70 protein-coding genes, 1 tRNA gene and 1 pseudogene (1 of these 72 only partly in view) are annotated in these 53418 nt (G+C 65.2%); 59 read left to right on the top strand and 13 right to left on the bottom strand.

Translation table 11 applies throughout. The annotated features are described in order from the left end of the window. The 36 genes from tuf (at window position 1) to BM175_RS15145 (ending at window position 23162) form a co-directional block, all read left to right on the top strand. Window positions 1–1176 (top strand): elongation factor Tu, encoded by a 1176-nt coding sequence (gene tuf, locus BM175_RS14975; RefSeq protein ID WP_090957917.1) that lies wholly within the window; start codon window positions 1–3, stop codon window positions 1174–1176. Window positions 1177–1344: 168 nt separating this feature from the next. Further along, window positions 1345–1653 carry a 30S ribosomal protein S10 gene (gene rpsJ / locus BM175_RS14980; protein ID WP_006205468.1) on the top strand — a complete coding sequence of 103 codons (309 nt, stop codon included), beginning with the start codon at window positions 1345–1347 and terminating at the stop codon, window positions 1651–1653. 63 nt (window positions 1654–1716) lie between these two features. Beyond that, window positions 1717–2433, top strand: coding sequence for a 50S ribosomal protein L3 (rplC, locus tag BM175_RS14985; RefSeq protein WP_055885486.1), 717 nt, complete (start codon window positions 1717–1719; stop codon window positions 2431–2433). After that, the gene (gene rplD, locus BM175_RS14990; RefSeq protein WP_055885488.1) at window positions 2433–3053 is read left to right on the top strand and encodes a 50S ribosomal protein L4; all 621 of its coding nucleotides are present in this window, start codon (window positions 2433–2435) and stop codon (window positions 3051–3053) included. The genes rplC and rplD overlap by 1 nt, the downstream gene beginning before the upstream one ends. Next, entirely contained in the window at window positions 3050–3343 is a 294-nt protein-coding gene (locus BM175_RS14995) for a 50S ribosomal protein L23 (RefSeq protein ID WP_055885492.1), read from the top strand. Before rplD ends, BM175_RS14995 begins: the two co-directional genes overlap by 4 nt. Window positions 3344–3368: 25 nt before the next feature. Continuing rightward, entirely contained in the window at window positions 3369–4205 is an 837-nt protein-coding gene (gene rplB, locus BM175_RS15000) for a 50S ribosomal protein L2 (protein WP_055885495.1), read from the top strand. A gap of 12 nt (window positions 4206–4217) precedes the next feature. Further along, on the top strand, window positions 4218–4496 hold the full coding sequence (rpsS, locus tag BM175_RS15005) for a 30S ribosomal protein S19 (RefSeq protein ID WP_055885498.1): 279 nt from the start codon (window positions 4218–4220) through the stop codon (window positions 4494–4496). 1 nt (window position 4497) lies between these two features. After that, window positions 4498–4884, top strand: coding sequence for a 50S ribosomal protein L22 (gene rplV, locus BM175_RS15010; RefSeq protein ID WP_055885501.1), 387 nt, complete (start codon window positions 4498–4500; stop codon window positions 4882–4884). Next, window positions 4884–5612 (top strand): 30S ribosomal protein S3, encoded by a 729-nt coding sequence (rpsC, locus tag BM175_RS15015; protein ID WP_090964413.1) that lies wholly within the window; start codon window positions 4884–4886, stop codon window positions 5610–5612. Before rplV ends, rpsC begins: the two co-directional genes overlap by 1 nt. A gap of 26 nt (window positions 5613–5638) precedes the next feature. Beyond that, window positions 5639–6052, top strand: coding sequence for a 50S ribosomal protein L16 (rplP, locus tag BM175_RS15020; protein WP_055885507.1), 414 nt, complete (start codon window positions 5639–5641; stop codon window positions 6050–6052). Window positions 6053–6063: 11 nt separating this feature from the next. After that, a complete protein-coding gene (gene rpmC / locus BM175_RS15025) occupies window positions 6064–6264 on the top strand; it encodes a 50S ribosomal protein L29 (RefSeq protein ID WP_055885509.1) in 201 nt (66 codons plus the stop codon). Window positions 6265–6276: 12 nt separating this feature from the next. Continuing rightward, window positions 6277–6522, top strand: a complete 246-nt coding sequence (rpsQ, locus tag BM175_RS15030) for a 30S ribosomal protein S17 (RefSeq protein WP_055885512.1) — start codon at window positions 6277–6279, stop codon at window positions 6520–6522. Between the two features lie 67 nt (window positions 6523–6589). Beyond that, window positions 6590–6958, top strand: a complete 369-nt coding sequence (rplN, locus tag BM175_RS15035; RefSeq protein ID WP_055885514.1) for a 50S ribosomal protein L14 — start codon at window positions 6590–6592, stop codon at window positions 6956–6958. 12 nt (window positions 6959–6970) lie between these two features. Continuing rightward, window positions 6971–7294 (top strand): 50S ribosomal protein L24, encoded by a 324-nt coding sequence (rplX, locus tag BM175_RS15040; RefSeq protein WP_090964415.1) that lies wholly within the window; start codon window positions 6971–6973, stop codon window positions 7292–7294. Next, window positions 7287–7844 (top strand): 50S ribosomal protein L5, encoded by a 558-nt coding sequence (gene rplE / locus BM175_RS15045; RefSeq protein WP_090964417.1) that lies wholly within the window; start codon window positions 7287–7289, stop codon window positions 7842–7844. Before rplX ends, rplE begins: the two co-directional genes overlap by 8 nt. Before the next feature lie 21 nt (window positions 7845–7865). Then, window positions 7866–8171, top strand: a complete 306-nt coding sequence (rpsN, locus tag BM175_RS15050; RefSeq protein ID WP_055885522.1) for a 30S ribosomal protein S14 — start codon at window positions 7866–7868, stop codon at window positions 8169–8171. Between the two features lie 12 nt (window positions 8172–8183). Continuing rightward, a complete protein-coding gene (gene rpsH, locus BM175_RS15055; protein ID WP_055885525.1) occupies window positions 8184–8582 on the top strand; it encodes a 30S ribosomal protein S8 in 399 nt (132 codons plus the stop codon). Window positions 8583–8626: 44 nt separating this feature from the next. Beyond that, window positions 8627–9160, top strand: a complete 534-nt coding sequence (gene rplF, locus BM175_RS15060) for a 50S ribosomal protein L6 (protein WP_090964419.1) — start codon at window positions 8627–8629, stop codon at window positions 9158–9160. A gap of 10 nt (window positions 9161–9170) precedes the next feature. Continuing rightward, window positions 9171–9533, top strand: a complete 363-nt coding sequence (gene rplR / locus BM175_RS15065) for a 50S ribosomal protein L18 (RefSeq protein ID WP_090964421.1) — start codon at window positions 9171–9173, stop codon at window positions 9531–9533. A gap of 140 nt (window positions 9534–9673) precedes the next feature. Beyond that, a complete protein-coding gene (gene rpsE / locus BM175_RS15070; protein ID WP_055885533.1) occupies window positions 9674–10225 on the top strand; it encodes a 30S ribosomal protein S5 in 552 nt (183 codons plus the stop codon). 65 nt (window positions 10226–10290) lie between these two features. After that, window positions 10291–10494: a 50S ribosomal protein L30 gene (gene rpmD / locus BM175_RS15075; RefSeq protein WP_090964576.1), complete on the top strand. Its 204-nt coding sequence runs from the start codon at window positions 10291–10293 to the stop codon at window positions 10492–10494. 16 nt (window positions 10495–10510) lie between these two features. Continuing rightward, the gene (gene rplO, locus BM175_RS15080; protein ID WP_090964423.1) at window positions 10511–10987 is read left to right on the top strand and encodes a 50S ribosomal protein L15; all 477 of its coding nucleotides are present in this window, start codon (window positions 10511–10513) and stop codon (window positions 10985–10987) included. Window positions 10988–11193: 206 nt separating this feature from the next. After that, window positions 11194–12537 (top strand): preprotein translocase subunit SecY, encoded by a 1344-nt coding sequence (gene secY / locus BM175_RS15085; RefSeq protein WP_090964425.1) that lies wholly within the window; start codon window positions 11194–11196, stop codon window positions 12535–12537. Next, entirely contained in the window at window positions 12534–13127 is a 594-nt protein-coding gene (locus BM175_RS15090; RefSeq protein WP_090964427.1) for an adenylate kinase, read from the top strand. Before secY ends, BM175_RS15090 begins: the two co-directional genes overlap by 4 nt. Before the next feature lie 170 nt (window positions 13128–13297). Further along, the gene (gene rpsM, locus BM175_RS15095; protein WP_055885544.1) at window positions 13298–13666 is read left to right on the top strand and encodes a 30S ribosomal protein S13; all 369 of its coding nucleotides are present in this window, start codon (window positions 13298–13300) and stop codon (window positions 13664–13666) included. Between the two features lie 113 nt (window positions 13667–13779). After that, a complete protein-coding gene (gene rpsK / locus BM175_RS15100; RefSeq protein ID WP_055885547.1) occupies window positions 13780–14169 on the top strand; it encodes a 30S ribosomal protein S11 in 390 nt (129 codons plus the stop codon). 136 nt (window positions 14170–14305) lie between these two features. Then, a complete protein-coding gene (locus BM175_RS15105; protein ID WP_090964429.1) occupies window positions 14306–15325 on the top strand; it encodes a DNA-directed RNA polymerase subunit alpha in 1020 nt (339 codons plus the stop codon). A 146-nt stretch (window positions 15326–15471) separates the two neighbouring features. After that, a complete protein-coding gene (gene rplQ, locus BM175_RS15110; RefSeq protein WP_090964431.1) occupies window positions 15472–15894 on the top strand; it encodes a 50S ribosomal protein L17 in 423 nt (140 codons plus the stop codon). A gap of 84 nt (window positions 15895–15978) precedes the next feature. Next, window positions 15979–16998 carry an NAD-dependent epimerase/dehydratase family protein gene (locus BM175_RS15115; protein WP_244546026.1) on the top strand — a complete coding sequence of 340 codons (1020 nt, stop codon included), beginning with the start codon at window positions 15979–15981 and terminating at the stop codon, window positions 16996–16998. Window positions 16999–17227: 229 nt separating this feature from the next. Further along, on the top strand, window positions 17228–17398 hold the full coding sequence (locus tag BM175_RS22765) for a hypothetical protein (protein WP_175526873.1): 171 nt from the start codon (window positions 17228–17230) through the stop codon (window positions 17396–17398). Window positions 17399–17500: 102 nt separating this feature from the next. Continuing rightward, window positions 17501–18940, top strand: coding sequence for a DegQ family serine endoprotease (locus tag BM175_RS15120; protein ID WP_090964435.1), 1440 nt, complete (start codon window positions 17501–17503; stop codon window positions 18938–18940). 6 nt (window positions 18941–18946) lie between these two features. Next, window positions 18947–20281: a replication-associated recombination protein A gene (locus tag BM175_RS15125; RefSeq protein WP_090964437.1), complete on the top strand. Its 1335-nt coding sequence runs from the start codon at window positions 18947–18949 to the stop codon at window positions 20279–20281. Between the two features lie 4 nt (window positions 20282–20285). Further along, window positions 20286–20663: a fluoride efflux transporter CrcB gene (gene crcB / locus BM175_RS15130; RefSeq protein ID WP_090964439.1), complete on the top strand. Its 378-nt coding sequence runs from the start codon at window positions 20286–20288 to the stop codon at window positions 20661–20663. Between the two features lie 71 nt (window positions 20664–20734). Then, the gene (locus tag BM175_RS15135) at window positions 20735–21724 is read left to right on the top strand and encodes an RluA family pseudouridine synthase (protein ID WP_090964441.1); all 990 of its coding nucleotides are present in this window, start codon (window positions 20735–20737) and stop codon (window positions 21722–21724) included. Beyond that, window positions 21724–22413, top strand: a complete 690-nt coding sequence (locus tag BM175_RS15140; RefSeq protein ID WP_090964444.1) for an HAD-IA family hydrolase — start codon at window positions 21724–21726, stop codon at window positions 22411–22413. The genes BM175_RS15135 and BM175_RS15140 overlap by 1 nt, the downstream gene beginning before the upstream one ends. Before the next feature lie 29 nt (window positions 22414–22442). Next, window positions 22443–23162, top strand: a complete 720-nt coding sequence (locus BM175_RS15145) for an ATP12 family chaperone protein (RefSeq protein ID WP_090964578.1) — start codon at window positions 22443–22445, stop codon at window positions 23160–23162. Here BM175_RS15145 and BM175_RS15150 read toward each other — a convergent pair whose 3' ends face one another. Genes BM175_RS15150 through lipB form a run of 4 tightly spaced genes read right to left on the bottom strand, consistent with a single transcriptional unit; the run spans window position 23163 to window position 26025 of the window. Next, entirely contained in the window at window positions 23163–23942 is a 780-nt protein-coding gene (locus tag BM175_RS15150; protein ID WP_090964446.1) for a molybdopterin-dependent oxidoreductase, read from the bottom strand. After that, window positions 23939–24766: a cytochrome b/b6 domain-containing protein gene (locus BM175_RS15155; RefSeq protein WP_090964448.1), complete on the bottom strand. Its 828-nt coding sequence runs from the start codon at window positions 24764–24766 to the stop codon at window positions 23939–23941. The genes BM175_RS15150 and BM175_RS15155 overlap by 4 nt, the downstream gene beginning before the upstream one ends. Window positions 24767–24823: 57 nt before the next feature. After that, window positions 24824–25279, bottom strand: coding sequence for a YaiI/YqxD family protein (locus BM175_RS15160; RefSeq protein ID WP_090964450.1), 456 nt, complete (start codon window positions 25277–25279; stop codon window positions 24824–24826). Continuing rightward, window positions 25276–26025, bottom strand: a complete 750-nt coding sequence (gene lipB, locus BM175_RS15165) for a lipoyl(octanoyl) transferase LipB (RefSeq protein WP_090964580.1) — start codon at window positions 26023–26025, stop codon at window positions 25276–25278. Before lipB ends, BM175_RS15160 begins: the two co-directional genes overlap by 4 nt. A gap of 178 nt (window positions 26026–26203) precedes the next feature. Between lipB and BM175_RS15170 the strand changes: the two genes are divergently transcribed. Together BM175_RS15170 and BM175_RS15175 are read left to right on the top strand one after the other, a co-directional pair. After that, a tRNA-Leu gene (locus BM175_RS15170) sits at window positions 26204–26288 on the top strand. Window positions 26289–26414: 126 nt separating this feature from the next. Then, window positions 26415–26807 carry a MerR family transcriptional regulator gene (locus BM175_RS15175; protein WP_055885566.1) on the top strand — a complete coding sequence of 131 codons (393 nt, stop codon included), beginning with the start codon at window positions 26415–26417 and terminating at the stop codon, window positions 26805–26807. 4 nt (window positions 26808–26811) lie between these two features. Here the strand turns inward: BM175_RS15175 and BM175_RS15180 are convergent, their stop codons facing one another. Then, window positions 26812–27768, bottom strand: coding sequence for an acetyltransferase domain-containing protein (locus BM175_RS15180; RefSeq protein WP_090964452.1), 957 nt, complete (start codon window positions 27766–27768; stop codon window positions 26812–26814). A 102-nt stretch (window positions 27769–27870) separates the two neighbouring features. On the opposite strand from BM175_RS15180, the gene BM175_RS15185 reads away from it, so the two are divergent. After that, window positions 27871–28701: an aldo/keto reductase gene (locus tag BM175_RS15185; protein WP_090964453.1), complete on the top strand. Its 831-nt coding sequence runs from the start codon at window positions 27871–27873 to the stop codon at window positions 28699–28701. Between the two features lie 63 nt (window positions 28702–28764). Next, window positions 28765–29562, top strand: coding sequence for a YdcF family protein (locus tag BM175_RS15190; protein ID WP_090964457.1), 798 nt, complete (start codon window positions 28765–28767; stop codon window positions 29560–29562). Window positions 29563–29565: 3 nt separating this feature from the next. On the opposite strand, the gene BM175_RS15195 is transcribed toward BM175_RS15190, so the two are convergent. Together BM175_RS15195 and BM175_RS15200 are read right to left on the bottom strand one after the other, a co-directional pair. Beyond that, complete coding sequence (locus BM175_RS15195; RefSeq protein WP_090964459.1) at window positions 29566–29838, bottom strand: DUF3253 domain-containing protein; 273 nt, start codon at window positions 29836–29838, stop codon at window positions 29566–29568. Then, window positions 29838–30536, bottom strand: coding sequence for a DUF599 domain-containing protein (locus BM175_RS15200; protein WP_090964461.1), 699 nt, complete (start codon window positions 30534–30536; stop codon window positions 29838–29840). The genes BM175_RS15195 and BM175_RS15200 overlap by 1 nt, the downstream gene beginning before the upstream one ends. 110 nt (window positions 30537–30646) lie before the next feature. Here BM175_RS15200 and BM175_RS15205 point away from each other — a divergent pair, with 110 nt between their 5' ends. After that, a complete protein-coding gene (locus BM175_RS15205) occupies window positions 30647–31069 on the top strand; it encodes a DUF1489 family protein (protein ID WP_090964463.1) in 423 nt (140 codons plus the stop codon). Between the two features lie 3 nt (window positions 31070–31072). Here BM175_RS15205 and BM175_RS15210 read toward each other — a convergent pair whose 3' ends face one another. Then, entirely contained in the window at window positions 31073–31336 is a 264-nt protein-coding gene (locus BM175_RS15210) for a hypothetical protein (protein ID WP_175526874.1), read from the bottom strand. 104 nt (window positions 31337–31440) lie between these two features. Then, window positions 31441–32922: a serine hydrolase gene (locus tag BM175_RS15215; protein ID WP_244546027.1), complete on the bottom strand. Its 1482-nt coding sequence runs from the start codon at window positions 32920–32922 to the stop codon at window positions 31441–31443. Between the two features lie 324 nt (window positions 32923–33246). On the opposite strand from BM175_RS15215, the gene BM175_RS15220 reads away from it, so the two are divergent. The 5 genes from BM175_RS15220 (at window position 33247) to BM175_RS15240 (ending at window position 37932) form a co-directional block, all read left to right on the top strand. Continuing rightward, on the top strand, window positions 33247–33618 hold the full coding sequence (locus tag BM175_RS15220; protein WP_090964465.1) for a phasin family protein: 372 nt from the start codon (window positions 33247–33249) through the stop codon (window positions 33616–33618). 279 nt (window positions 33619–33897) lie between these two features. Next, complete coding sequence (gene clpS, locus BM175_RS15225) at window positions 33898–34245, top strand: ATP-dependent Clp protease adapter ClpS (RefSeq protein WP_090964467.1); 348 nt, start codon at window positions 33898–33900, stop codon at window positions 34243–34245. Between the two features lie 8 nt (window positions 34246–34253). Then, window positions 34254–36761, top strand: a complete 2508-nt coding sequence (gene clpA / locus BM175_RS15230; RefSeq protein WP_090964469.1) for an ATP-dependent Clp protease ATP-binding subunit ClpA — start codon at window positions 34254–34256, stop codon at window positions 36759–36761. Window positions 36762–36829: 68 nt separating this feature from the next. After that, window positions 36830–37570 (top strand): AzlC family ABC transporter permease, encoded by a 741-nt coding sequence (locus BM175_RS15235; RefSeq protein WP_090964471.1) that lies wholly within the window; start codon window positions 36830–36832, stop codon window positions 37568–37570. Beyond that, a complete protein-coding gene (locus BM175_RS15240) occupies window positions 37567–37932 on the top strand; it encodes an AzlD domain-containing protein (protein WP_090964473.1) in 366 nt (121 codons plus the stop codon). Before BM175_RS15235 ends, BM175_RS15240 begins: the two co-directional genes overlap by 4 nt. A 4-nt stretch (window positions 37933–37936) precedes the next feature. Here BM175_RS15240 and BM175_RS15245 read toward each other — a convergent pair whose 3' ends face one another. The 4 genes from BM175_RS15245 to BM175_RS15260 form a co-directional block, all read right to left on the bottom strand. Continuing rightward, window positions 37937–38359 (bottom strand): HIT family protein, encoded by a 423-nt coding sequence (locus BM175_RS15245; RefSeq protein WP_090964475.1) that lies wholly within the window; start codon window positions 38357–38359, stop codon window positions 37937–37939. A gap of 65 nt (window positions 38360–38424) precedes the next feature. After that, window positions 38425–39627, bottom strand: coding sequence for a GNAT family N-acetyltransferase (locus BM175_RS15250; protein WP_090964477.1), 1203 nt, complete (start codon window positions 39625–39627; stop codon window positions 38425–38427). Between the two features lie 27 nt (window positions 39628–39654). Then, window positions 39655–40374, bottom strand: coding sequence for a glycerophosphodiester phosphodiesterase family protein (locus tag BM175_RS15255; protein WP_090964479.1), 720 nt, complete (start codon window positions 40372–40374; stop codon window positions 39655–39657). 4 nt (window positions 40375–40378) lie between these two features. Continuing rightward, window positions 40379–40843: a RidA family protein gene (locus BM175_RS15260; RefSeq protein ID WP_090964481.1), complete on the bottom strand. Its 465-nt coding sequence runs from the start codon at window positions 40841–40843 to the stop codon at window positions 40379–40381. 101 nt (window positions 40844–40944) lie between these two features. Here BM175_RS15260 and BM175_RS15265 point away from each other — a divergent pair, with 101 nt between their 5' ends. The 13 genes and pseudogenes from BM175_RS15265 to BM175_RS15325 all read left to right on the top strand — a co-directional run. Beyond that, window positions 40945–41754, top strand: a complete 810-nt coding sequence (locus tag BM175_RS15265; protein WP_090964483.1) for an EipB family protein — start codon at window positions 40945–40947, stop codon at window positions 41752–41754. 167 nt (window positions 41755–41921) lie between these two features. Next, window positions 41922–42716 (top strand): 30S ribosomal protein S2, encoded by a 795-nt coding sequence (gene rpsB / locus BM175_RS15270; protein WP_090964485.1) that lies wholly within the window; start codon window positions 41922–41924, stop codon window positions 42714–42716. 105 nt (window positions 42717–42821) lie between these two features. Continuing rightward, window positions 42822–43748 (top strand): translation elongation factor Ts, encoded by a 927-nt coding sequence (gene tsf / locus BM175_RS15275; RefSeq protein ID WP_090964487.1) that lies wholly within the window; start codon window positions 42822–42824, stop codon window positions 43746–43748. Between the two features lie 104 nt (window positions 43749–43852). Beyond that, on the top strand, window positions 43853–44566 hold the full coding sequence (gene pyrH / locus BM175_RS15280; protein ID WP_055885615.1) for a UMP kinase: 714 nt from the start codon (window positions 43853–43855) through the stop codon (window positions 44564–44566). 40 nt (window positions 44567–44606) lie between these two features. Then, window positions 44607–45164 carry a ribosome recycling factor gene (frr, locus tag BM175_RS15285; RefSeq protein WP_055885618.1) on the top strand — a complete coding sequence of 186 codons (558 nt, stop codon included), beginning with the start codon at window positions 44607–44609 and terminating at the stop codon, window positions 45162–45164. A gap of 26 nt (window positions 45165–45190) precedes the next feature. After that, a pseudogene (locus BM175_RS15290) lies at window positions 45191–45937 on the top strand (isoprenyl transferase); the annotation flags it as partial. A gap of 4 nt (window positions 45938–45941) precedes the next feature. After that, complete coding sequence (locus BM175_RS15295) at window positions 45942–46793, top strand: phosphatidate cytidylyltransferase (RefSeq protein WP_090964491.1); 852 nt, start codon at window positions 45942–45944, stop codon at window positions 46791–46793. A 160-nt stretch (window positions 46794–46953) separates the two neighbouring features. After that, window positions 46954–48093, top strand: coding sequence for an RIP metalloprotease RseP (gene rseP, locus BM175_RS15300; RefSeq protein ID WP_090964493.1), 1140 nt, complete (start codon window positions 46954–46956; stop codon window positions 48091–48093). A 201-nt stretch (window positions 48094–48294) separates the two neighbouring features. Further along, window positions 48295–50712 (top strand): outer membrane protein assembly factor BamA, encoded by a 2418-nt coding sequence (gene bamA, locus BM175_RS15305; protein WP_090964495.1) that lies wholly within the window; start codon window positions 48295–48297, stop codon window positions 50710–50712. A gap of 19 nt (window positions 50713–50731) precedes the next feature. Further along, window positions 50732–51799 carry a UDP-3-O-(3-hydroxymyristoyl)glucosamine N-acyltransferase gene (lpxD, locus tag BM175_RS15310; protein WP_090964497.1) on the top strand — a complete coding sequence of 356 codons (1068 nt, stop codon included), beginning with the start codon at window positions 50732–50734 and terminating at the stop codon, window positions 51797–51799. Then, window positions 51777–52241, top strand: coding sequence for a 3-hydroxyacyl-ACP dehydratase FabZ (gene fabZ / locus BM175_RS15315; protein WP_090964498.1), 465 nt, complete (start codon window positions 51777–51779; stop codon window positions 52239–52241). Before lpxD ends, fabZ begins: the two co-directional genes overlap by 23 nt. Beyond that, on the top strand, window positions 52238–53047 hold the full coding sequence (lpxA, locus tag BM175_RS15320; RefSeq protein ID WP_090964499.1) for an acyl-ACP--UDP-N-acetylglucosamine O-acyltransferase: 810 nt from the start codon (window positions 52238–52240) through the stop codon (window positions 53045–53047). The genes fabZ and lpxA overlap by 4 nt, the downstream gene beginning before the upstream one ends. Before the next feature lie 5 nt (window positions 53048–53052). After that, window positions 53053–53418, top strand: the 5' portion of a protein-coding gene (locus tag BM175_RS15325; RefSeq protein ID WP_090964500.1) for an LpxI family protein. Its footprint extends 504 nt past the window's final position; the window shows 366 of its 870 coding nt (coding positions 1–366); it begins with the start codon at window positions 53053–53055; its stop codon lies off the right edge, out of view.

The following is a 53418-nucleotide window of genomic DNA, read 5'->3' on the forward strand; positions in this document are numbered from 1 at the left end:
ATGGCGAAGAGCAAATTCGAGCGTAACAAGCCGCATGTGAACATCGGGACGATTGGTCACGTTGATCACGGGAAGACGTCGCTGACGGCGGCGATCACGAAGTACTTCGGCGAGTTCCGCGCGTACGACCAGATCGACGCGGCGCCGGAGGAGAAGGCGCGCGGCATCACGATCTCGACGGCGCACGTCGAGTACGAGACGGAGAACCGTCACTACGCGCACGTCGACTGCCCGGGGCACGCCGACTACGTGAAGAACATGATCACGGGCGCGGCGCAGATGGACGGCGCGATCCTGGTCTGCTCGGCGGCCGACGGCCCGATGCCGCAGACGCGCGAGCACATCCTCCTGGCGCGCCAGGTCGGCGTTCCCGCGCTGGTGGTGTTCCTGAACAAGGTGGACCAGGTCGACGACGCCGAGCTTCTGGAGCTCGTCGAGCTCGAGGTCCGCGAGCTCCTGTCGTCCTACGACTTCCCGGGCGACGACGTTCCGATCGTCAAGGGCTCGGCGCTGGCCGCTCTCGAGGACTCCAACAAGGAGATCGGCGAGGACGCGGTTCGCGAGCTGATGAAGCAGGTCGACGCCTACATCCCGACGCCCGAGCGTCCGATCAACATGCCGTTCCTGATGCCGATCGAGGACGTGTTCTCGATCTCGGGCCGCGGCACGGTGGTGACGGGTCGCGTCGAGCGCGGCATCGTGAAGGTTGGCGAGGAAGTCGAGATCGTCGGCATCCGCGACAACAAGAAGACGACGGTGACGGGCGTCGAGATGTTCCGCAAGCTTCTGGACCAGGGCCAGGCGGGCGACAACATCGGCGCGCTGATCCGCGGCGTGGACCGTGAGGGCGTCGAGCGCGGGCAGGTCCTGTGCAAGCCGGGTTCGGTGAAGCCGCACACGCGCTTCATGGCCGAGGCGTACATCCTGACGAAGGAGGAGGGCGGCCGCCACACGCCGTTCTTCACGAACTACCGCCCGCAGTTCTACTTCCGCACGACGGACGTGACGGGCGTGGTGACGCTGCCGGAGGGCACCGAGATGGTGATGCCGGGCGACAACGTGACGATGGACGTCAAGCTGATCGTTCCGATCGCGATGGAAGAGAAGCTGCGCTTCGCCATCCGCGAGGGCGGCCGCACCGTCGGCGCCGGTATCGTCGCATCGATCGTCGAGTAAGGCTCGGCCTCTTGAAATCAAGGGCGCGGCGGTCTACACCGCCGCGTTCTCTTTGCCCTACGGGGCGGTTCGGGCGCCGTTCAGGCGTCCGGTTTGATTGGCTGAAGACTGTTTAGCGATCGGAAAGCGCCGGCACTCCGGCATGGCTCCGACGGAAGGACGAATGCAATGAACGGCCAGAATATTCGCATCCGCCTGAAGGCGTTCGACCACCGTGTGCTCGACGCCTCCACCCGCGAGATCGTATCGACGGCGAAGCGCACCGGCGCCAACGTGCGCGGGCCCATCCCGCTGCCGACCCGTATCGAGAAGTTTACGGTCAACCGCTCGCCCCACGTGGACAAGAAGTCCCGCGAGCAGTTCGAAATGCGCACCCACAAGCGGCTGCTCGACATCGTCGACCCCACGCCGCAGACGGTCGATGCGCTGATGAAGCTCGACCTCGCCGCAGGCGTCGACGTCGAGATCAAGCTCTAACGAGCGGACAAGAACCGGCAGGACCTCTCGGGGTCTCATGGTTCCTCTGGAGAAAGAATGAGAATGCGTTCAGGTTTGATTGCACAGAAGGTCGGCATGACCCGCATCTACAATGATGCGGGCGAGCATGTGCCGGTCACGGTTCTCAAGGTCGAGAACCTCCAGGTCGTGGGGCAGCGCACCCAGGACAAGAACGGGTACACCGCCGTTCAGCTCGGTGTCGGCACCGCCAAGGTGAAGAACACTTCGAAGGCGATGCGCGGCGTGTTCGCCCAGGCCTCCGTCGAGCCGAAGCGCAAGATGGCCGAGTTCCGCGTGTCGGACGACAACCTCATCGACGTGGGCGCCGAGATCACGGCCGACCACTTCGTCGCGGGCCAGCTGGTGGACGTCACCGGCACCTCGATCGGTAAGGGTTTCGCCGGCGTCATGAAGCGCCACAACTTCGGTGGTCTTCGCGCGACGCACGGCGTGTCCGTGTCGCACCGCTCGCACGGTTCGACCGGTCAGCGCCAGGATCCGGGCAAGGTCTTCAAGAACAAGAAGATGGCCGGTCACATGGGTCAGACCCGTGTGACGACGCAGAACCTCGAGGTCGTCCGCACGGACGCCGAGAAGGGCCTCCTCCTGATCCGCGGCGCCGTGCCGGGCTCGAAGGGCGGCTGGATCCTCGTCCGTGACGCGGTCAAGGCGAAGCTTCCCGAGAACGCCCCCAAGCCGGCTGCCCTGCGCCAGGCCGCCAACAACGGCGCTTCGGCCGCTTCCGAGGGAACCGAGTAATGGACATCAAGATCAAGACCCTCGCCGGCGCCGAAGCCGGTTCGGTGACCCTCGCTGACGAGATCTTCGGTCTCGAGCCGCGCGAGGACATCCTGCAGCGCATGGTTCGCTACCAGCTCGCCAAGCGTCAGCAGGGCACGCACCAGTCCCTCGGTCGCGCCGAGATCGCCCGTACGGGTGCCAAGCTCTACAAGCAGAAGGGCACCGGTCGCGCTCGTCACGGCTCGGCTCGCGCGCCGCAGTTCCGCGGCGGTGGCAAGGCTCACGGCCCGGTGTCGCGCAGCCACGCTCACGATCTTCCCAAGAAGGTCCGCGCGCTCGCACTCAAGCATGCCCTCTCGGCCAAGGCCAAGTCGGGCGGCCTGATCGTCATCGACGATCTGACTTCGGCCGATGGCAAGACCAAGGCGGTGCTGGCTCAGTTCGCGGGCCTTGGCCTGACGAACGCGCTGATCATCGGCGGCGCGCAGCTGAACGAGAACTTCGCTCGCTCGGCCCGCAACATCCCGAACATCGACGTGCTGCCGGTTCAGGGCATCAACGTTTACGACATTCTGCGCCGTCAGACGCTTGTCCTGTCGAAGGCTGCCGTCGAGGCCCTCGAGGAGCGCTTCAAATGAGCGATCTGCGCCATTACGACGTCATTACGAGCCCGGTGATCACTGAGAAGTCGACGCTGGTCTCCGAGTTCAACCAGGTGATCTTCAACGTTGCGAAGACCGCGACCAAGCCGCAGATCAAGGCGGCCGTCGAGGCTCTGTTCGGGGTCAAGGTCACTGCCGTCAACACACTGGTCCGCAAGGGCAAGGTGCGGCGTTTCCGCGGCCGTCCGGGCCGCCAGAGCGACCAGAAGAAGGCGATCGTGACGCTGGCCGAAGGCCAGTCCATCGACGTCTCGACCGGTCTCTGACGGCTGGCTGCGAGGATAGAAGATCATGGCACTGAAGAACTTCAAGCCGGTCACCCCGAGCACCCGCCAGCTGGTGCTGGTCGACCGCTCGGGCCTCTGGAAGGGGAAGCCGGTCAAGCAGCTGACCGAGGGTCTGCACTCCAGCGGCGGCCGCAACAACATGGGTCGCATCACCGCCCGCTATCAGGGCGGCGGTCACAAGCGCACCTACCGCATGATCGACTTCAAGCGTCGCAAGCTTGATGTCGTCGCGACGGTGGAGCGCCTCGAGTACGATCCGAACCGCACCGCGTTCATCGCGCTGATCCGCTACGAGGATGGCGAGCTGTCCTACATCCTGGCTCCGCAGCGTCTTGCTGCCGGCGACAAGGTGGTGGCGGGTCTCACCGGCATCGACGTGAAGCCTGGCAACGCTATGCCGCTGTCGGCGATGCCGGTCGGCACCATCATCCACAATGTGGAGATGAAGCCGATGAAGGGCGGCCAGATCGCCCGTTCGGCTGGCGCCTACGCGCAGCTCGTCGGCCGCGACCAGGGCATGGCGATCCTTCGCCTGAACTCGGGCGAGCAGCGCCTCGTGTCGGGTTCGTGCTTCGCCACGGTCGGTGCCGTGTCCAACCCGGACCACGGCAACATCAACCTCGGCAAGGCGGGCCGTTCGGTCTGGCTCGGTCGTCGCCCGCACGTTCGCGGCGTCGCGATGAACCCGGTCGATCACCCGCACGGCGGTGGTGAGGGTCGCACCTCGGGTGGTCGCCACCCGGTGACCCCGTGGGGCAAGCCGACGAAGGGCAAGCGCACGCGCCAGAACAAGGCGACCGACAAGTTCATCATGCGCTCGCGCCATCAGCGCAAGAAGTAAGGGAAACACTCCATGACACGTTCCGTCTGGAAAGGTCCGTTCGTTGATGGCTACCTCCTGAAGAAGGCCGAAAAGGTCCGCTCGGGTGGTCGCAGCGAAGTCATCAAGATCTGGAGCCGTCGCTCCACGATCCTGCCGCAGTTCGTTGGCCTGACGTTCGGCGTCTACAACGGCAACAAGCACATCCCGGTCTCGGTCAACGAGGACATGGTCGGACACAAGTTCGGCGAGTTCTCCCCGACCCGTACCTATTACGGCCACGGCGCCGACAAGAAGGCGAAGAGGAAGTAACATGGGCAAGGCCAAGGCCGAGCGCGTGCTCAAGGACAACGAGGCGAAGGCTGTCGCCCGTACGATCCGCGTGAGCCCGCAGAAACTGAACCTCGTCGCGCAGATGATCCGCGGTAAGAAGGTGGATCGCGCTCTCGCGGACCTGACCTTCTCGCGGAAGCGGATCGCCGAGACGGTGAAGAAGACGCTGGAAAGCGCCATCGCGAACGCCGAGAACAACCACGATCTCGACGTCGACACGCTGGTCGTCGCCGAGGCGTTCGTCGGCAAGTCGATCACGATGAAGCGTTTCCACGCCCGCGGTCGCGGTCGGGCGAGCCGGGTCGAGAAGCCGTTCTCGCACCTGACGATCATCGTCCGCGAGAAGGCCGAAGAGGAGGCCGCGTAATGGGTCAGAAAGTCAATCCGATCGGCCTGCGCCTCGGCATCAACCGGACCTGGGACTCTCGCTGGTTCGCCAACACCGGCGAGTACGGCCAGTTGCTCCACGAGGACCTTGCGATCCGCAAGTACCTCCTCAGCGAGCTGAAGCAGGCGGCGGTCTCTAAGATCGTCATCGAGCGCCCGCACAAGAAGTGCCGCATCACGATCCACTCGGCGCGTCCGGGCATCGTGATCGGCAAGAAGGGCGCGGACATCGAGAAGCTTCGCAAGAAGCTGTCGGCGATGACCAACGCGGAGACGCACATCAACATCGTCGAGGTCCGGAAGCCCGAGACCGACGCGACGCTGGTGGCGCAGTCCATCGCCCAGCAGCTGGAGCGCCGCATCGCGTTCCGCCGCGCCATGAAGCGCGCCGTGCAGTCGGCGATGCGCCTCGGCGCCGAGGGTATCCGCATCAACTGCGGCGGTCGTCTCGGCGGCGCGGAGATCGCCCGCATGGAATGGTACCGCGAGGGCCGCGTTCCGCTGCATACGCTTCGCGCGGATGTTGACTACGGCACCGCGGAAGCCCATACGGCGTACGGTGTCTGCGGCGTGAAGGTCTGGATCTTCAAGGGCGAGATCCTGGAGCACGATCCGATGGCTTCCGAGCGTCGTGCGGTCGAAGGCGACGGCTCGAACTCCGGTGGCGGCAACAACCGTCGTCGTGAGCGCGAGCGCGAGCACGCCTGATAGTCGAAGTTTCGGAGTAATAGGAAATGTTGCAACCAAAGCGCACGAAGTTCCGGAAGGCGTTCAAAGGACGCATTCACGGCAACTCCAAGGGCGGCTCGTTGCTCAGCTTCGGGACCTTCGGTCTGAAGGCCCTCGAGCCGGAGCGCGTCACCGCCCGCCAGATCGAAGCGGCTCGCCGCGCGATCACCCGTCAGATGAAGCGCCAGGGCCGCGTCTGGATCCGGATTTTCCCGGACCTGCCGGTCACCGCCAAGCCGACGGAAGTCCGCATGGGTAAGGGCAAGGGTGCGATCGAGTACTGGGCGGCCCGCGTCGCTCCCGGTCGTATCATGTTCGAGATCGACGGCGTGGCGGAAGATGTCGCTCGCGAGGCCCTGCGCCTCGGCGCGGCGAAGCTTCCGATCCGCACGCGGTTCATCCAGCGCATCGCCGAGTAAGGAGAAATTCGATGAAAGCCTCCGACCTCACCACGAAGACGCAGGACGAGCTGACGGCCGACCTCGGCAAGCTGAAGAAGGAGCAGTTCAACCTGCGCTTCCAGCGTGCCACGGGCCAGCTCGAGAACACGTCTCGTGTCAAGGAAGTCCGTCGGGACATCGCCCGGATCAAGACCATTGCCCGCCAGAAGGCCGGCACGGCCAAGGCCTGAAGGTAGTCAACTATGCCGAAACGCGTTTTGCAGGGGACCGTGGTCTCCGATAAGAATGACAAGACGGTCGTCGTGCTCGTGGAGCGTCGCTTCACGCATCCGCTCTTCAAGAAGACCGTTCGCCGGTCGAAGAAGTACAAGGCGCACGACGAATCCAACCAGTACAAGGTCGGCGACATCGTCTCCATCGAGGAGACCAAGCCGATCTCGAAGGACAAGACTTGGATCGTCGTTGCCTCCCAGGCTTCGGCTCAGTGAATATAGGCTCGGGTGCAGCGCATGATCCTGCGCTCCCCGGCTGCTCGTGATTTGAAGGCGGCCTGACATGATTCAGATGCAAACAAACCTCGATGTGGCGGACAATTCCGGCGCCCGTCGTGTCATGTGCATCAAGGTGCTGGGCGGCTCGAAGCGGAAGTATGCCTCGGTCGGCGACATTATTGTCGTTTCGATCAAGGAAGCCATTCCGCGCGGCCGCGTGAAAAAGGGTGACGTGATGAAGGCGGTCGTGGTTCGCACGGCCAAGGACATCCGTCGTCCGGACGGTTCGGTGATCCGGTTCGACCGCAATGCGGCCGTGCTGATCGACAACAAGAAGGAGCCGGTTGGAACTCGTATCTTCGGACCCGTTCCGCGCGAGCTGCGCGGCCGGAACCACATGAAGATCATTTCCCTGGCCCCGGAAGTGCTGTAAGGAGCCGGACCGATGCAGAAGATCAAGAAGGGCGACAACGTCGTCGTGCTGGCCGGCAAGGACAAGGGCCGCTCGGGCAAGGTGCTGCAGGTCATGCCGAAGGAGGAGCGTGCGGTCGTCTCCGGCGTGAACATGGTGAAGCGCCACCAGAAGCAGTCCGCCAGCCAGGAAGCCGGGATCGTCTCCAAGGAGGCCCCCATCCACCTCTCGAACCTTTCGGTCGCCGACCCGAAGGATGGCAAGCCGACCCGCGTCGGTTTCAAGGTTGTCGGCGAAGGCGAGAACGCAAAGAAGGTGCGTGTCGCCAAGCGTTCGGGAGAACAGATCGATGGCTGAGACCAGCTACACGCCTCGGCTCAAGGCCGTATACCGCGACGAGATCCGCAAGCAGCTTATCGAGGAGTTCAAGTACTCCAACGAGATGGAAGTGCCGCGGCTCGACAAGGTCGTGATCAACATGGGCGTCGGTGAGGCCACCGGCGACTCCAAGAAGCCGACGATCGCGGCGGAAGATCTGGCGAAGATCGCCGGTCAGAAGCCCGTCATCACGCGCGCCCGCAACTCGATCGCCGGGTTCAAGGTGCGCGAGAACATGCCGATCGGCGCGAAGGTCACCCTTCGCAAGGAGCGCATGTACGAGTTCGTGGATCGCCTGGTGCAGATCGCTCTGCCCCGCGTGCGCGACTTCCGCGGCCTCAACCCGAAGAGCTTCGATGGCCGCGGCAATTTCGCCATGGGCTTGAAGGAGCACATCGTGTTCCCTGAGATCAACTACGACAAGGTTGATCAGATGTGGGGCATGGACATCATCGTGTGTACGACGGCGAAGACCGACGAAGAAGCCCGCGCCCTTCTGAAGGCGCTGAACTTCCCGTTCCGCCAGTAACGGCAGGCGAAAGGAAAAGTTATGGCCAAGAAGAGCGCCATCGAGAAGAACAAGCGCCGGCAGAAGCTGGTCGCGAAGTACGCGGCCAAGCGCGAAGCGCTGAAGGCCGTGACGACGAACCAGGAGGCCTCGATGGAGGAGCGTTTCCGCGCTCAGCTCCAGCTGGCCGAGTTGCCGCGCAACTCCTCCAAGGTTCGCGTCCGCAACCGTTGCGAGGTGACGGGTCGTCCGCGCGCCTATTATCGCAAGCTGAAGATGAGCCGTATCGCGCTTCGCGACCTCGGCAACACCGGGCAGATCCCGGGCATCGTCAAGTCGAGCTGGTAAGGAGGCACTGCAATGGCACTTTCCGATCCTCTCGGCGATATGCTGACGCGCATCCGCAACGCTACGATGCGGAGCAAGACGTCAGTCGCCACCCCTGCCTCCAAGCTCCGCGCGCGCGTCCTCGACGTGCTCAAGGACGAAGGCTACATCCGCGGCTATTCCGAGACCAAGTTCGAGAACGGCACGGCTGAGTTCAACATCGAGCTCAAGTACTACGAGGGCGCTCCGGTCATCAAGGAGATCTCCCGGGTGTCGAAGCCCGGCCGCCGCGTCTACGTTTCGGCGAAGACGATCCCGCATGTCGCCAACGGCCTGGGCATCTCGGTGCTCTCGACCCCGAAGGGCGTCATGGCGGACCACGCCGCTCGCGAACAGAACGTCGGTGGCGAGATCCTCTGCCGCGTCTTCTGACGCGGCATCGAGGTCTCCCAAGCGATCAACGGACAGGTTCTCAGATGTCTCGTATTGGCAAGAAGCCGGTTGCCGTCCCGGGCGGGGTCACCGCCTCGGTCGACGGTCAGACCGTCCGGGCTAAGGGCCCGAAGGGCGAGCTTTCGTTCGTGGTGAACGACGAGGTGCTCGTGAAGATGGAAGACGGGTCGATCAAGGTCGACCCGCGCGACGACTCGAAGGATGCGCGTTCGAAGTGGGGCATGTCCCGCACGATGATCGTGAACATCCTGTCGGGTGTGAAGGATGGTTTCGAGAAGCGTCTCGAGATCAGCGGCGTCGGCTACCGCGCGTCCATGCAGGGCAAGAACCTGCAGCTGGCGCTCGGCTTTAGCCATGACGTTCTCTACCCGGTTCCGGAGGGCATCTCGATTGCCGTGCCGAAGCCGACCGAGATCGTGATCACCGGCATCGACAAGCAGCAGGTCGGTCAGGTCGCCGCCGAAATCCGTGAGTATCGCGGTCCCGAGCCGTACAAGGGCAAGGGCGTGAAGTACGCGGGCGAGAAGATCGTCCGTAAGGAAGGCAAGAAGAAGTAAGGCTCGGGACATGGCAACGCAGAAGGAACTCCTCCGGCGCCGCGCATCCCGCGTCCGCCGTTCGATCAAGGCAGTGGCGAACGGGCGTCCGCGCCTGTCGGTCCACCGCTCGTCGAAGAACATCTACGCCCAGATCATCGATGACGCCGCTGGGCGTACGCTCGCTGCCGCTTCGACGCTCGACGTCGGCCTGCGCGGTGACCTGAAGACCGGTGCGGACATCGCGGCCGCCGCCGCTGTCGGCAAGCTCGTCGCCGAGCGCGCCAAGGAAGCGGGTGTGACCGACGTCGTGTTCGATCGCGGCGCGTTCATCTACCACGGCCGCATCAAGGCCCTGGCCGAGTCCGCGCGCGAGGGTGGTCTGAACTTCTGATCCTCGGCCTTCGGGCCGACGATCTTCGGTGTGATTGCGGTCCGGTGGGTTTTCCTGCCGGCCGTGTCATGCTTTAAGCCGGGTGCCGCATCGATCGGCATCTACCCCAGGACGCCTCCGGAAAAAAACAAGGACAGGATATGGCGCCTCGTAATGAACGTAACGACCGCGAAGAGCGGGATGACGGCTTCGTCGACAAGCTCGTCCACATCAATCGCGTCGCCAAGGTGGTCAAGGGCGGCCGTCGCTTCGGCTTCGCCGCGCTCGTCGTCGTCGGCGACCTGAAGGGCCGCGTCGGCTTCGGCCATGGCAAGGCACGCGAAGTGCCGGAGGCCATCCGCAAGGCCACGGAAGCCGCCAAGCGCGACCTGATCTTCGTGCCGCTGCGCGACGGCCGCACGCTGCACCACGACGTCGCCGGTCGTCATGGCGCCGGCAAGGTGCTTCTGCGCACCGCCGAGGCGGGTACCGGCATCATCGCCGGTGGTCCGATGCGCGCCGTCTTTGAGGCCGTCGGCATGCACGACGTCGTCGCGAAGTCGCTCGGTTCGTCGAACCCCTACAACATGGTTCGCGCCACGTTCGACGCCCTGAAGGGTCAGATGCATCCGAAGGATGTCGCTGCCCGTCGCGGCATCAAGTATTCCACGCTCCAGGCGCGCCGTCGCGACCTGGTCGGCGCTGAGGACTGATGGAGCAGCGCGAGCGCGAGACTCTCGCGCTTGCCGCCCGTCGTCCCCATTCAAGGAGCCGAATGATGTCCAAGACCCAGACCCAGGGCTCGACGATCACCGTCGAACAGATCGGAAGCCCGATCCGCCGTCCGAGCGAGCAGCGCGCCACGCTGATCGGCCTCGGGCTGAACAAGTTGCACCGCGTTCGGACGCTGGAGGATACGCCTTCGGTCCGTGGCATGATCGCCAAGGTCAGCCACCTCGTCCGCGTCGTCGACGGCCAGTGAGCCGGGAGTAAACGAGATGAAGCTCAACGAGATCGCCGACAAGGACGGCGCCACCCATTCGCGCAAGCGTCTCGGCCGTGGCATCGGTTCGGGTTCCGGCAAGACCGGTGGTCGCGGCGTCAAGGGCCAGAAGGCCCGCTCCGGCGTCGCGATCAACGGCTTCGAGGGCGGCCAGATGCCGCTCTATCGTCGCCTCCCGAAGCGCGGCTTCGTGAACATCTTCGCGAAGACCTTCAACGTCGTTTCGCTGGACAAGATCGCCAAGGCAATCGAGGCCGGCAAGCTCGACGCCAAGGCGACGATCGACATGGCGGCCCTTCAGGCCGCCGGCCTCGTCGGTCGCTCGCGCGACGGCGTGCGGATCCTCGGCGACGGAGAGGTCTCCGCCAAGCTGACGATCCAGGCCGACGGCGCTTCGCGCTCGGCCATCGAGAAGGTCGAGAAGGCCGGTGGTTCGCTCACCGTGCCGCAGAAGGCCGCGGCGGAAGCCTGATACTCCGCTTCGCGGTTGAAGTTCGAAAGCCGCCCTCCCGCACGAGGGCGGCTTTTTTCTTTTGGGACCGCCCGACGACCGAATTTGTCTTGTAATTCGTTTCGGTAGGCCGTTCTACATAACGTCACGAACGTGTCGGAATCGTCCGCGCGGCCTACGCATTGCGTCGGGCTGGGCGCGTCGGATCATCCGGAGAGAGCGCAGACATGGCATCGGCCGCGGAACAACTTGCCGCAAACCTGAACTTCTCCGCCTTTTCGAAGGCGGAAGACCTGAAGAAGCGCATCTGGTTCACGCTGGGCGCGCTCTTGGTGTATCGGCTCGGCACCTACATCCCGATGCCGGGCATCGATCCGCACGCGTTGGCGCAGGCCTTCCAGCAGCAGTCGACAGGTATCCTCGGCCTGTTTAACATGTTCGCCGGCGGCGCCGTCGGCCGAATGGCCATCTTCGCGCTCGGCATCATGCCGTACATCTCGGCGTCGATCATCATCCAGCTGATGACATCGGTCATCCCGTCGCTCGAGGCCCTCAAGAAGGAGGGTGAGTCCGGGCGGAAGATCATCAACCAGTACACGCGCTACGGCACCGTGCTTCTGGCGACCGTTCAGGCGTACGGAATCGCGGCGGGCCTCCAGTCAACGAGCAGCATCGTCACCAATCCGGGCACGTTCTTCATCCTGTCCAGCGTCATTACGCTGGTCGGCGGGACGATGTTCCTGATGTGGATCGGCGAGCAGATTACCGCGCGCGGCATCGGTAACGGCATCTCGCTGATCATTTTCGCAGGCATCGCGGCGAACCTGCCGTCGGCTCTGGCTAATCTGCTCGAGCTCGGCCGCACGGGCGCGCTGTCGACCGCGATCATTCTGATCGTCGTCGTCGTGGTCGTCGCCTGCATCGCCGGCGTGGTGTTCTTCGAGCGTGCGCAGCGCCGGCTTCTGATCCAGTATCCGAAGCGTCAGGTCGGCAACCGCATGTTCCAGGGCGACACGTCGCACCTTCCGCTGAAGCTGAACACGGCCGGCGTCATTCCGCCGATCTTCGCATCGTCTCTGCTGCTCCTGCCGGTCACGATCGCGAACTTCGCCGACACGAGTACGCTTCCGGGTTGGGCAACCGCGATCATCGCGTCTTTGGGCCACGGCCAGCCGCTCTACATGCTGCTTTACGCCGGGATGATCGCGTTCTTCGCCTTCTTCTACACGGCCATCGTCTTCAATCCGAAGGACACGGCCGATAACCTGAAGAAGCATGGTGGCTTCATCCCGGGCATCCGTCCGGGCGAGCGAACCGCCGACTACATCGATTACGTTCTCACCCGCATCACCGTGGTTGGCGCGATCTACCTCGTGGTGATCTGCCTTCTCCCGGAGATCCTGATCTCGGCCGCAGGCATCCCGTTCTACCTGGGTGGGACGTCTCTGCTGATCGTCGTGTCGGTGACGATGGATACGGTCGCCCAGGTCCAGGGACACCTGCTGGCGCATCAATACGAAGGCCTCGTCAAGAAGGCGAAGCTGCGCGGAGGAAGGCGAGGAGCTCGATGAGGGTCATACTGCTGGGCCCCCCCGGGGCGGGGAAGGGGACTCAGGCGCATCGTCTGGTGGAGCGGCATGGGATACCGCAGCTTTCGACCGGCGACATGCTGCGGGAAGCCGTGGCCAACGGGACGGATGTCGGGCGTCGCGCCCAGGCCGTGATGGATGCCGGTCAGCTCGTGTCGGACGAGATCGTCATCGGCATCGTTGCGGACCGCATCGACCAGGACGATGCTCGCAAGGGCTTCATCCTGGATGGCTTCCCGAGGACTGTGGCGCAGGCGAGGGCGCTCGACGAGATGCTGGATGAGCGCAAGCTCGCCATCGATGCCGTTCTGGAGTTCCGTGTCGATGAGCAGAGGCTCGTCGAGCGGATCGAGAAGCGGGCGCGGGAAACCGCCGAGGCTGGTCTTCCGGTGCGCAAGGACGATACACCGGAGGTGTTCCATCGGCGTCTTCGCGAGTTTCGTCAGGCGACGGCTGCAGTCTCGCCCTACTATCGCGAGCGCGGTCTCCTGCGGCAGATCGACGGCATGGCGCCGGTGGATCACGTCACCGACGAGATCGAGACGCTGCTGACGACACGGGTTTCGGCCTGACAGTTGACTAAGGGCCGGGGAATCTTATAAGGACCGGTCCAATTCGCGCATCATCAGGCGATCGGCGTATACGCGGAAGCGTTTGCGTTCGGTCGCTTGGCGTTTAGGAGCGGCCCGGACGGGTCGTGCAGATCAGTGTCGTGGCGGATCCGCGACCAAAGGAGGCTCTCTTGGCCCGTATTGCAGGCGTCAACATTCCCACCAACAAGCGCGTTCTCATCGCGCTACAGTATATCCACGGCATCGGCCCGCGCTTTGCGCAGGAGATCATGGACAAGGCGAACCTCTCGGCCGAGCGCCGCGTGAACGAGTTGTCCGACGCCGAGGTGCTTCAGATTCGCGAGCTTATCGACCGCGACTACCGCGTCGAGGGTGATCTTCGTCGCGAGACGTCGATGAACATCAAGCGTCTCATGGACCTCGGCTGCTACCGTGGCCTGCGTCACCGTCGCGGCCTGCCGGTTCGCGGTCAGCGCACGCACACCAACGCTCGCACCCGCAAGGGCCCGGCGAAGGCGATCGCCGGCAAGAAGAAGTAATCGGGTCGACCCGGACCGTCCGGGTCGGTCGAGTTTGATGGCCGGAAGCCAAGCGCTTTCCGGCCGGTGGAGCCGCCGGCATTACGGCGGTGTCGAGATCCAAGGATAAGAAAATGGCCAAGGACGCACAGCGCATCCGTCGTCGCGAACGCAAGAACATCACGTCGGGCGTCGCTCACGTGAACTCCTCGTTCAACAACACCCTGATCACCATCACGGATGCGCAGGGCAACACCATCGCCTGGTCTTCGGCCGGCGCGCAGGGCTTCAAGGGGTCGCGCAAGTCGACGCCGTTCGCCGCGCAGATCGCCGCCGAGGACGCCGCCAAGAAGGCGCAGGAGCACGGCATGCGTACCCTCGAGGTCGAGGTGTCGGGTCCGGGTTCGGGCCGGGAGTCGGCTCTGCGCGCTCTGCAGGCTGCGGGCTTCACGATCACGTCGATCCGCGACGTGACGCCGATCCCGCACAACGGCGTTCGCCCGCGCAAGAAGCGCCGCGTTTAAGCGAGCGCAGTTTCGAGACTATGCCGCGCAGTCCGACAGGGACTGCGCGGCTTTCGCCGTATTCGGGAAGCCGATCCTTCCCAAGGGACCTATCGCCACGATTGGATGGTGGCGAGGTAGCTGAAAGGCAAGCGACATGATCGCCAGCAACTGGCAGAACCTCACGAAGCCGAACCAGGTCGTCTTCAAGAACGGCGGAAGCCGCACGAAGGCGTCGCTCGTGGCGGAACCCCTTGAGCGCGGCTTCGGCCTGACGCTCGGCAACGCGCTTCGCCGCGTTCTTCTGTCGTCGCTCCAGGGCGCGGCCGTCACCGCGATCCAGATCGACGGCGTGCTGCATGAATTCTCCTCGATCGCTGGTGTGCGCGAGGACGTGACGGACATCGTCCTGAACGTGAAGGAAGTGTCGATCGGCATGCAGGGCGACGGCCCGAAGCGCATGGTGCTTCGCAAGTCGGGGCCTGGCGTCGTCACGGCCGGTGACATCCAGACCGTCGGCGATATCGAAATCCTGAACCCCGAGCACGAGATCTGCACCCTCGACGAGGGCGCCGAAATCCGCATGGAGTTCACGGTCAACACCGGCAAGGGCTACGTCCCGGCCGACCAGAACCGCGCCGAGGATGCCCCGATCGGGCTCATCCCCGTCGACGCCCTGTTCTCGCCGGTGAAGAAGGTGTCCTACAAGGTCGAGAACACCCGCGAGGGGCAGGACCTGAACAAGGACAAGCTGACGATGGAGATCGTCACCGACGGCTCCATCAGCGGCGAGGACGCCGTGGCCTACGCCGCGCGCATCCTGCAGGACCAGCTTTCGGTGTTCGTCAACTTCGAGGAGCCGCAGCGCGAGGTGCGCGGCGCCGAGGAGCAGATCGCCGAGCTCGCCTTCAACCCAGCGCTGCTGAAGAAGGTGGACGAGCTGGAGTTGTCGGTCCGTTCGGCCAACTGCCTGAAGAACGACAACATCGTCTACATCGGCGACCTCATCCAGAAGACCGAGGCGGAAATGCTCCGCACTCCGAACTTCGGTCGCAAGTCGCTGAACGAGATCAAGGAAGTGTTGGCCTCGATGGGCCTGCACCTCGGCATGGAAGTCAGCGCCTGGCCGCCGGAGAACATCGACGATCTGGCCAAGCGCTACGAGGATCAGTACTGATCCGACCCGAACAGGGTGCTCGCCGCGTCCGCGGCGGGCGCCATGCATGACCCCAAAAGATTCAAAGGCACATGCACCGGCATCAAGCCGGGTTGCGAGGATGCCGTCCCCGGCGTCAAGCCGGACTTGACTGAGGAGAAACACCCATGCGCCACGGTAATTCCGGCCGCAAGCTCAACCGTACCCACGAGCACCGCAAGGCGATGTTCGCCAACATGGCGGCTTCGCTCATCGTGCACGAGCAGATCGTCACCACTCTTCCCAAGGCGAAGGACCTGCGTCCGATCGTCGAGAAGCTGATCACCCTCGGCAAGCGCGGCGACCTGCACGCCCGTCGTCAGGCCATCAGCCAGATCCGCGACGAGGCTGCCGTGCGCAAGCTCTTCGACACGATCGCCTCGCGGTATGCGGATCGTAATGGCGGCTACTGCCGCGTGCTGAAGGCGGGTTTCCGTCGCGGTGACAACGCCCCGCTGGCGGTGATTGAGTTCGTCGAGCGTGACGTCAGCGCCCGTGGCGCCGCGGACCGCGCGCGTCTCGAGGCCGAGGCGCAGAACGAAGCCGCCTGACGCTTCGTCGCATCGCGACCCGACTGCCATTGAAAAGGGGCCTGCGGGCCCCTTTTTGCTGTCCAGATCCAAGTGGGGATGCGGATGGCACGCGACAGGGTTCTCGTCACCGGAGTTTCCGGCTTCATCGCCAAGCATGTCGTTCTCGAATTGCTGCGCGAGGACTTCGATGTTCGTGGGACCGTCCGCGCCAATTCGCGTGCCGAAGAGGTAAGGGCGGTGGTGCGGGCTCACGGCGGCGATGCCGTGCGCTGCGAATTCGTCGAAGCCGATCTCGGGTCGCAGGATGGCTGGAGCCATGCCGCCGAGGGCTGCCGATACCTCCTGCACACCGCTTCGCCCTTTCCGCTCGTCCAGCCTCGCCGTCCCGAGCAGCTCGTGGAACTTGCCAGTCGGGGCACCGAGAGGGTCCTGCGGGCCGCGTCCCGAGCGGGGGTGGAGCGCGCGGTCGTCACGTCGTCGGTCGCCGCCGTCTTCTACGGGCATCCGCGCGATCGAATGCGAGCGTTCGACGAGAGCGATTTCACGAATCTGGCGAGCCGATCCGTATCCCCCTACGCACGTTCGAAGACCGTCGCCGAGCGCACAGCGTGGGATGTGGCGCGCGAGACGGGACTGTCGCTCTCGACGATCAATCCCGGGCTCGTGCTGGGACCCGTGCTCGATTCGCGACTGGGCACGTCGGCGCAGTTGATCGCGTCGATGATGAAGGGGCGCATCCCGCTGCTGCCGGACGTCGCCATTCCCTCCGTGGACGTCCGAGACGTCGCCCGTGCCCACGTCCGCGCGATGCTCGCGCTGGAGGCGGGACGACGCTTCCTCCTTGCAGCACCCGATACGCCGTCATTTCTTCAGTTGTCGGCGTTTCTCGCCGAGGCGTTTCCGGACCGACGGCGGCGATTGCCGAAGCATCGACTGCCGTCCGCCTTGATTCGTCTGGGCGCTCTCGTTTCGCCGGGAGCCGCGATGCTGGCCGACGATCTCGGACGCTCGAAACGGGTGGACACGTCCCCGGCCCGCGACGTTCTCGGGATCGATTTCCGGTCGGCAAGAGAGGCTGTCGTCGCGCTGGGGGAAAGCCTGATCCGATATCGCTGCGTGTGATCGCGCCCCTGCAGGTCGTGCCATCTACAGGACGCACTGCATATCCTGTGAGTGTTGCTGGCCCGCGATAGCGGTCACGTCGCCCTCGTGCAATTGAATGCGCGAAGGCAACCCCTCACGACATCCGATGCTTCGCATGCAACCTTTGGTGGATTGCGGCATTTTGCTGGCGAATGGGGGCTACCGCCGAGCGGCACCGCGGCGAGTTTAGACGGATTAAACGGATATCATGGAAAATCGAACCGCTTCCACCCACACGAGCGAGTTCTCGATGCGTCGTACTATGCTGACCCTTCTGGGCGCTGTCTTTGCTTTCGGCATCCTGACCGCGAGCTATGCGACGGCCGAGTTGCCGGCGACGGCATCGGTCGACGTCCAGCAGGACGTCACCGCCCGCTGAGCCACTTCGGCAGCGACTTTGGAAAAAGGGCCGCGAGGCCCTTTTTTCGTTCGAAGAAGGCGCGATACCAGACGCGTGATTCGATCTTCGAGGCGAACGAGCATGAAGCATCGCAGGCTGATTCTTGGACCGGGCGTCGCAGCATTGGCGCTGGTGGCAATTTCTGCGCCCGTCGTGGCGCAGTCTCCCGTCGTTCCTGCGCCGATCGCGCCGGCCGCCCCCGTGGATCGGGTGCCGGGTTCGGAAGCCGAAGTGAAGCTGAGCTTCGCCCCGTTGGTTCGCAAGAGCGCGCCGGCTGTGGTCAACGTCTACGCGGCCCGGCAGGTCCCGGTGCGGACGCCGTTTGCCGGCGACCCGTTTTTCGAGCAGTTCTTCGGTCGTGGAGAAGGGCGAACGCGACGTGAGTCCTCGCTTGGTTCTGGCGTCATCGTCGATCCCGCGGGTCTCGTCGTCACCAATCACCATGTCATAGCCGATGCCGAGGAAGTGCGCGTCGCGCTGGCCGACGGCCGCGAGTTCGATGCGAAAGTCCTGTCGAAGGACCAGCAGGCCGACCTTGCCGTCCTGAAGATCGAGGACGACGAGCCGTTCCCGAGCATCGCGATCGCCGATTCGGATACGACGCAGATCGGCGACCTGGTGCTGGCGATCGGCAACCCGTTCGGCATTGGCCAGACGGTCACGAACGGCATCGTGTCGGCGCTCGCCCGCACGCATGTCGGCGTCAACGACGTCGGCTACTTCATCCAGACCGATGCTGCGATCAATCCCGGCAATTCGGGTGGTGCTCTGGTGGACATGCGCGGCGAACTCGTCGGCGTGAATACGGCGATCTTCTCGCGGACGGGCGGCTCCAACGGCATCGGATTCGCCATTCCCTCGAACATGGTTCGCGCCTTCACGGATGCCGCGCGCGAGGGCCGCCCGTTCGAGCGCCCCTACATCGGCGCCGGCTTCGTGGCGGTGACGTCGGACATGGCCGAGGCGCTCGGGCTCAATCGGCCGATGGGGGCTCTGGTCCAGATGGTGCGTCGAGGCACGCCGGCCGACGATGCCGGACTGCGGGAGGGTGACGTCGTCCTGTCGATGAACGGCTTTCCCGTCGATAACCCCGACACGCTCGGTTATCGCCTTGCGACGGCGGGTCTCGGGCGCGAGGCCGAGATGGAGGTCATGGCGGGCGATGGCAAGCGCGAACGGGTGCGCCTAGCGCTAAAGGCGGCGCCCGAGACCCCGGCGCGCGATCTGCGCACGCTCGACGGACGCACGCCGTTCGCGGGGGCGACGATCGCAAACCTCTCGCCGCGCCTCGCCGGAGAACTCGAGATGCCGCAAACCGCCGACGGCGTCGTCGTGACGGACGTCGAGCGCAACTCGCCGGCGTCGCGATTGGGGCTTCGACCGAAGGACATCATTGCGAGCCTGAACGGCCGCGATGTCGTTTCAACGCAGGAACTTGAGGAAGACGCGGCAGGAGAGCGCGGCGGCTGGCGTATCGAGGTTGACCGGAACGGGCAGCGGCTCGTTCAGACCGTGCGCTGATCCGACGTGGCCGACCTCTTCGCCGACGCCGATCCGCAGCCCAGTAGAAGAAGCGAACCCGCCGCTTCGGCGGTCAACGGACCGCTGGCCGAGCGTCTGAGACCGCAGCGGCTCGGCGATGTCGTCGGGCAGGAGCATCTGACCGGCCCCGAAGGGGCGCTGACAAGGATGCTGGAAAGCGGCTCGCTGGGCTCGGTGATCCTGTGGGGGCCGCCGGGGTCCGGCAAGACCACGGTTGCCCGGCTGCTGGCGCGAGAGGTCGACTACGCGTTCGAGCAGATTTCGGCGATCTTCACGGGTGTGGCCGATCTGAAGAAGGTGTTCGAGGCGGCCCGCCTTCGCAGGACGAGCGGGCGGCAAACGCTGCTGTTCGTCGACGAGATCCATCGGTTCAATCGGGCGCAGCAGGACTCGTTTCTACCGGTCATGGAAGACGGAACCATCGTGTTGGTGGGGGCGACGACGGAGAACCCGTCGTTCGAACTCAATGCGGCGCTTCTGTCCCGCGCCCGCGTCCTGACCTTCCGGGCGCACGACGCCGAAAGCCTCGGTCAACTGCTCCTACGTGCGGAAGAGGCGATGAAGCGCCCTTTGCCGCTCGACGATGCCGCCCGCGACATGCTGGTGCGAATGGCGGATGGAGACGGGCGCGCAGTGCTGACGCTGGCCGAGGAGGTCTGGCGCGCGGCACGACCGGGCGAGATGCTCGATGGAGAGGGGCTGAGGTCCGTCGTGCAGCGGCGTGCGCCGATCTACGACAAGGGGCAGGACGGTCATTACAACCTGATCTCGGCGCTACACAAATCGGTCCGCGGGTCCGATCCCGATGCGGCGCTCTACTACCTCTGCCGGATGCTCGATGCAGGCGAAGATCCGCTCTATCTCGGTCGGCGCATCGTGCGCATGGCGTCCGAAGACATCGGGCTTGCCGATCCGCGCGCGCTTCTCGTCGCGAACGCGGCCAAGGACGCCTACGACTATCTCGGCTCGCCGGAAGGCGAGTTGGCGCTGGCGCAGGCCGTCGTCTATCTCGCGTCCGCGCCGAAATCGAACGCCGTCTACGTCGCCTACAAGGCGGCGATGCGGGCGGCCAAGGAGCACGGATCGCTCCTGCCGCCGCGCCATATCCTGAACGCGCCGACAAAGCTCATGAAGGATGAAGGCTACGGGTCCGGCTACGCCTACGACCACGATGCGCCGGACGCCTTCTCCGGGCAGGACTATTTCCCGGAAGCCATGGGTCGGACAAGCTTCTATCAGCCGACCGGGCGAGGCGAGGAGGCGCGGATCGCCGAGCGGATGGAACGTTGGGCTCGCCTGCGACAGGAACGCCGGAAATGACCCGATGCTGAATGTCGCGCTCGTTGCGTTGGGCGGCGCCCTGGGAAGCGTCGCCCGCTACGGCGTGTCCGTCGCGGCAGGCCGCTGGCTCGGTGTCGCGTTTCCCTATGGCACGCTGTTCGTCAACGTCACCGGGTCGTTCGTGATGGGCGTGCTCGTCGCTTGGCTCTCCCGGCATCTGGAGATGCCGCCCGAACTGCGCGTCTTCCTCGCGGTCGGCGTCCTTGGGGGCTACACGACCTTCTCGTCCTTCAGCCTCGACGCCGTCAGTCTGTGGGAAGGTGGCAGCCAGGCTGCGGCTCTTCTCTATGTTGGCCTGTCGATGGTCGGCGGACTTCTAGCGCTCGCCGCCGGGCTCGCGCTCGTCCGGCACCTCGGCTGAAGAACGCCGCTGGTGTTCCGGCCGCGCGCCGAATGCTGTATCGCCCTTGGCAAGAGCGATAGGAAAAGAAGATGTCGGTAGTCGAGCAGATCAGGGTGGAGGCGGACGAGACGGGCCTGCGCCTCGATCGTTGGTTCAAGATCCATTATCCGGGCCTCGGGTTCGGACACCTTCAGAAGCTGCTGCGGTCGGGGCAGGTGCGCATCGACGGCGGCCGCGCCAAGACCGATACGCGCCTCGAGGCCGGCCAGATGATCCGCGTGCCGCCGATGGGCGTCGACGCTGGACGGCCGCGGACGGCCGTGCTCACGCCCAACACGATGCGCGACAAGCACGACGGCGACGTGCTCGGCCAGATGCTGATCTACGAAGACGAGAAGGTCTACGTCTTCAACAAGCCGGCGGGCCTCGCCGTGCAGGGCGGCTCGGGCGTCAACCGCCATGTCGACGGAATGCTGGAGGCATGGCGCAACAAGCGGGGCGAGAAGCCGCGTCTCGTTCACCGCATCGATCGGGACACGTCGGGCATCCTGGTGGTCGCGCGTACCCGCGGGGCGGCGGTCTCGCTGACCAAGGCGTTTCGCGAGCGTGATACGAAGAAGCTCTACTGGGCTCTCGTGAAGGGCGTACCCACGCCGCACGACGGCCGGATCTCGACCTACCTCGTCAAGGAGCAGACGCGGGACGGCGACCGGATGCGGATCGCCAAGCACGGCGAGGAGGGCGCCGACCATGCCCTGTCCCATTACCGCGTGGTGGATCAGGTGGCGCAGGCCTTCGCCTGGATCGAGATGGAGCCCTATACCGGGCGTACCCACCAGCTGCGCGTCCACGCCGCGCATATCGGCCATCCGATCCTTGGCGACCCGAAATACTTCGAGCACGACACCAACTGGGAGTTTCCCGGCGGCGTGCAGCAGCGGCTTCATCTTCACGCCCGGCGGATCATCATTCCCCATCCCGACGGTGGACGGCGCATCGACCAGATCGCGCCGCTGCCGCCGCACATGGTCCAGACGTGGAACCTGTTCGGCTTCGACGAGGCTGCCGAGAACGACTGATGCGTGCGATCCTATTCGACTGCGACGGGACGCTGGCCGACAGCTTCGGCTTGATCTGCGAGACGATGCGGCGCTGTTTCGAAAAGGCAGGGCTGCCGGAGCCCGATGACGCCGCGACCCGTGGCATCATCGGGCTGTCACTCGATCTCGCGATCCATCGTCTGGCGCCGACCGTCGCGCCGCGAGACCTGCCGGCGCTCGTCGACACCTATCGCGACGCCTTTCACGAGATCCGTGCGGAGGGCACCTACCCGGAACGGCTCTTTCCCGGCATTGAGCCGATGCTCCGCCGTCTTGCCCAGCGAGACGACGTTCTCCTCGGCATGGTAACCGGCAAGTCGCGACGCGGCGTGTCCTACGTCGTGGAAGCCCACGACCTGCACGGGATGTTCGCGGCGGTGCGCACCGCGGACGACTGCCCGTCGAAGCCGCACCCCGCAATGGTGACGGAGTGCTGCGATCTTCTCGGCATGCGGCCGCAGGACACGCTTGTGGTCGGCGACGCCGTCTACGACATGCAGATGGCCGTTGCGGCCGGCGCGGTCGGCTGGGGTGTCGCCTGGGGCGCGCAATCGGCGGAGACTCTGATCTCTGCAGGCGCCCGAGGCGTCGCGCAGACGGTCGGCGAACTCGAAGCGGCGCTGGCCGCATGGTCGATGCCGGAACCGTCGAGGGTGGTCGGAGCGTGAGAAACGAGTTGCAGCAGGGACTTCCCGCCATGTCGAACCCGCTCCAGAAGCCCGAACTGCCGAAGCGCTTCTATCAAGGTGTCGCGGTCGAGGAGACTGCGGCCGGCTTCGAGATCCGCCTCGACGGGCGGCCCGTGCGCACGCCGATCCGCACGCTCCTGGCGGTGCCGGACCGCGTCATCGCCGAGGCCATCGCAGCGGAATGGGAGCGGCAGGAGACGCATATCGACCCGTCGACCATGCCGGTGACGCGGCTTGCCAATACGGTGCTCGACGGAGTGGCGAACGATCTTGGCGCAACGCGCGACGACCTCGCGCGCTATGCCGAGACCGATCTCATCGCCTACCGCGCGGACGAGCCGGAGCGCCTTGTGGCCCGGCAGGCCGAGGCGTGGGATCCGCTGATCGCGTGGGTCGAGGCGCGCTTCGGTGCTCGTGTCAGGACGGGCGCCGGGGTCATGCACGTCGCGCAGGAGCCCGCCACCATCGAGGCGCTTCGGGCACGGCTTGCCGAGGAGAACGATCCGTTCCGCCTGGCGGCGATCCACCAGATGACGACCCTGACAGGCTCGCTGATCATTGCGCTGGCCGTCGCCGAAGGGCGCCTCGGTTCGGACGAAGCCTGGCGCCTCGCCCATGTGGACGAGGACTGGAACATCTCGCTCTGGGGCGAGGACGAGGAAGCGCAGGCCCGCCGCGCGTCCCGTCTTACCGACATGCGCGCGGCGGACCTTTTCCTGCGTCGCTGATCAGATGCCTGCGAACCACTCGTAGCCACGATCTTCCCAAAAGCCGCCGTTGCCTTCGCCATAAGCGACGAGCGAGTCGGTGACGACGATGGCGCGGATGTATTTCGCCATCTTGTAGCCGAGCTGCCGCTCCACTCGCACCCGCAACGGTGCCCCGTTGGCCACGGGCAGTGCCGCGCCGTTCATACCGTAGGCGAGGATCGTCTGCGGATGGCGGGCGTCGAGAAGATCGATCGATTCGTAGTAGCGGATCGGACCGGCGAACCCGTTGTCGAGCGTGTCGAAGCACAGGAACACGACGTAGCGGGCGGAGGAGGCGACCTTGGCCCGGTCGAGCACGAGGCCGAGCGGCGTCCCCGTCCACTCGGCAATGCAACTCCATCCTTCCACGCAGTCATGGCGGGTGATCTGTGTCCGCGCGGGCATGGACTGGAGATCGGCGAGCGACAGCGACAGCGGGGTTCTGACGGCTCCGGTGACGGACAGCCGGTAGTCCTGGAAGCTGTTGCGTGCGAGTGCAAGGTATGGCTCATCCTGCGGGTTCGTCGAGCCGTTCGGCCGCATCGGCTGCCGAATCTCCGAACGATCGAACTCGCGCGCGAGATGATCCGATCCGAGGAGCAGTCGCTGCGCCTTGTAGGTCAGCGTGTTCGCACTCTCCAGAAGGCCGCGAACCTCGGAGTCGCTTGCCACCAGCGGGTCGAAGCAACCCGACAGCGGCAGCGTCGACGCAGCCGCCAGGCCACCCAGGAAGCGGCGCCGGTCGAGGAACGTCTTCATCGGGCGTCCTCCTTGCCGTCGACCCGCATCCAGCCGGTGATCATCGAGCGCATCTCGTTGATCGGCCCGGCGAGGAGAACCATCGCGATGTGCACCACGAAGAAGACGACGAGTGCCAGCATCAGCACGAAGTGGATGGTGCGGGCGGTCTGCCGTCCGCCGAAGAGATCGAGCGTCCACGGTGCCCAAGCGTTCATCCCTGGAGACATCGTCAGCCCGGTCGCCACCATGAGCGGCAGCACCACGACGAGGATCGCGAAGTAGGAGATCTTCTGGAGCGGGCCATAGGTGCGCTTGTGGTGCAGCCGCAGCCGGGCATGGTCGGCGATGTCGCGGGGCAGGGCCGCCCAGTCGCGCCCGCGCGGCAGGATCTCGCGCGTCAGATGGCGGTTGACGAGGCTTCCGACCAGCCAGACCAATAAGGTACCGACCAGCGCCCAGGCGAAGAAGAAGTGCACGACGCGCCCGGTCGCCAAGTCGCGGTAGGAAGGGATCGTCATCCAGCCGGGAAAGGTCTGCGGCCGGAAATCGCCGTTCTCGTCCTCGATCACGCCGAGGGCACCGGTCGTGTCGAAGCTCTTTCCGAAGACCGTCGTGACCCCGCCGAGTTCGCCCTCGTTGAAGGCGGCGCCGATGCTGAGCACCCGATTCTCGAACTCGAAACCGGACTGCTGACCGATGTAGAGATCGGGCCGCGCCATGAAGATCTGCAGCCCAGACAGCAGCAGGAAGAACAGGCAGACAACCCAGACCCAGTGGGTGAGGCGGGTGACGAAGCGCTGCCGATACACCAGCGGGCCGTCGCGTTTGGCGAGAAGCTTCATGTGTCGTCCATCAAGAGCCGTGTGCCAAGCTACGTCTAGACGAGGCGCGCGGACGCATTACGGTGCGATGATGACGCGGCGGAGAGCTTTGTCGAGTTCCTGTCGAAAGCGCGAGCGGTCGGCCGCGGTGAACGGCTTGTTGTAGCCGCTCGATGCGCCGGTCTCGCGAAGATGCTGGTTGAACGAGCGAAAGGATAGGGCGGCACCGATGTTATCCGGCGTGAACGGCCGCCCGTCGGGGCCGAGGACCACCGCGCCTTTTTCCAACGCCCTGGACGCCAGCGGAATGTCTGCCGTGATCACCACGTCATTGGCCGTCGCTTCGTCCGCGATCCAGTCGTCGGCCGCGTCGAAGCCGCTTGAGACGCTGACGATGCGGGCGCCGGGATAACGCGAGGGTCGCATCCCGCCGTTCGACACCAGAACCACGCCGGCACCGAGCCTGTCCGCGACGTCCATCACCTCGTCCTTCACCGGGCAGGCGTCGGCGTCGACGATGACACGGGCAGTCATGGCGCGCTCCCACCGGGTACAGGCATGACGGTCGCACCGAAGATCGCCTCGAAGCGACGGCGAAGGATTCCGTCCACCTCGGGCATTGAAACGACGAAGCCAAGGTCGAGAAGGCTGGTGACGCCGTAGCCGCGGATGCCGCAGGGCACGATGCCGTCGAAGTGGGAGAGTTCGGGATCGACGTTCAGGCTGATGCCGTGAAAGGTCACCCATTTTCTCACGCGGATGCCGATCGCGGCGATCTTGTCCTCGGCCGGGTCGCCGCCGGGAAGCGGCGGGCGCTCGGGGCGCCGGACCCAGACACCGACGCGGTCCTCGCGGCGTTCCCCGCGGACCTGGAACTCGGCGAGCGTCGAGATGACCCATTCCTCCAGAGCCGCGACGAAGGCGCGAATATCCTGACGACGCCGTTTCAGGTCGAGCACGACGTAGGCCACGCGCTGTCCGGGTCCATGATAGGTGAACTCGCCGCCGCGCCCGGAGCGAAAGACCGGGAAACGCGCCGCGTCGAGGAGATCGCCGTCCTGTGCGCTGGTGCCGCTCGTATAGAGCGGGGGGTGCTCCACGAGGAACACCGCCTCCGGCGCCGTGCCGTCCGCCACGAAAGCCGCGCGGTCCTCCATCAGCGCCACCGACGCTGGGTAGTCGATTCTCCCGTCGATAACGATCCACTCGACCGGAGGGCTGTCCGATCGGGCAAAAAAGCTTCCGGTGTCGAGCGCGTCGCGCGGTATCGGGTTGTCCATGCGGCTGAGATAGCGCCGCAAAGGCCGGTGCGCAAAGGGCTTGCGCATTCCGAGCCACCATCTCGAAAAAAGAATGCGGGCGGCGCTGCGAAAAGGCTTGTGCGCCTCCGGGGCGTTTGTTACATCGCCGCCACCGGTCGAGACAGACCGGGCCGGCCTACGGACCGGAACACGGCGTGCGGTCGTGGCGGAATTGGTAGACGCGCAGCGTTGAGGTCGCTGTGGGGCAACCCGTGGAAGTTCGAGTCTTCTCGACCGCACCAGCCATGTTTTATAACCCTGACATCGATGTTCCGACTTGAGCCGTGCGGCATCGCAAGGCGGTCCGATGGCGTCGCGATTGACTTTTACGTCAATCTGGTTTGTCTCGCCTGAAGAGGGGCTGCCGGATGCGCGACTACTACACGATCACCGAACTCACGCGGGAATTCGACATCTCCACGCGCACGATTCGCTTCTACGAGGACGAGGGGCTGATCGCTCCCATCCGTCGCGGCCGCACGCGACTGTTCCGGCATTCCGACCGCCAGCTCCTGAAGATGATTCTGCGCGGCAAGCGCCTCGGCTTTTCGATCGCCGAGATCCGCGAGATCATGGGCATGTACCGCACGCCGCCGGGAGAGGCCGGCCAGCTGCGGACGATCATCCGTCGCGTCAGCGAGCGTCGCGCCGAACTGGAGCAGAAGCGTCGCGACATCGAGGATCTCCTGTCGGAGCTCGATCAGGCCGAGGAAGCCTGCCTCACGCGCATGGCCGAGCTTGGCATCTCGCCGACGAGCTGACGCCTCATGGTTCGGCCGAGAAGGAGCACTGATCGACGGTTTGTCGGATCGTCTGCTGCTTGGTCTTGTCGAGCCGCCCGGAAAGAAGGTCCGCAAGGAGATCCTGCGTCTTCAGGTTTCCCAGGACGCATCCGCAATAGCGCTGGCAGAAGCCCTCGTCGCGGGTCTGACGACAGGTCTGCCGGCAACTCTGGTCGAAGGCTGCGGTCTGGTCGGGTGGCGAGATCCACGCGAACGCGGCGACGAGGCCGATCGAGATCGGCTGATGGACGAGATAGAACAGAAGCGAATGCTGGCCGAGGCGTCCGAGATGGCGAGCCGGTCCGAAGCGCCCATTCAGCCGTCGCAAGCGGGGCCAGACGTCGAAGCGTTCCGCCATTTGGGCCAGCGTGATCCCGACCAGCACGGGGGCCAGCCAGGGGATCACCGGCACGAAGTCGTTGGAGATCGGAGGGTGCTCCGACAGCCCGATCCAGGCCAGCCAGCGCGGATCGGTCACCGGCGTCGAGACGACGAGCGGCAGGGCGACGAGGACGCCGGCGAGCGCGAGGTTCACGGCGAACGGAACGTGGAGCGCCGTAAGGCCGATCACGCTCGCGACGGCGATCAGGTGGAGGATGCCGAAAAAGACGAAAGAGTCGGGCGTGAACGCGTAGGTCGCGAGCGAAATGACCGCAGCGCCGGCAACGATCTGCGCCAGGCGCTTTCGAAATGACGGCCAGCGCACCTCGTTGCGATTGGCGAGAAAGAGACTGAGACCGACCAGCACGAGGAAGCTGATCGCGATCGATCGAGCGAAGATGCGCCAGCCGCCGACCTGCGCATAGCCCGGCGGAAGGTAGCCGAAGAATTCGAGGTCCCAGGTGAAGTGGTAGGCCAGCATGGCGAGGAGCGCGACCCCGCGCAGGACATCGAGGAGTTCGACGCGCGAGCCGAAGCGGCTGGCTTGGGATGCGATCATAGGCTGGTCCTCTGGTCCTGACGGCATCTCGCCTATCTGAAAACCCTCTTGATGGCGACCGCCGAGGTCGCCGCAGCAACTGCAGCGGGACGGGCGGATACCATGCACATCATCGAAGCCAACGGCGCCCGCATTCCTGCGATCGGGCTCGGCACCTATCGTCTCGAAGGCGAAACCTGCGTCGAAATGGTCGGCAGGGCGATCGACGTCGGCTACCGGCATCTCGACACGGCGCGCATGTACGGCAACGAAGCCAAGGTCGGCGAGGGCGTTCGCGCCAGTGGCATCGATCGCAACGAGCTCTTCGTCACGACCAAGGTTTGGACCGACGATCTCGCGCCGGCGGACTTCAGGCGATCGGCGGAGGCGGCGGTGCGCGCGCTCGATATCGGCGCGGTGGACCTTCTCTTGATCCATTGGCCGAACGCCGCGATTCCGCTGGAGGGTACGATCGACGCACTTAACAAGGCGCACGAGGATGGCCTGACCCGGCACATCGGGGTGGCCAATTTCGATTCGGCACTGCTCGATCGCGCGGCCCAACTCAGTCGGCAACCGCTGGTCTGCAATCAGGTCGAGTATCACCCGCGCCTGTCGCAGGAGAAGGTGCATGCGGCCTGCCAGCGCCTCGGCATGGCGATGATCGCCTACTCACCGATCGGGCAGGGCAAGGATCTACTGACGGACCCTGCGGTCGCCGACATGGCGAAGCGCTACGGCAAGACGCCGGCGCAGGTTGTGCTGCGTTGGGAGATCGAGCAACCGATGGTCGGGGCCATTCCCCGCACGTCGAAGCCGGAGCGACTGGCCGAGAACCTTGACGTCTTCGACTTCGAACTTCAGGACGAAGACCGTCGCCGCCTGCACGACATGTCGCGCGCCCGCCATCGTCTGGTGAACCCGTCCTTTGCGCCGCGCTGGGACAATCGCTGACGCCAGAGCGCCCTTCGCCGTGCGGGGCGCGGCGGCGACCCATGCCACGAGACGATCTGATCCATGTTCTTCGCTGCGTCCAAAATCGTCTGGTTTCTCGTCCAGCCGCTCGTGATCATTCTCCTGGTCGGGGCGGCCGGCATCCTCGCTCTTCTCCTGAAGATGCCGCGCCTCGGGCTCGGTCTGGTCGGGACGTCGTTTTTCATCCTGGCGATCGTCAGCCTAACGCCGCTCGGGCTCCTGATGCTGAGCGTCCTCGAGAACCGCTTTCCGAAGCCGCAGCTACCGGAAGACATTGCCGGCATCGTGGTTCTCGGCGGATCGTTCGATACCCGCATCGGACGCACGAGGGGCGAACTGGAACTCAACGACGCAGCCGACCGCATCACGACGACGATGGCACTTGCGCGCCAATACCCTCAAGCGCGCGTCGTTTTCAGCGGCGGCGCAGCGGCCATGCTGGAAGAGGACATCACCGAATCGTCGATGGCCGAGAAACTGTTTGCGGCGCTAGGCTTGCCACCGCAGCGGCTCGAACTCGAGGACCGCTCGCGGAACACCGTGGAGAATGCGATCTTCACCCGAGAGATTGCCCAACCGAAGCCAGGAGAAACTTGGCTTCTCGTCACGTCGGCCGCGCACATGCCGCGCTCCGTCGGATGCTTCCGCGTCGCGGGCTTCGACGTGCTGCCTTATCCGACCGACTACCAGACGCCGTCCGGGACCTCGCTTTATCGCCCATCCGCGACGACGGTTCGAAACCTCGAGAAGGTGCATTTCGCGATCCGGGAGTATCTCGGCCTCGCCGTCTACCGGATGACGGGGAAGACCGACGCCCTGTTTCCCGCGCCGCGGGCTTGAGCGTCAGGCGCGATCCGGCAGCGACAGACGGTAGATGCCCTTCAGGTCGGCCGGCGCGACCGGGCGGCCCTTGCGCTTGATGACGACCAGTCCGTCGTCCGAAAGCCCACTCGCTGCCTGGCGTATGGGCTGCATGAGAAGGCGCCAGCGCTTCTCGTCGGACCCCGCGAGATTGCGGGCGATTTCGGACGGGCAGACGGTCTTGCCCACTCCGCGCTCGTGGACCGCGCGCAGGATTTCCTCGCGCAGCGCTGACTGGTCGGGGCGGTCGGGCATCAGGATTCTCGCAGCGACACGTTGGCATCGGAAAAGAACTGGCGATGCCCGAGGATCAGGATCACCAAAATGGTGGTGCCGACCAGCACCAGCGGTCCGACGAACCAGCCGAGATAGGCCAGCCCGAAGAAGATGCCGCGCAGGCCCGCGTTGAAGTGCCGCGCCGCGATGCGGTTCATCGTGAGGGCACGCCGGACGGCGGCTTCGGCAGCCTCCGGATTGGCGTCCGCTTCCTGCCGCATCGGGATCGCGCCGATCAGGATCGAGCAGTAGTTGAAGAGCCGGTAGGACCAGCCGAACTTGAAGAAGGCATAGGCGAAGATGGTGACGAGGCCCAGCAGCTTCGCCTCCACCAGTGCCCGGTCGAACCGCCCCTCCAGAGGCAGGTCGGTGACGATCAGTGCTATCTGCTCGGCAGAGCCAATCAGCGCGAAGCAGCCGCCGATCGCAAAGATGCAGGCAGAGGCGAAGAAGCCCGTTCCCTGTTGGAGCCCTGTCATGATCGCCGTGTCGATCATGCGAAGATCGCGCTTCAGGAGGGTCTGCATCCAGACCTCTCGCTGCCGGTTCATCTGCCGGCTGAGCCCGTGGCGGGCGAAGACCGGAAATTCGATTACGAAGGAATAGGCGACCCAGCCTCCGAGAAAGGCGAGGAAGGCGATGAGGTCGGGGAGATCGAAGATGTCGGCGATGCGCATAGCGGCTCGAAACAACGACGGGACGGGCTTCGACGGTCGGTGCCGCGGCGCCGATCCGTCACATCGGCGCTTGCCTTGACGACGCCCGAAGGCGCGAGCAAACAGCGCGCATGCCGCTCCATATGATCAAGCTTTGCGTGGGTGTCGACAGCGTCGAGGATCTCGAGGCCCATGTGCGCACCCGCCTGTCCGCCGGACCGGGCGCCGAACAGACGCATGTCACCCGCGTGATGCCGAAGCGCGCCGACGAAATGGTCGGCGCCGGTTCGCTCTTCTGGGTGATCAAGGGACAGGTTCAGGTGCGACAGCCGATCCTGCGCTTCGACGCGATTCGCACCGAGGACGGGATCGAGCGCTGCCGGATCGTGCTGAAGTCCGACTTCATCCGCACGTGGCCATTGCCCAAGCGCCCGTTTCAAGGGTGGCGCTACCTGACAGCCGAGGATGCGCCCGCCGATCTCGGCGACGCGGCGGATCTTGCCGAACTCCCTTCCGCGCTCCGCCGCGAACTGGCCGAACTCGGCCTTCTCTAAGTCTCAACGGCCGAACGCGATCCGGACGGCCGGGTTGCCGGATGCCGAGCGCACGACGAGACGCGTGTTGGAGCGCGGCTGCGAGGCCCGCCAGGCACGCGCGCCGTGGCACAGAAGCATACCCACCAGATCCTTGGCACGCATCCGCGAGCGGCCATCGCGGTAGTCGGTCAGCCGTGCGGCCGCCTGCTGCAGCGGGTGCAGCCCGATCACGGTCGACTTCTGCTCGGCGGTCGGCAGGAGGGCGCTTTCGGTTTCGAACGACATGACAACCTCGGTTACGCTCTGAAAACTGCAGGCAAAGGGGGACCGCTCGGAGCCCGGAGGCTCCGCGTGACGCACGGCGGCTAGGGTGGAGTGGTCGCGGGCGATCAGTTCGCCGCGATGGCGTAGCAGGCGTAGGCCTTGCTTTTCAGCGCGTCGCAGGCAGCGTTGGCGGCCGCCTTGTCGGCGAAGCCGGAGAAGCGGGCGCGGTAGAGGGTCTGCGAGCCGCTGGCAACGGCCTGCGTGAACGCCTGGGCGCCGATGAGGGCCGAGCCGGCGCGCTGCTTGGCTTCCGCCAGGATGTCGTAGGCGGTGGCTTCGGCAGGGGTCGCGGCGATCTGGACGACCCAGCCCGATACGGTGTCGCGGTTGGAGGTCGGCACGACCGTCGCTGCGGAGGCCTGGCTGATGACGTTCGGGATCGACGCGCGGGGCACGGGGGCCGCGGCGAGTGCAGTGGCCACGTTCGGCGCGGCACGATCGTTGGCCTCGAGCGCTTCCCGGATCGCGTCGCGTCCGACCACTGAGCGGCGCTCGGGCGCCGTGATCGCGTTCATCGCACCGGTGGCGTTGGAGCCATAGGCCTCGGCGACGCGCTGGTTGATGTTGGACGTGCGGCGTGTCGGCACCGGCACGGCGCTCGGAAGCATCGCTTCCGCGACGGTCTCGGCATGGGCGGTGACGGCCGGGCCGCGAGCGCTCGGGTTGTAGGCCGCGATCAGGGCCGTCGATGCACGGGTGCTGACCTGCGGGAGGTACTGCTTCACCAGCTCGGCCATATGGTCGTCCCGCGAGCGAGCCGTGCGACCGCCCATCACCACGGCGACGAGCTTGCGGTCGCCGCGAACGACGGAGGTAACGAGATTGAAGCCGGACTTGTTGATGAAGCCGGTCTTGATGCCGTCGACGCCCTCGACGCGGCCGAGGAGCCGGTTGTGGTTGCCGATGGTCTGGCCGCGGAACTTGAAGCTGCGTGTGCTGAAGTACTTGTAATACTGCGGGAAATGCTCGCGGAGCGCGATGCCGAGCGTCGCCATGTCGCGTGCCGTCGTCATCTGCGCGTCGTTCGGCAGGCCGTTGGCGTTCTGGAACGTGGTCCGGGACATGCCGAGCTTGCGCGCCTTGGCAGTCATCATCTCGGCAAAACGGCTTTCCGTGCCGCCGAGGAATTCGCCGATGACGACCGAGGCATCGTTCGCCGAGCGCGTCACGAGACCCATGATGCCTTCCTCGACCGAGAGCGTCGAGCCGGACTTCAATCCGAGCTTGGAAGGCGGACGGGCTGCCGCGTAGGCCGACACCTTCATCGGCGTCGACAGCGTCGCGCGGCCGCTCTCCAGCGCGTCGAAGAGCATGTAGAGCGTCATCATCTTGGTGAGGGAGGCGGGGTAACGGCGGTCGTCCGCGCTGCGCGAGAAGAGCACCTTGCCATTGTTCGCGTCGATCACGATCGCCGAGTAGCGTTCCGGAGATTCCTGGGCCTGCGCCGGGACGATCGCGAGGACCGCGCCTCCGACGAGGGTGGCCGCCATCAAACAGTGGGACATGCGCTTCGCTGCGGCGGTGATCGTCGACATGGACAGCGGCATGGGCGGCACTCTCGTGTTCGTGTGTCGAGATGCTGCCCCCGGTCGCGACGCCAAGCGCCTGTCCAGGTCCTAAAGACTGTGTCTTCGCGATCTCTTCTTGAGGGAAAGATACGCAGGGCGGTCTTACCAATCCGTTTATGGTTGCCGGAACCTTGTGATCGGTTTGTGGCATTCGCCTCGAATTGTCGTGATCGACCTCGTCGCCAAACAGTCGGTATCGCGGCGCACCATCCCCTTGCAGGAATTTGTGCAGTGCAATATATGGTAGCCGAAGACGGTGTTGGACGCTGCCCGCCGTCACCCAACCATGCAAGGGAGAGTTCGATGAACGCATACACCGACGCCAACAAGGTTGGTAAGGACAACATGGACAATGCGCTCCGCTCCATGTCGGCCATGACCAAGGGCTTCCAGCAGATCGCCGCCGAGGCGACCGAGTACACCAAGAAGTCCTACGAGCAGTCCGCGCAGATGCTGGAGCGTCTCGCCCAGGTCCGCACGCTCGACAAGGCGATCGAGGTCCAGTCCGAGTACGCCCGTTCGGCCTACGAGGCCTGGGTGTCGCAGGCGACCAAGATGGGCGAGATCTACCAGGACATCGCGCGCGAGGCCTATCGCCCGCTCGAGTCTTCGGCCCAGCAGAACCAGCAGTTCGCCCAGAACATGGCGAACCAGGCCGCCAACCACACGAACTGATCCGGTCTCGCGATCGGGACCGTCCCTTCGGGGATGCATTCTGGAAAGGCTCGGCTCTCCGCCGGGCCTTTTTTCGTTGCGCGGCGTCCGGTCGGAGCCGCACTGTCTTGAACGGACCGGCGATTCCGGTTGCGACACCCGGCGCCGCGGCCGGCTTCGGCGGAACGAAATTTTGCCGCATCCTGAGGGCGTCTTAAATTGTCGATCGGCGCACATACATATCGAGCGATGGCGAACGTGAACTCCTTGAACGAACGGGCGGCTCCGCATGGGGCCCGAATGACTGCGACCCGGTCGCAAGGGCCGGACGACGACCGTCCGAACGGGCCCGATCGCGGCACCTCCGTGATCACCCGGACCAAGCCCAAGACCAAGAAGCCGAGCCTTTACAGGGTCCTGCTTCTGAACGACGATTACACGCCGATGGAGTTCGTCATCCACGTCCTCGAACGCTTCTTCCAGAAGGACCGGGAGGCGGCCACGCGCATCATGCTCCACGTGCATCAGCACGGGGTGGGTGAGTGCGGGGTCTACACCTACGAAGTGGCCGAGACGAAGGTGACCCAAGTGATGGATTTCGCACGCCAGCACCAGCATCCGCTTCAGTGCGTGATGGAAAAGAATTGAGGTGAAGCTTGCCGACATTTTCGCAAAGCCTGGAGAAGTCTCTCCATCAGGCGCTCACCTTCGCCAACGAACGGCACCAGGAATTCGCGACGCTGGAGCACCTGCTCCTCGCGCTGCTTGAAGACAAGGATGCCTCCGCGGTCATGCGGGGGTGCAGCGTCGACATCGACGTCCTGCGTTCGTCGCTGACGGAGTACATCGACACCGAACTCGCCAACCTCGTGACGGGGCATGACGAGGATTCCAAGCCGACAGCCGGGTTCCATCGGGTGATCCAGCGTGCGGTGATCCACGTCCAGTCGTCGGGCCGCGAGGAAGTGACAGGGGCCAACGTGCTCGTCGCCATCTTCGCCGAGCGCGAGAGCCATGCGGCCTTCTTCCTGCAGGAGCAGGAGATGACGCGCTACGACGCCGTGAACTTCCTTTCCCATGGGATCTCGAAGCGTCCGGGCGGCTCGGAAAGCCGTACCGTGCGCGGAGCGGAGGACGAGCAGTCTGTCATGGGCAACGATGAGGAAGGACGCCGCAAGACCGCCCAGGACGCGCTCACCGCGTACTGCGTCAATCTCAACGAGAAGGCCAAGACCGGCCGGATCGACCCGCTGATAGGCCGTGCGAGCGAGATCAACCGGACGATTCAGGTCCTATGCCGTCGCTCGAAGAACAACCCGCTCTATGTCGGTGACCCCGGCGTCGGCAAGACGGCGATCGCCGAAGGCTTGGCCAAGCGCATCGTCGAGGGCGACGTGCCGGAGGTCCTGGCGGACGCTACGATCTTCTCGCTCGACATGGGCACGCTGCTTGCCGGCACGCGCTATCGCGGCGACTTCGAGGAGCGCCTGAAGCAGGTCGTGAAGGAACTCGAGGAGTATCCGGGCGCGGTCCTGTTCATCGACGAGATTCACACCGTCATCGGCGCCGGCGCGACGTCGGGCGGGGCGATGGACGCATCGAACCTCCTGAAGCCGGCCCTCTCGTCGGGTGCGATCCGCTGCATCGGGTCCACCACCTACAAGGAGTATCGCCAGTTCTTCGAGAAGGACCGGGCGCTGGTCCGCCGCTTCCAGAAGATCGACGTCGCCGAGCCGACGATCGAGGATGCGATCGCGATCCTCAAGGGCCTCAAGCCCTATTTCGAGGACTTCCACCACGTGAAGTTCTCGAACGATGCGATCAAGTCGGCGGTCGAGCTGTCGGCGCGCTACATCAACGACCGCAAGCTGCCCGACAAGGCGATCGACGTGATCGACGAGACGGGTGCGTCGCAGATGTTGCTGCCCGAGGCGAAGCGGAAGAAGAGCATCGGTGTCAAGGAGATCGAGGCGACTGTCGCAACGATGGCCCGCATCCCGCCGAAGTCGGTGTCGAAGGACGACGAGGAGGTTCTGTCGAACCTTTCCGAGCAGCTGAAGCGCGTCGTCTATGGCCAGAACGCGGCGATCGAGAACCTGACGACCGCGATCAAGCTGGCGCGCGCCGGCCTTCGCGAACCGGAGAAGCCGATCGGCTCCTATCTGTTCTCAGGCCCGACCGGCGTCGGCAAGACCGAGGTCGCCAAGCAGCTTGCGTCTGCGCTCGGCATCGAGCTCCTGCGCTTCGACATGTCGGAGTACATGGAGCGGCATACCGTCTCGCGGCTGATCGGCGCGCCTCCGGGCTATGTCGGTTTCGACCAGGGCGGTCTCCTGACCGACGGCGTCGACCAGCATCCGCACTGCGTGCTGCTGCTCGACGAGATCGAGAAGGCGCACCCCGACCTGTTCAACATCCTCCTGCAGGTGATGGATCACGGGAAGCTGACGGATCACAACGGCAAGCGGATCGACTTCCGCAATGTGATCCTGATCATGACGACCAACGCCGGCGCATCCGAGTCGCAGCGCGCAGCGATCGGCTTCGGCTCGAGCAAGCGGACGGGCGACGACGTGGAGGCGATCAACCGCCTGTTCACGCCGGAGTTCCGCAATCGTCTCGACGCGATCATCCCGTTCGGCGCGCTGCCGACGCCGGTGATCCACGAGGTGGTTCAGAAGTTCGTCATGCAGCTGGAAGCCCAGCTCTCCGAGCGCGGCGTGACCTTCGACCTCGATCAGGAGGCGATCGCCTGGCTGGCGGACAAGGGCTACGACGAGCACATGGGCGCGCGTCCGCTTGGCCGCGTGATCCAGGAATACGTCAAGAAGCCGCTAGCCGACGAGGTCCTGTTCGGCAAGCTGAAGCGTGGCGGCACCGTCAAGGTGACGGTGGTCGATGGCGAGGACGGCCGCAAGCTGCACCTCGAATCGATCCCTGAGGAAACCTACGCCAAGCCCAGGAAGGCCGACGAGGCGCGAGGCAAGATCCGCGTCGGACCGGACGGCGAGGAGATCGAGGACGAGCCGACGTCCTTCGACGAAGACGAGCCGGAGGATGACGCGCCGGACGTCCAGCCGGCGAAGGAACCCGCAGCCGCCAGGGAAAAGGCGGAAAAGCGGGCAGGGGCTGTTCCGAAGGTTCCCAGAAAGCCCGCCGAATGATCTAGAAGAGGCCGCTCCCCGGAGCGGCCTTTTTCTTTGGCTCGATGCACAGGCGGGCGAGCAAGCACATGACAGAACCGATCAAGGCGCCGGCCGACCCCGCCTCCCGATGGATCCTTCTCGGCATGAGGCAGGTGCTGAGCGCGCCGGCCCTGATTCTCGTGGTTGCCCATCTTGGGTTTGCCGGTCTCGCGCGTGAAGCCGGCGTCACATGGACCGAGGCGACCTTCATGGTCGCGACGATCTGGGCCTTGCCCGCCAACCTGATCCTGCTCGGCGCGGTCACGGCGGGCTTGTCTTTGGCCGCGACGGCGCTGGCGGTCGGCCTCTCCTCATTGCGGATGATGCCGATGGTGATTGCGCTCCTGCCGGATCTTCGCGGTCCCGGGACGAGACGCTCGACGCTCCTGTTCCTGTCCCACTTCGTCGCGGTGACGGCCTGGGTGGTGGCTCTGGACAAGCTGCCGGGTGTCCCCCGCGCCCATCGCACGCACTTCTTCGGCGGATTCGCGATCACGCTCACCGTGGTCAACACCACGGCGGTCGCCTTCGCCTTCAACCTGATGGGCCAACTGCCGGCCCTTGCGACCGGAGCGCTGGCGTTCTTCACGCCCGTCTACTTCCTGACCTCACTTTACGGATCGGCGCGCGAACTGTCCGGGCGCCTCGCGCTTCTGACCGGTCTTCTCGCCATTCCGCTGGCGCACTGGCTGACGCCCGGTTTCGATATCCTCGTCGCCGGCGTCGTCGGCGGTGTAGTCGCCTATGCGATCGGGCGCTGGAAGGCGGCGTCGGGGGGCGTGGAATGAATGCGCTGACCTACGACGGGATCGACGCCGCCTGGTGGCCCTACGTCTTCATTCTGCTGGCGGGATGGCTGCCGACCGATGTCTGGCGCTGGCTGGGCGTCCTGTCGGCCGGCCGGCTCGACGAGCGATCACCGGCCGTGGCGTTGGCGAGGACGATTGCGACATCGCTCGTGGCGGCGGTCATCGGCCGGCTTGTGCTCGTCCCCGGCGGCTCGCTCGAGGCGATCCCGCTGCCGATCCGGATCGCCGCGCTCGCGACCGGGTTCGCCGCCTATTTCTGGCTGGGGCGCCAAACCCTCGTCGCCATCCTGTTCGCCGAGGTCGTTCTCCTCGGCGTGCCATGGGCGCTCGGGATGTTCTGAAGCGTCAGGCGAGCGCGGCGCGGATCGCTTCGGCGTGCTCGCGCAGTTCGGCAGGGTCCGCCATGCCGCTGGCATGACGCTTGAGCGGCACGCCCTCGTAATGCGGCACGACGTGGAAATGCAGGTGGAACACCGTCTGGCCGCCGGCTTCCTCGTTGAACTGGTTCATCACCACGCCGTCGGCGTCGAAGGCGGCCTTGGCGGCTCGGGCAAGGCGCGCGAGTTCCGGCAGCGCCTTCGCCAGCGTCGTGTCGTCCGCGTCGAGGAGGTTGCGGGAGGGCGCCTTCGGCAGCAGCAGGCAATGACCCTTCGACTGCGGCATCACGTCCATGATCGCCACGAAATCGTCGGTCTCGAAGATCTTCGCGGCCGGAATTTCGCCGCGCAGGATCTTGGCGAAGATGTTGCCGTCGTCGTAGCCGCTCATGCCGTCCGTCCCAAGGTGATGCCGATTCTGACGGACCCGATCTAGCGTCGATGGCCCCGGCGCGTCTACTCGACCTCGCCTCGACGAAAGGGCGTGGCGGCCGCGAGTTCCGGCTGCGCGAGGAGAACATGCCGTCGCTCGCGCTCGAGGTAGTCCTCGATCGCCGAGCGGAGGCCGGGATGCGCAATGTCATGCGCCGAATGGGTGATCACCGGTTCGTAGCCGCGCGCGAGCTTGTGCTCACCCTGCGCGCCCGCCTCGACGATCGAGAGCTTGTGCTCGATCGCGTAGTCGATGGCCTGATGGTAGCAGACCTCGAAATGCAGGAACGGGTGGTCTTCGGTGCAGCCCCAATAGCGACCGAAGATGCGGTCACCGCCGACGAAGTTGAGCGCCCCGGCGATGTAGCGTCCCTCGCGCCGGGCCATGACGAGGACGATCGCTTCCGCCATCCGCTCGGTGACGAGCCGGAAGAAGGCGCGGTTGAGATAGGGCCGGCCCCACTTGCGGCTTCCCGTATCCATGTAGAAGGCGAAGAAGGCGTCGAGCGCCTCCTCGCTGATGTCCGAGCCCGACAGGCGTTCGATCGTGATGCCGGCGGCCAGCGCTTCGCGGCGCTCCTTGCGCAGGCCTTTGCGCTTGCGCGACGCGAGCGTGTCCAAGAAGTCGTCGTAAGTGGCGTATCCGCGGTTGACGAAGTGGAACTGCTGGTCGGTGCGGTGCAGGAAGCCAGCCTCCAGCATGGGTTCGAGGTCCGCCTCCTGAAGAAAGGTCGCGTGCGCCGACGACACCCCCGTCTGCCGGACATAGCCGGACAGGGCCGAGACCATCGCGCCGCGCAGCACGGTCGCCTCGGCTCCCCCGCCGACAAGCAGTCGCGGCCCGGTCGCCGGGGTGAACGGGACGCTCACCTGCAGCTTGGGGTAGTAATGCCCGCCCGCGCGCTCGAATGCGTCCGCCCAGCCGTGGTCGAAGACGTACTCGCCCTGACTATGCCCTTTGAGATAGGCGGGCACCGCGGCGAGAAGCTGTCCGTCGGAATCCTCCAACAGGAGATGCTGCGGAAGCCATCCGGTGCGCCCGCCGACGCTGCCCGAATCCTCCAGCGACGACAGGAACGCGTGCCGCGTGAAGGGATGCGGAAACGAGTCCTCTGCGCCGCCGGGATCGGCCAGCGCGTCCCAGGCGGCCGGCTCGATGTCCTTCAGGCCCTCCGCCACCCGCACGATGAAGTCCGCCCCGTCGTCGCCGGAAGGTTCATCGATCATGCGGGTGTGTCCTGCTCTGTGTCGACGCTAGGGCGTAAAGCCCTCGAACGTCATCTGGTCGGCGTGGGCTTCGGTCTGCGCGACATCGGCCGGGGTGCGGACGGTCCAGGTGATGACAGGCGCGCCTCGCTCCTCCCGAACCCACGTCACGAATGCGTTGGGAAGATGGTGGACGTTATAGGACACAAAGGCGCAGCGTCTCTCGAACAAGGCACGATGTCGCGCCAGAACGTCGGCGCGCGTGCCCTCCGCCGTGAGGCCCACCGGAGCGCCGATCCCGTCGGTCTGGTCGAGCAGCCATTCGTCGAAGGACATCAGCGCCAGCGGCCCACGGTAGCCTTCGATGACGGGCGCCACGTCCGCCATGAACCCGGCGTCGGTCGCGGCATCGATCCCCTTGGCCTCGACGACGAGCGGAACGCATCCATCCACGAGTTCCAGAAGCGCGGCGAGCGTCGGCGGAGCCTCCTCGGTGTCGAAGAGGCGGAGATCGGCGACCTCGGCGGCCGATAGCGCGTCGATCGTCCCCATCCGGCCGGTCAGCCGTTCGAGATCGTGGTCGTGGAAGACGACGGGAACGCCATCGCGCGTGCGGTGGATGTCGCACTCGATCGCGTAGCCGCCATCGATGGCGGCGCGGAACGCCGCCATCGAGTTCTCCGGGATGCCCCGCGCCTTGTCGTGCAGGCCGCGATGGGCGATCGGGCGGGCCGTCAGCCAGCCGAGGTCGGATGCCGCGCCGCTCATCGGATCACGCGATCTCGAACATCGCCTCGATTTCCACCGCCGCATCCATCGGCAGCGCGGGCACGCCGACCGCCGAGCGGGCATGGCGACCGCGCTCGCCGAGGATCTCGGCGAGGAAGTCGGAGGCGCCGTTGGCGACCTTGTGCTGCTCGGTGAACTCCGGCGCGCTCGCCACGAAGACCGTCAGCTTCAGGAGGCGCCCGATCGTCTCCAGATCGCCGAGCGCGGCCTTTGCCTGCGCGAGGATGTTGATCGCGCAGAGCCGCGCCGCGCGCTGGCCGTCTTCGAGCGACACGCCGCCGCCGAGCTTGCCGGTCACGGCGACCTTGCCGCCTTCCATGGGAAGCTGGCCGGACGTCTGCAGGATCGAGCCGAAACGGACGAACGAGACGTAGTTGGCAGCGGGCGCCGCAGCGTCCGGCACGGTCACGCCGGCGGCGGCGAGGCGGTCTGCGATCGATTCGGTCATGATCCACTCCGGATGGGAATTTGCGCCGCACACGGCTATCAGGTTTTATCGGCCGGTTCGATCGTCGAACCCATGAGCCTTCATGATGGGATGCACGCGCCTTGAAGCAATACGGCATGACCCTTTCGGCGATCGTCCTGGCCTTCGTCCCAAGCGGCGCCGCGGGCGCTGCGGACCTCCAGCCGCACGAGGCGGTCTACGACCTGGCGCTGGCGTCCCAGACGTCCAACTTCAACAGCGTCGACGGGCGCATCGCCCTGCAGCTGAAGCCGGACGCCTGCGACGCGCTCTCGCTGGATTACCGGTTCGTCGCCCGGTTCCACGAGGATGACGAACTGACGGTGACCGACCAGCAGACGCTGGCGAAGGAGACACGCGACGGCAAGCGCTACGAGTTCCGCACCCGGACAGTCGTCGACGGGGCGGAGCAGGGGATCGTCGAAGGCGTCGCGACCAATGGGGTCGATGCGACGGCAGTGTCCTACACCTCGCCGGTCAAGCGCGAGACCGAGCTGCCTCTATCGGTATTCCCTCTCGGCCATACCGCCAAGCTCATCGATCGCGCGCTCGCCGGAGAGCGGATGGTCCAGGCCAATCTCTTCGACGGCGACGACGACGCCGACAAGCACCTGACCACGACCTCGCTGATCCTGCCTGCGAGGAAGGACGAGGTGCCTGCGAAGCCCGAGGTCGCCAAGATGCTGGACGGCCTGCGATCCTGGAACGTGACGGAATCCTATTACAACAGCGACAGCGACGGGGACGGCCTGCCGATCTTCGAGACGAGCTATCGTCTCTACGAGAACGGCGTCACCGACCGGCTGAAACTGGACTTCGGCGACTACACGCTGGAAGGCGGACTGGCGCGCCTGAGCTTCTACGACCGTCCGGCGGGGTGCCCGGCGAACTGACGCCGCGCGAGGGTTCGACTTGCCGGGGCGGCGCATATGGTGTATGCGCGCCGACATTCCACACACGGAAGTTGGGCATCGAAAGAGCGAAAGCTCTTTCTTCCCTCCGGTGGCGGCCGCCGGCCGCTTCTTTCCGTGGAGGCATAAACCGGTCAAGGAAAACGATCATGGCTCTGCCAGACTACTCCATGCGCCAGCTGCTCGAGGCGGGCGTTCACTTCGGTCACCAGACCCACCGCTGGAACCCGAAGATGGCGCCATTCATCTTCGGCGCGCGCAACAACATCCACATCATCGACCTCGCGCAGACGGTGCCGATGCTGCACCGTGCGCTGCAGGCGGTGTCGGACACCGTCGCCAAGGGCGGCCGCGTCCTCTTCGTCGGCACCAAGCGCCAGGCTTCGGAGATCATCGCCGACGCCGCCAACCGCTCGGCCCAGTACTACGTCAATGCTCGCTGGCTCGGCGGTATGCTGACGAACTGGAAGACCATCTCCAATTCGATCCAGCGCCTGCGCAAGCTGGACGAGCTCCTCGCGGGCGAAGCCCACGGCTTCACCAAGAAGGAGCGCCTCACCCTGCAGCGCGAGCGCGACAAGCTCGACCGCGCGCTGGGCGGCATCAAGGACATGGGCGGCGTGCCGGACATGATCTTCATCATCGACACCAACAAGGAAGCGATCGCGATCGACGAGGCCAAGCGTCTCGGCATTCCGGTCGTCGCCATCGTCGATTCGAACTGCGATCCTTCCCGCATCGACTACCCGATCCCGGGCAATGACGACGCGGCTCGCGCCATCTCGCTCTACTGCGACCTGATCGCCCGTTCGGCGGTCGATGGTATCGCGCGTCAGCAGGGCTCCATGGGCGTCGATCTCGGCGCGATGGAAGAGGCGCCGATGGAAGAGACGCTCGACGAGCCCGAGGCGGCTTCCGAGGAGCAGGCTGCTTCGGCCGCCTGATCCGACCCACCATCGTTGTGACGGCGTCACCGCGCCGTCACAGGACTGGCGCACTCCTTCCCGCAGAAGCCGTGCGCCGTTTCTTTTTCTGATAGAGGCCAATTCATGACGATCTCCGCTTCGATGGTGAAGGAACTGCGCGAGAAGACCGGCGCAGGCATGATGGACTGCAAGGCCGCCCTGGCCGAGACCAACGGAGACATGGAGGCCGCGATCGACTGGCTGCGCGCCAAGGGCATCGCCAAGGCCGACAAGAAGTCGAGCCGCACGGCCGCCGAGGGCCTCGTGGGCGTCGCCAGCGGCGACAACAGCGCGGTCGTCGTCGAGGTGAACTCCGAGACCGACTTCGTGGCCCGCAACGACGCCTTCCAGGCGCTCGTGCGCAACGTCGCGCAGGCGGCCCTCGGCACCGACGGTACGGCCGACGCCACGGGCGCCGCGACCCTTGCCGACACCGGCAAGAGCGTCGTCGACTCGATCAAGGACGCCGTCGCCACGATCGGCGAGAACATGAACCTGCGCCGCTCGGCCAAGCTCACGGTCTCCAACGGCGTGGTCGCGACCTACATCCACAACCAGGTCGCCGAGGGTCTCGGCAAGCTGGGCGTGCTGGTCGCCATCGAGTCGACCGGCGACAAGGCCGCCCTGACCGCTTTCGGCCGTCAGGTCGCCATGCACGTCGCCGCGACCAACCCGCTGGCGCTGACCGACGCCGAGGTCGACCCGGCCACCGCCGAGCGCGAGAAGGCGATCTTCTCGGAGCAGGCGCGCGAGTCCGGGAAGCCGGAAGCGATCATCGAGAAGATGGTTGAGGGCCGCATGCGCAAGTTCTACGAGGAGGTCGTCCTCCTGAAGCAGAACTTCGTCATCAACCCCGACCTGACGGTCGAGAAGGCCCTCGAAGCCGGCGCCAAGGACTTCGGCGCTCCGGCCAAGATCGTCGGCTTCGTGCGCTTCGCCCTCGGCGAAGGCATCGAGCGCGAGCAGAGCGACTTCGCGGCGGAAGTCGCGGCGGCTGCCGGCAAGAAGTAAGCGTTTCCTAAGCTTTCTTCCTTCATGGAACTGAGAAAGGGCGTCCGCTTGAGAAGCGGGCGCCCTTCCTGTATCGCAAGCCGGCATCATCCGAAGGACATTCCATGGCGATCCGTTTCACGCGCGTTCTTCTGAAGGTTTCCGGCGAAGCGCTAATGGGCGGGCAGGGGTTCGGCATCGATGTCGCCGTGGCAGATCGCATCGCCGCCGACATTAAGGAAGCTCGCGACCTCGGCGTCGAGATTTCGGTCGTCATCGGCGGCGGCAACATCTTTCGCGGCGTCGCCGTCGCGTCGAAGGGCGGCGACCGGGTGACCGGCGACCACATGGGCATGCTGGCGACCGTCATCAACGCGATGGCCCTGCGCACCTCGCTGACGAAGCTCGGTGTCGACGCGATCGTGCTGTCGGCCATCGCCATGCCGGAACTGTGCGAAAGCTTCTCGCAGCGTGCAGCCCTCGCGCATGCCAGCGCCGGGCGCGTCGTGATCTTCGCAGGCGGCACCGGTAACCCGTTCTTCACCACCGATTCCGCCGCAGCGCTGCGCGCCGCCGAGATGGGCGCGACCGCGCTCTTCAAGGGCACGCAGGTCGACGGCATCTACAGCGCCGACCCGAAGCTCGTGCCCGACGCCACCCGCTTCGACCAGCTGACCCACGACGAGGTGCTGTCGAAGGGTCTTGCTGTCATGGATGTGACGGCTGTCGCATTGGCGCGCGAGAACCATATTCCGATCGTCGTGTTCTCGCTCCACGAAAAGGGCGAGTTCGCGCGCATTCTCACCGGTGGCGGACGCTCGACCATCGTCACCGACTAATCCGCCCAGACAAGACGAAGACTATCAGAAAGGAACCGCAATGGCCGCTCCCGACCTCAACGAACTGAAGCGCCGCATGGATGGCGCGATCACCTCGTTCAAGGGCGATCTCGCGGGCCTTCGCACCGGCCGCGCGTCGGCGAACCTTCTGGATCCGATCGTCGTGCAAGCCTACGGCTCGTCCATGCCGCTGACGCAGGTCGCCAATGTGTCGGTCCCGGAGCCGCGCATGGTGTCCGTCTCCGTGTGGGACAAATCGATGGTCGGTGCGGTCGAACGTGCGATCCGCGAGTCCAGCCTCGGCCTCAACCCGATCACCGACGGCACCACGCTGCGCATCCCGCTGCCCGAGCTGAACGAGCAGCGTCGCAAGGAGCTGGTCAAGGTCGCGCATACCTACGGCGAGAACGCCCGCGTGGCGGCCCGTCACGTGCGTCGCGATGGTATGGACACGCTGAAGAAGTCCGAGAAGGACGGCGATACCAGCCAGGACGACAGCCGCGTCATTGCCGAAAAGATCCAGAAGATGACCGACGAAACCATCGTCGAGATCGACAAGGCGCTTTCGGTGAAGGAAGCGGAAATCATGCAGGTCTAGGCTGTCCGGATTCGGCGGCGGCGGATTCAGGACAGGCGGAGACGATGGCTGATCAGGTGCGGCATCCCAGGCATGTCGCCATCATCATGGACGGTAATGGCCGCTGGGCGAAGGCTCGCGGCCTGCCGCGAACCATGGGACACAGGCGCGGCGTGGAAGCCGTCCGCCAAGCCGTCCGCACGGCCCGCGAGCTGGGCATCGAGTATCTGACCCTGTTCGCCTTCTCTTCGGAGAACTGGAAGCGACCGCAGGAAGAGGTGGGCGAGATTCTGCGCCTCCTCAAGTTCTTCATCCGCCGCGACCTCGCCGAGCTTCACCGCGAAGGCGTGCGCGTGCGCGTCATCGGCGAGCGGGACAACCTGCCGCCCGACGTGCGAGGACTCCTCGAGGAAGCCGAGGAACTGACGGTCGGCAATGACCGCAACACGCTGCTCGTCGCCTTCAACTACGGCGCGCGGGACGAAATCGCCCGCGCCATGCGCCGTATCGCCAAGAAGCTCGTCGCCGGCGAGACGACGGTCGAAGCGGTGACGCCCGAGCTTCTGGATGCGCATCTCGATACGGCCGGAATCCCCGACCCCGACCTCATCATCCGCACGAGCGGCGAACTGCGCCTGTCGAACTTTCTGCTCTGGCAGGCGGCCTATTCCGAGTTCGCGTTCCTGCCCTGCTACTGGCCGGATTTCGACGAGGCGATCTTCTCGGAGACCGTGCGCGAATATTCCTTGAGGGATCGCCGCTTCGGCGGCCTCTCGCAAGAGATCGCGTCCTGACGCGATGGGATTGGGCCTCGGACGACTCGTCGCCAACGCGACCTGGACCGACCTCAAATCTCGGCTGATCTCCGCGCTGATCCTCGGCATCGCGATCCTGCTTCTGACCTTCGCCGGTGGCGCGGCGTTCCGGATCCTGTGCGTCGCGACCTGCATCATCGTCTTCGACGAATGGATGCGGATGACGCGCGGCAAGCGCGCCGGCGACATCTACCTCTTCGCGCGCCGCGCGCTGTTCGTCAGTCTGGTCGCGTTCTTCTTCGGTTTCCATGCCATCGCCGTCGGGATCGTGGTCCTCTCGATCGGGTTCATCGCGCTGGTCGACCGGGGCGAGCGAAAGGCCGACTGGGTGATGACGGGCCTCGGCTACGCGGCCCTCGCCGGACTGGCGCCCGGGCTGCTGCGCGACGATGGCGCCGAGGGGCTCGCGGTTCTCGGCCTGATCATCTGCGTCGTCTGGGCGACCGACGTCTTCGCCTACTTCACCGGCCGCATGGTCGGCGGCCCGAAGCTGCTGCCGATGGTGTCCCCGAAGAAGACGATCTCCGGCGCTCTCGGCGGCCTTGCGGCCGGCGTCGGGTTCGGCGCCCTCTATTCGTACTGGCTGGTCGGATCGGTCGGCGTGTTGGTCATCGTGCTCAGCATCATCCTTTCGGTCGTCGGGCAGGCGGGGGATCTCTACGAGTCCTGGGTCAAGCGCCGTTTCGGCGTCAAGGACTCCGGCCGTCTGATTCCCGGTCACGGCGGCCTGATGGACCGGATCGACGCGCTCATCTTCGCGGCGGGTGCCGCCTGGGTGTTCGGGATGCTGGTCGCGGGCGCAGAACATCCCGCAAGAGCCATATTCCGTCTCTAGATCCATCGTGATCCCGCAAGGCATGGCGTTGCCCGCAGATGCGGTGATACGGACAGTTGCGTGCATTCCGGTGAGCCGACGTCAATTCGGCGCGTGCAGCATGCGGATTTCCCCGACGAGGCGCATCCGGTCGCCCCGGGAACGACGTTAGGTGAATGGAATGGGCCTCGAAGGCTGGTGGACGACGATCTGGGACACGGCGCTGATCCGGATCGTCCCCTTCCTGTTCGTGCTGACCGTGATCGTCTTCTTCCATGAACTCGGCCACTATCTCGTGGGCCGCTGGTCGGGCATCCGCATCCTTGCGTTCTCCGTCGGCTTCGGCCCGGAGATCGTCGGCTTCAACGACCGGCGCGGCACCCGCTGGAAACTCTGCGCCATCCCGCTCGGCGGCTACGTCAAGTTCTTCGGCGACGAGAATGCCGCCAGCGTTCCCGACCATGCAGCGCTTGGCCGGATGAGCGAGGAGGAGCGGGGCGGGGCATTTCATACCGCCAGCGTCGGACGGCGGGCCGCGACCGTTGCCGCCGGGCCGATCGCAAACTTCATTTTGGCGATCGCGATCTTCGCGCTCACGGCATTCTCCACAGGTATCGTCGTGGGTGATCCGGTGGTGTCCGAAGTGCGGCCGGGCTCCCCAGCGCAATCCGCAGGCCTTCAGCCGGGCGATCGCATCGTAAGCGCGGACGGTGAGGCGATCGAGTATTTCGGCGACCTCCAGCGCTATGTTTCGACACGAGCCGGCGTGCCCGTGCAGCTCGGAATCGACCGCGCCGGACAGGTGATCGCGCTGACCGTGACACCTCAGGAACAGGCGCAGACGGACGGCTTCGGCAACGAGTTCAAGACGGCCGTCATCGGCGTCGTCGCCAATGCCGAGCAAAGCGGCTTCCGCACCAGGGAACTCGGGCCGATCGAAGCGTTGCGCTATGGCGTTTCGCAGACCTGGTTCGTCACCGAACAGACCGTCTCGTTCATCGGTGGCATCTTCAAGGGTTCGCAGTCGAGCGACCAGATCGGTGGACCGATCCGCATCGCGCAGGTCTCCAGCCAGGTCGCGACGCTCGGCGTCGCCCCGCTCCTCAACCTCGCGGCGCTCCTCTCGGTGTCGATCGGCCTTCTGAACCTCCTGCCGATCCCGATGCTCGACGGGGGCCATCTCATGTTCTACGCGGCTGAAGCCGTACGCGGGAGACCGCTCAGCGAGCGTGTTCAGGAGTTCGGCTTCAGGATAGGCCTCGCGCTGGTGCTGATGCTTATGGTATTCGCATTCTGGAACGACCTATCCAGCCTCGGCTGAGGTCGATTTGGGGACATTCGAGGGGGTTTGCGGTTCGTTAACCATAACGGTGGCCGGCGTGGCGACCGTGCAACGGTTTTGTGATTCCTAAACGGAATCCGTCCAGTTTGGTTGAACGGCTCCGTAAAGCCGATAGAAACGCACGGGCATGCCGAGTCTCGCACTCGTGCCATCGGCGGAATGAGAAAAGGTAGTAGCCCTATGCAGGCTGGATCGAAGCTTTTGAACGCCCTGTCGGCGGCGGCTCTTTCGTCCACGGTTCTGGCAGCTTCGGTCATCACCCTTGAGCTGGGGACCATGTCCCAAGCTTTCGCCGCCGTGGTCAACCGGATCGAGGTGCGCGGCAATCAGCGCGTGGATGCCGAGACCGTGCGCAACGTCGCGCAGATCCGGGCAGGCCAGAACGTCTCGGACGCCGACGTCGACGCCGCCGTGACGCGCCTCTTCGGCACAGGCCTTTTCTCGGATGTTCGCGCTCGCCAGTCCGGCGGCTCCCTGATCATCGAGGTCGACGAGAACCAGATCGTCGGCGAGGTGATCTTCCAGGGCAACAACAAGATCAAGAACGAGCAGCTGGCCGCGACGGTCCAGACCGCGACTCGCGAGCCGTACAACGCCTCCACGGCCCAGGCCGACGTCGAGGCGATCCGCGCTGCTTACACCCGCATCGGACGTTCCGACGCGGTCGTCTCGGTTCGCACGGTTCCGGCCGAGGGCAATCGCGTCAACGTCGTCTACGACATCCAGGAAGGCGACCGCACCCGCGTCGAGAGCATCAACTTCGTCGGCAACAACGCTTTCGGCGACGGCCGGCTGAAGGAAGTGATCTCGCTGCGCGAGTCGGGCATCTTCAGCTTCCTGCAGCGCAACGACATCTACGACGAGGACCGCCTGCGCGCCGACGAGGAGGCGCTGCGTCGCTTCTACTTCAATCGCGGCTATGCGGACTTCCGCATCGTGTCGTCTGTCGCCGAACTCGACGCCGCGAAGAACCAGTACTTCGTCACCATTACGGTGGATGAGGGCGAGCGCTACGCCTACGGCAACATCAACATCGATTCGACCGTTCCCGGCATCGATGGCGAGACGCTCCGTGGCGAGCTGAAGACCAAGACCGGCGATGTCTATAGCGCCGAGCAGATCGAGGAGTCGCTTGTCTCCTTGACCAACGCCGTCGCGAACCGGGGCTACGCGTTCGCGCAGGTCACCCCGCGCGGCGATCGCGACTTCGCCAACAACACGATCTCGATCGACTACGTCATCGACCAGGGTCCGCGCGCCTATGTCGAGCGCATCGAGGTGCGCGGCAACACGAAGACCCGTGACTACGTTATCCGTCGCGAGTTCGACGTGTCGGAAGGCGACGCCTTCAATCAGGTTCTCGTGCAGCGCGCCAAGAAGCGCCTCGAGGGCCTGCGCTTCTTCAAGACCGTCAACGTCTCGACCGCACCCGGCAGCCAGCCCGACCGTGTCGTCGTGATCGTTCAGGTCGACGAGCAGTCGACGGGCGAGTTCTCGGTGGGCGGCGGCTACACGACCGGCGGCGAGAACGCCGGTCCGGTGGCCGAAGTCAGCATCACCGAGCGCAACTTCCTCGGTCGCGGCCAGTTCGTGAAGGTTTCGGCCGGTTTCGGCGAGGAGACGCGCAGCTACAACCTGTCGTTCACCGAGCCCTATTTCCTCGGTCGCCGCCTCGCGGCCGGCTTTGATATCTACCGCACCGAAAACTCGTCCTCGACGGCCTACGACATCACGCGCACGGGCGGTTCGCTGCGTCTCGCGGCACCGATCACCGAGGATCTCACGGCGCAGATCGCCTACAACTACAAGGAAGAGACGTTCGGCGACAAGCAGGGCATCGCTCTGCGCGACGCGAACGGTTTCCCGCTCGTGATCAACGGGGTCCAGCAGTTCTCGACCTGCGCCAACTCTGTCGTCGCACCGCTCTACACGCTGTCGCCGATCATCAACCAGGCGATTTGCGATAGCCCGTACACCACCTCGTCGATCTCCTACGCGTTGACCTACAACACGCTCGACAATCAGCAGGACCCGCGTGACGGTCTGTTCGCGCAGGTCGGTCAGGAAGTCGCCGGTCTCGGTGGCGATGCGCAGTTCATCCGCACCACGGCGCGGGCGTCCTGGTTCAGCCTTCTATCGGAAGAGTACGACGTGATCGGTCAGCTGAGCGGTGGCGGCGGCAACGTCGCGTCGCTCGGGGATGATCTGCGTGTGTTCGATAACTTCTTCAAGGGGCAGGACATCGTCCGCGGCTTCAAGTATCAGGGCCTCGGCCCGCGCCAGAACGGCGTGGCGATTGGCGGCACGAACTACGTGAATGCCTCGGCGGAAGCGACCTTCCCGCTCCCGCTGGTCTCGCGCGATTTCGGCTTCCGCGGTGCGGCCTTCGCGGATGCCGGTTCGCTCTGGGGCGTCGACAACGTCGAAAACCAGTTCGGCATCCAGGGCGACGACTTCGCTCTGCGCGCCTCCGCCGGTGTCGGCCTCATCTGGGCGTCGCCGTTCGGACCGCTGCGCGTCAACTACGCCGTGCCGTTGGCGAAGGAAGATTACGACCGCACGCAGGAGTTCTCGTTCGGCTTCTCGTCGCGCTTCTGAGCGGCGAGACAAGGCTCGGATGGCCCATTCCTTTTTCAAGCTCGGCAAGGGTCTGACCCTTGCCGAGCTTTGTTCCGTCTGCGGCGCGTCCGTGGAGCCGCAGTTCGCAGACCGCACGGTCAACGGCATCGCGTCGCTCGACCAGGCCGGCCCGGACGACGTCAGCTTCTTCGATACCCTTCGCTACGAGGCGGCCCTTCGGTCGACGCGAGCGAGCGCTGTGATCACGGCGCCTCGCTTTGCCGCGCTGGTGCCGGAGGGCGTGGTCGCGATCCTTGCCAAGAGGCCGGTCATCGCGTTCGCGCAAGTGGGCCGTGAGCTCTATCCTAATGCCATGAGGCCGCGATCGAGCTTCGAGGCCGGCTCGGTTTCCGATCAGGCGAGCGTGCATCCGTCAGCGCGTCTCGAGGCTGGCGTGACGGTCGAACCGTTCGCGGTCATCGGTCCTGATGTGGCGATTGGAGCGGGCACGGTTGTTTCGAGCGGTGCGGTCATCGCGGCCGGATGCCAGATCGGCCGCGATTGCAGCATCGGAAGCCACGTCAGCATCCAGCATGCGTTGATCGGCAACCATGTGATCCTTCATCCGGGCGTGCGCGTCGGGCAGGATGGTTTTGGCTACGTGCCGGGGCCTCAAGGCCTGATGAAGCAGGTCCAGGTGGGGCGCGTGATCCTGCAGGATCACGTCGAAGTGGGTGCCAACACCACGATCGATCGTGGCGCGGTTCGTGATACGGTCGTGGGCGAGGGCACGAAGATCGACAATCTCGTGCAGGTCGCGCACAACGTGGTGATCGGCCGTCATTGCGTAATCGTCGGCCAGGTCGGCATCGCGGGCAGCGTGACGATCGGCAACGGGGTTTCGATCGGCGGGCAGACGGGTTTCAACGGTCACGTGACCGTGGGAGACGGCGCGCAAATCGCTGGCGTCAGCGTCGTGGCGTCGGATGTTCCGGCCGGCGCGCGTTGGGGCGGAGTGCCGGCTCGGCCGGTGAAGGATTGGTTGCGGCACATGGCATCCCTGCGAGGGTCGCCAAGGGAAAAGCAGAAGACGGCGGGTGGGGATGACGGAAACGACGACGCTTGAAAGCCTGGATATCCTCGGGATCCTGAAGCTTCTTCCGCATCGCTATCCTTTTCTGCTGGTCGACCGGATCGTCGATATCGACGGCGATCGCAGTGCGCGTGGGCTGAAGAACGTCACGGCGAACGAGCCGCATTTTCAGGGGCATTTTCCGGATTATCCGGTCATGCCGGGCGTCCTGATCATCGAAGGCATGGCGCAGACCGCGGGCGCGATCTGCCAGAAGGCGACAGGCGGCGACGCGAATTCGATCGTCTACTTCATGACGATCGACGGCGCGAAATTCCGTAAGCCCGTCGTACCGGGTGATCTGCTCGAGTACCACGTGACCCAGACGAAGAAGCGCGGCAACATCTGGAAGTTCGACTGCGCTGGCATCGTCGGCGGTTCGAAGGTCGCGGAAGCGTCGATCAGCGCGATGCTCGTGCCCGGCGACGCAAAGTGAGCAGCACGTCCACGATTCATCCGTCCTCGATCATCGAGGACGGCGCACAGATCGGCGACGGATGCGAGATCGGCCCGTTCTGCGTCATCGGGCCGAACGTCGTACTCGGAGCTGGCGCTCGTCTGAAGTCGCATGTCGTCCTGGCGGGAAACACGACGATCGGCGAGGGTGCGCGGATCCATCCATTCGCATCCATCGGAAACGAGCCTCAGCACCTCAAGTATATGGGTGAGGACACGCGACTGGTGATCGGCAGGAACTGTCTGATCCGTGAGCATGTCACGATGAATCCCGGAACGATCCAGGGCCTGTCCGAGACGAAGGTCGGAGACAATTGCGCTTTCTTCACCGGCGCTCATGTCGCGCATGACTGCGTGATCGGCAACAACGTCACGCTGATCAACAACGTCATGCTGGCTGGTCACTGCGTCGTGGGCGACTTTGCGACGATCGCGGGCGGGTCCGGCATCCACCAGTTCACCCGCATCGGGCACCATGCCTATGTGGGCGGTCTCGCCGCCGTGGAAGGCGACGTCATCCCCTTTGGAATGGTGCTCGGCAACCGTGCCTATCTCAGCGGTCTCAATGTGATCGGCATGAAGCGCGCCGGGTTCAACCGCGACGCGATCCGCAATGTCCGGAAGGCTTACCGGATGTTGTTCTCGGACGATCTGACGTTCCGGGAAAATCTCGACGAGGTCGAGTCGGAATATCCCAACGATCCGCTGGTGCAGGACCTCCTTGGTTTCATCCGCGCGGGGGGCGACCGCGCCATCTGCTTCCCCCGTAGCGTTCGACCGAACTGAACCCAATGGGAACGGGGCCGACCGAAACGCGGCTCGGGATCATCGCCGCCGGCGGTGTCCTGCCCCGGCTGGTCGCCGAGGCAGCGCGCGATGCGGGGCTGACACCGGTCATCATCGCGATCGCCGACGGCCTGAGACAGGAATGGCCCGGCTACTGCGTTGTCCGGTTACCCTGGTCGAAGACCGGCGACGTTTTCAGTCGGTTGTCGGAACACGGGGTCAGCCGCGTCGTATTCTGCGGCACGATCTCCGTCCGGCCGGACTATCGCTCGATGATCCCGAGTCTTCGGACGCTGAGGTTGATGCCGGAGTTGCTGCGCATGGTGCGCGGCGGCGACGACAGCCTGCTGCGAGCCGTCGCCGGCCTCTTC

This window comes from Aureimonas phyllosphaerae (assembly GCF_900113065.1).
Classification (GTDB): domain Bacteria; phylum Pseudomonadota; class Alphaproteobacteria; order Rhizobiales; family Rhizobiaceae; genus Aureimonas; species Aureimonas phyllosphaerae.

Coding starts and splice junctions, on each gene's coding strand:
- BM175_RS15215 (WP_244546027.1), bottom strand. CDS start 32,922: ATGCCGCTGTCCATGTCGACGATCACCGCCGCAGCGAAGCGCATGTCC.
- BM175_RS15210 (WP_175526874.1), bottom strand. CDS start 31,336: ATGTCGTTCGAAACCGAAAGCGCCCTCCTGCCGACCGCCGAGCAGAAG.
- rpsK (WP_055885547.1), top strand. CDS start 13,780: ATGGCCAAGGACGCACAGCGCATCCGTCGTCGCGAACGCAAGAACATC.
- BM175_RS15150 (WP_090964446.1), bottom strand. CDS start 23,942: ATGAAGACGTTCCTCGACCGGCGCCGCTTCCTGGGTGGCCTGGCGGCT.
- rplX (WP_090964415.1), top strand. CDS start 6,971: ATGCAGAAGATCAAGAAGGGCGACAACGTCGTCGTGCTGGCCGGCAAG.
- BM175_RS15175 (WP_055885566.1), top strand. CDS start 26,415: ATGCGCGACTACTACACGATCACCGAACTCACGCGGGAATTCGACATC.
- rplB (WP_055885495.1), top strand. CDS start 3,369: ATGGCACTGAAGAACTTCAAGCCGGTCACCCCGAGCACCCGCCAGCTG.
- BM175_RS15295 (WP_090964491.1), top strand. CDS start 45,942: ATGGGATTGGGCCTCGGACGACTCGTCGCCAACGCGACCTGGACCGAC.
- BM175_RS15160 (WP_090964450.1), bottom strand. CDS start 25,279: ATGACTGCCCGTGTCATCGTCGACGCCGACGCCTGCCCGGTGAAGGAC.
- rplP (WP_055885507.1), top strand. CDS start 5,639: ATGTTGCAACCAAAGCGCACGAAGTTCCGGAAGGCGTTCAAAGGACGC.
- fabZ (WP_090964498.1), top strand. CDS start 51,777: ATGACGGAAACGACGACGCTTGAAAGCCTGGATATCCTCGGGATCCTG.
- BM175_RS15155 (WP_090964448.1), bottom strand. CDS start 24,766: ATGAAGCTTCTCGCCAAACGCGACGGCCCGCTGGTGTATCGGCAGCGC.
- BM175_RS15195 (WP_090964459.1), bottom strand. CDS start 29,838: ATGCCCGACCGCCCCGACCAGTCAGCGCTGCGCGAGGAAATCCTGCGC.
- rpsJ (WP_006205468.1), top strand. CDS start 1,345: ATGAACGGCCAGAATATTCGCATCCGCCTGAAGGCGTTCGACCACCGT.
- rplQ (WP_090964431.1), top strand. CDS start 15,472: ATGCGCCACGGTAATTCCGGCCGCAAGCTCAACCGTACCCACGAGCAC.
- secY (WP_090964425.1), top strand. CDS start 11,194: ATGGCATCGGCCGCGGAACAACTTGCCGCAAACCTGAACTTCTCCGCC.
- rplO (WP_090964423.1), top strand. CDS start 10,511: ATGAAGCTCAACGAGATCGCCGACAAGGACGGCGCCACCCATTCGCGC.
- BM175_RS15245 (WP_090964475.1), bottom strand. CDS start 38,359: ATGAGCGGCTACGACGACGGCAACATCTTCGCCAAGATCCTGCGCGGC.
- BM175_RS15200 (WP_090964461.1), bottom strand. CDS start 30,536: ATGCGCATCGCCGACATCTTCGATCTCCCCGACCTCATCGCCTTCCTC.
- rplR (WP_090964421.1), top strand. CDS start 9,171: ATGGCAACGCAGAAGGAACTCCTCCGGCGCCGCGCATCCCGCGTCCGC.
- BM175_RS15135 (WP_090964441.1), top strand. CDS start 20,735: ATGTCGGTAGTCGAGCAGATCAGGGTGGAGGCGGACGAGACGGGCCTG.
- BM175_RS14995 (WP_055885492.1), top strand. CDS start 3,050: ATGAGCGATCTGCGCCATTACGACGTCATTACGAGCCCGGTGATCACT.
- BM175_RS15255 (WP_090964479.1), bottom strand. CDS start 40,374: ATGAGCGGCGCGGCATCCGACCTCGGCTGGCTGACGGCCCGCCCGATC.
- lpxD (WP_090964497.1), top strand. CDS start 50,732: ATGGCCCATTCCTTTTTCAAGCTCGGCAAGGGTCTGACCCTTGCCGAG.
- rplC (WP_055885486.1), top strand. CDS start 1,717: ATGCGTTCAGGTTTGATTGCACAGAAGGTCGGCATGACCCGCATCTAC.
- rseP (WP_090964493.1), top strand. CDS start 46,954: ATGGGCCTCGAAGGCTGGTGGACGACGATCTGGGACACGGCGCTGATC.
- BM175_RS15105 (WP_090964429.1), top strand. CDS start 14,306: ATGATCGCCAGCAACTGGCAGAACCTCACGAAGCCGAACCAGGTCGTC.
- rpsE (WP_055885533.1), top strand. CDS start 9,674: ATGGCGCCTCGTAATGAACGTAACGACCGCGAAGAGCGGGATGACGGC.
- rpsS (WP_055885498.1), top strand. CDS start 4,218: ATGACACGTTCCGTCTGGAAAGGTCCGTTCGTTGATGGCTACCTCCTG.
- rpmD (WP_090964576.1), top strand. CDS start 10,291: ATGTCCAAGACCCAGACCCAGGGCTCGACGATCACCGTCGAACAGATC.
- BM175_RS15220 (WP_090964465.1), top strand. CDS start 33,247: ATGAACGCATACACCGACGCCAACAAGGTTGGTAAGGACAACATGGAC.
- rplE (WP_090964417.1), top strand. CDS start 7,287: ATGGCTGAGACCAGCTACACGCCTCGGCTCAAGGCCGTATACCGCGAC.
- rpsB (WP_090964485.1), top strand. CDS start 41,922: ATGGCTCTGCCAGACTACTCCATGCGCCAGCTGCTCGAGGCGGGCGTT.
- rpmC (WP_055885509.1), top strand. CDS start 6,064: ATGAAAGCCTCCGACCTCACCACGAAGACGCAGGACGAGCTGACGGCC.
- BM175_RS15260 (WP_090964481.1), bottom strand. CDS start 40,843: ATGACCGAATCGATCGCAGACCGCCTCGCCGCCGCCGGCGTGACCGTG.
- rpsN (WP_055885522.1), top strand. CDS start 7,866: ATGGCCAAGAAGAGCGCCATCGAGAAGAACAAGCGCCGGCAGAAGCTG.
- tsf (WP_090964487.1), top strand. CDS start 42,822: ATGACGATCTCCGCTTCGATGGTGAAGGAACTGCGCGAGAAGACCGGC.
- frr (WP_055885618.1), top strand. CDS start 44,607: ATGGCCGCTCCCGACCTCAACGAACTGAAGCGCCGCATGGATGGCGCG.
- rpsC (WP_090964413.1), top strand. CDS start 4,884: ATGGGTCAGAAAGTCAATCCGATCGGCCTGCGCCTCGGCATCAACCGG.
- lipB (WP_090964580.1), bottom strand. CDS start 26,025: ATGGACAACCCGATACCGCGCGACGCGCTCGACACCGGAAGCTTTTTT.
- BM175_RS22765 (WP_175526873.1), top strand. CDS start 17,228: ATGGAAAATCGAACCGCTTCCACCCACACGAGCGAGTTCTCGATGCGT.
- BM175_RS15145 (WP_090964578.1), top strand. CDS start 22,443: ATGTCGAACCCGCTCCAGAAGCCCGAACTGCCGAAGCGCTTCTATCAA.
- tuf (WP_090957917.1), top strand. CDS start 1: ATGGCGAAGAGCAAATTCGAGCGTAACAAGCCGCATGTGAACATCGGG.
- rplF (WP_090964419.1), top strand. CDS start 8,627: ATGTCTCGTATTGGCAAGAAGCCGGTTGCCGTCCCGGGCGGGGTCACC.
- BM175_RS15120 (WP_090964435.1), top strand. CDS start 17,501: ATGAAGCATCGCAGGCTGATTCTTGGACCGGGCGTCGCAGCATTGGCG.
- crcB (WP_090964439.1), top strand. CDS start 20,286: ATGCTGAATGTCGCGCTCGTTGCGTTGGGCGGCGCCCTGGGAAGCGTC.
- rplV (WP_055885501.1), top strand. CDS start 4,498: ATGGGCAAGGCCAAGGCCGAGCGCGTGCTCAAGGACAACGAGGCGAAG.
- BM175_RS15090 (WP_090964427.1), top strand. CDS start 12,534: ATGAGGGTCATACTGCTGGGCCCCCCCGGGGCGGGGAAGGGGACTCAG.
- BM175_RS15115 (WP_244546026.1), top strand. CDS start 15,979: ATGGCACGCGACAGGGTTCTCGTCACCGGAGTTTCCGGCTTCATCGCC.
- clpS (WP_090964467.1), top strand. CDS start 33,898: ATGACTGCGACCCGGTCGCAAGGGCCGGACGACGACCGTCCGAACGGG.
- BM175_RS15185 (WP_090964453.1), top strand. CDS start 27,871: ATGCACATCATCGAAGCCAACGGCGCCCGCATTCCTGCGATCGGGCTC.
- BM175_RS15235 (WP_090964471.1), top strand. CDS start 36,830: ATGACAGAACCGATCAAGGCGCCGGCCGACCCCGCCTCCCGATGGATC.
- rpsQ (WP_055885512.1), top strand. CDS start 6,277: ATGCCGAAACGCGTTTTGCAGGGGACCGTGGTCTCCGATAAGAATGAC.
- bamA (WP_090964495.1), top strand. CDS start 48,295: ATGCAGGCTGGATCGAAGCTTTTGAACGCCCTGTCGGCGGCGGCTCTT.
- BM175_RS15205 (WP_090964463.1), top strand. CDS start 30,647: ATGCCGCTCCATATGATCAAGCTTTGCGTGGGTGTCGACAGCGTCGAG.
- BM175_RS15180 (WP_090964452.1), bottom strand. CDS start 27,768: ATGATCGCATCCCAAGCCAGCCGCTTCGGCTCGCGCGTCGAACTCCTC.
- BM175_RS15250 (WP_090964477.1), bottom strand. CDS start 39,627: ATGATCGATGAACCTTCCGGCGACGACGGGGCGGACTTCATCGTGCGG.
- rplD (WP_055885488.1), top strand. CDS start 2,433: ATGGACATCAAGATCAAGACCCTCGCCGGCGCCGAAGCCGGTTCGGTG.
- rpsH (WP_055885525.1), top strand. CDS start 8,184: ATGGCACTTTCCGATCCTCTCGGCGATATGCTGACGCGCATCCGCAAC.
- rplN (WP_055885514.1), top strand. CDS start 6,590: ATGATTCAGATGCAAACAAACCTCGATGTGGCGGACAATTCCGGCGCC.
- BM175_RS15240 (WP_090964473.1), top strand. CDS start 37,567: ATGAATGCGCTGACCTACGACGGGATCGACGCCGCCTGGTGGCCCTAC.
- BM175_RS15140 (WP_090964444.1), top strand. CDS start 21,724: ATGCGTGCGATCCTATTCGACTGCGACGGGACGCTGGCCGACAGCTTC.
- BM175_RS15190 (WP_090964457.1), top strand. CDS start 28,765: ATGTTCTTCGCTGCGTCCAAAATCGTCTGGTTTCTCGTCCAGCCGCTC.
- pyrH (WP_055885615.1), top strand. CDS start 43,853: ATGGCGATCCGTTTCACGCGCGTTCTTCTGAAGGTTTCCGGCGAAGCG.